Source organism: Aeromonas sp. TS_SC_11, assembly GCF_057318915.1.
Window position 1 is genome coordinate 1,772,501 of record NZ_CM170470.1, and the last position, 56,442, is coordinate 1,828,942.

Genomic DNA, 56,442 nt, shown 5'->3' on the forward strand with positions numbered 1-56,442 from the left:
GAAATCGAGTAGGGCGGGACACGTGACATCCTGTCTGAATATGGGGGGACCATCCTCCAAGGCTAAATACTCCTGACTGACCGATAGTGAACCAGTACCGTGAGGGAAAGGCGAAAAGAACCCCTGTGAGGGGAGTGAAATAGAACCTGAAACCGTGTACGTACAAGCAGTGGGAGCCCTTCGGGGTGACTGCGTACCTTTTGTATAATGGGTCAGCGACTTACATTTTGTAGCGAGGTTAACCGTATAGGGGAGCCGTAGGGAAACCGAGTCTTAACTGGGCGTCTAGTTGCAAGGTGTAGACCCGAAACCGGGTGATCTAGCCATGGGCAGGTTGAAGGTTGAGTAACATCAACTGGAGGACCGAACCCACTAACGTTGCAAAGTTAGGGGATGACCTGTGGCTGGGGGTGAAAGGCCAATCAAACTCGGAGATAGCTGGTTCTCCCCGAAAGCTATTTAGGTAGCGCCTCGGACGAATACTACTGGGGGTAGAGCACTGTTTGGACTAGGGGGTCATCCCGACTTACCAACTCCATGCAAACTCCGAATACCAGTAAGTAATATCCGGGAGACACACGGCGGGTGCTAACGTCCGTCGTGAAGAGGGAAACAACCCAGACCGCCGGCTAAGGTCCCAAAGTTCTGGTTAAGTGGGAAACGATGTGGGAAGGCTCAGACAGCTAGGATGTTGGCTTAGAAGCAGCCATCATTTAAAGAAAGCGTAATAGCTCACTAGTCGAGTCGGCCTGCGCGGAAGATGTAACGGGGCTCAAACCAGGCACCGAAGCCGCGGATTCATACTTATGTATGAGTGGTAGGGGAGCGTTCTGTAAGTCTGCGAAGGTGTATCGAGAGGTATGCTGGAGATATCAGAAGTGCGAATGCTGACGTAAGTAACGATAAAGGGGGTGAAAAGCCTCCTCGCCGGAAGACCAAGGGTTCCTGTCCAACGTTAATCGGGGCAGGGTGAGTCGACCCCTAAGGTGAGGCCGAAAGGCGTAATCGATGGGAAGCAGGTTAATATTCCTGCACGACTTGTAATTGCGATGGGGGGACGGAGAAGGCTAGGTGGGCCAGGCGACGGTTGTCCTGGTGAAAGTGCGTAGGTGGTGTTTCTAGGCAAATCCGGAGACACAACACTGAGACACGAGACGAAGCCACTACGGTGGTGAAGCCATTGATGCCCTGCTTCCAGGAAAAGCCTCTAAGCTTCAGATTACAAGTCATCGTACCCCAAACCGACACAGGTGGTCGGGTAGAGAATACCAAGGCGCTTGAGAGAACTCGGGTGAAGGAACTAGGCAAAATAGAACCGTAACTTCGGGAGAAGGTTCGCTCTTGACAGTGAAGTCCCTTGCGGATGGAGCAGTTGGGAGTCGCAGTGACCAGATGGCTGGGACTGTTTATCAAAAACACAGCACTCTGCAAACACGAAAGTGGACGTATAGGGTGTGACACCTGCCCGGTGCCGGAAGGTTAATTGATGGGGTTAGCGCAAGCGAAGCTCTTGATCGAAGCCCCGGTAAACGGCGGCCGTAACTATAACGGTCCTAAGGTAGCGAAATTCCTTGTCGGGTAAGTTCCGACCTGCACGAATGGTGTAACCATGGCCATGCTGTCTCCACCCGAGACTCAGTGAAATCGAATTCGCCGTGAAGATGCGGTGTACCCGCGGCTAGACGGAAAGACCCCGTGAACCTTTACTACAGCTTGGCACTGAACATTGAACCTACATGTGTAGGATAGGTGGGAGGCTTTGAAGGCGTGACGCCAGTTGCGCTGGAGCCGTCCTTGAAATACCACCCTTGTATGTTTGATGTTCTAACGCAGGGCCCTGAATCGGGCTCGCGGACAGTGCCTGGTGGGTAGTTTGACTGGGGCGGTCTCCTCCCAAAGAGTAACGGAGGAGCACGAAGGTTGGCTAATCCTGGTCGGACATCAGGAGGTTAGTGCAATGGCATAAGCCAGCTTAACTGCGAGACGGACAGGTCGAGCAGGTACGAAAGTAGGTCATAGTGATCCGGTGGTTCTGAATGGAAGGGCCATCGCTCAACGGATAAAAGGTACTCCGGGGATAACAGGCTGATACCGCCCAAGAGTTCATATCGACGGCGGTGTTTGGCACCTCGATGTCGGCTCATCACATCCTGGGGCTGAAGTCGGTCCCAAGGGTATGGCTGTTCGCCATTTAAAGTGGTACGCGAGCTGGGTTCAGAACGTCGTGAGACAGTTCGGTCCCTATCTGCCGTGGGCGTTGGATGATTGAAGGGAGTTGCTCCTAGTACGAGAGGACCGGAGTGAACGAACCTCTGGTGTTCGGGTTGTCACGCCAGTGGCACTGCCCGGTAGCTAAGTTCGGAATCGATAACCGCTGAAAGCATCTAAGCGGGAAGCGAGCCCTGAGATGAGTCATCCCTGACCCCTTGAGGGTCCTAAAGGGCCGTTGGAGACCACAACGTTGATAGGTGGGGTGTGTAAGCGCGGCGACGTGTTGAGCTAACCCATACTAATTACCCGTGAGGCTTAACCATACAACACCCAAGAAGTGTTCTAAGGCTTGTAGCAAATCGAAGAACTACTACCTAATTCAGTGATAGCGACCAGCCAATAGGCAAATCGTTATTCACGTCAGCTTTCTGGATTGAAGAATTTGCCTGGCGGCCATAGCGCCGTGGAACCACCTGATCCCATGCCGAACTCAGAAGTGAAACGCGGTAGCGCCGATGGTAGTGTGGCATTCGCCATGCGAGAGTAGGACACTGCCAGGCACCCAATTAAACAGTTGTGCAGACATTGCATGATTGGCCGAGAGGATGACACCTCTGATAAGCGGCAAAAGATTTAGCGAAAAGCTAGCCAAATAGCGGAGCGGTAGTTCAGTTGGTTAGAATACCGGCCTGTCACGCCGGGGGTCGCGGGTTCGAGTCCCGTCCGCTCCGCCACTAATTCGAAGGCCTTCCCAATCGGGAAGGCCTTTTTGCTTTTTGGCATTTGCGAACGGGATAAGGAAGCAAGGGGCAGCAGACAGGGCTGCGACTTGCCACTGGCAACTCGGTTCCTGCCTGCAGTCCCTTGTGCTTGAGCTGGACTGCGTCCATCTCCCCGTCCGCTCCGCCAGTAAATTGAGAAGCCCAGTCGAAAGACTGGGCTTTTTTTCGTCTGTTTTTTGCCAATTTGCATCACAGCCAAGCTCCAATACAACAAGGCTTTCCCGCTTGGGAGGGCCTTTTGTAGTTCGGCTCTGGGGCTCACTTGCTTGTAGTACCTGCTGAGCTGTGGGCTCTATGCAGGCTGATTTGAAGAGGCTTTGCGGCATACAATGCACTTTGGTTTCAAATGGGAGGTGGCCTCTATGTTTTGCCCGCGCTGTGGTATCGAATCGCTGCAAAAACGCAGCGAGAAAGAGTTTGCCTGTGGTTGTGGTTTCCACTATTTCCAGAATGTGGCGTCGGCCGTGATGGTGGCGCTTTGCTGGCAGGATGAAGTGCTGGTTGCGGTGCGAGGGCGGGAGCCTGGCAAAGGACTGCTGGATCTGCCCGGTGGTTTCGTCGATCCTGGTGAGTCGCTGGAGGCCGCATTGGTTAGGGAGCTGAAAGAGGAACTGGGGCTGGATCTGGGGAGAGAGGCGCCTCGCTATCTAGGCTCCTTTGCCAACGTCTACCCCTATGACGATGTTGTCTATCACACCTGCGATACCGTCTTCATGCTGGAGTTGGCTCACAAGCCCGCCGTTACCGCGGCCGATGATGTGGCCGCTTGTGAGTGGCGAAAGTTGAGTGAGATCTACCCCGCCGAGTTTGCCTTTTGCTCCACCGCTGCTGCCATCACCCAACTGCAACGCTTGCGGGGGGTTAGCGGCTGATCCACTGTCCCTGGAGCCGCGAACTAGGGCAGCGAGAATGCTGAGCATGAATGGCTAGCCCGGCAGGGAGAGGGTGACTATCAAACCGCCGTTATCGCCGTTTCTGGCCTCGACCCGGCCGCCCTGTGCCTGAATGGCTTTACGGGTGATGGCGAGCCCCAGCCCATAGCCCTTGCCTGCAGAAGGGGACCCGATCCGCACGAAGGGATCGAACATGCTGGAGAGCTTGGTCTCGTCCACCCCCATGCCCTGATCAGCCACCTCGATGGAGAACTCTCCCCCTTGCCTGTGCAGGGTCAGGGTGATGGATTGACCCGGGTGAGAGAAGCGCAGGGCATTGCGCACCACATTGTCGAGCGCGCGGCGGATAAGCTCAGCCTGACCACAGATAGTGTGGTCCACCGCCTCATCCACCAGTTGCCTAATCTCGACACCCATATGCTGCGCCTCGTAGCGGGCATCGCTCACCACAGCCTCAACCAGGGCTTGCAGATCGTAATACTCCTCACAGTCCCGTTCGCCGTGGCTGGCGCGGGTGAGGGTGAGCAGTTCGCCGATCATCTTGTCCATTCGATGGGTTTCAAGCTGGATCCGCGCCAGGGATCCCTCGATCCTTGCCGGATCCTGCTGGGCCAGACCTATGGCCAGTTGCAGCCGGGCGAGGGGAGATCGCAGCTCGTGGGAGACGTCGTGCAGCAGCTGTTCACGGCTCTCGACCAGCAGTTGCAACCGCTCGGCCATGGCATCGAAGTCACGGGCCGCCTCGCTGATCTCGTCGTGGCGTCGTCGCATCAGAGGATAGAGACGCACGCCCAGATCACCCTGGGCGAGACGCTCGAATCCCTGCCGAAACTGGTTCATGGGGCGGGTCAGATGCCAGGCGAGCAGGGCGCTGAAGAAGAGACCGCCGAGGCCGCCTATCCACCACATGGGCGGAGGCATGTTGAGCCAGTCGTTGCGTCGCGGCGGCGGTGTCAGTCGTTGCTGCAGGCCGGACGTGTCGTAACCGAGCCAGTAACGCTGGCCATCGGCTCCTTTGACAGTGCGGGTAAGCAGATGGGGGAAAGGGGATTGGGCGGCGTCACTCTGCTGGATATGCAGAAGCGGGCGTTCCTCGGTGGGCCAGCTGGTCGTCAGGGTGTTCAGGGTGGCGGGCCCCTTTTCTTGCAGCAGGGTCGCCGCCGAGTTCAGTTGCCGCCCGGCCAGCTGCCGCGTCATTCTCTCCTCTGGCGGCCCTTCATGGCTGTAGAGACTGAAAGCGACCCACAGCAGCTGGCTCATCATTATGATGGTGAACCAGAAGCCGAACAGTATCTTCCAGAACAGGTGGCCCTTGAGGATCATGTCAGCCGGTATCCTATGCTGCGCACCGTCTCTATGCCGATGGCCTCACCCGCCAGCGCCTGCAGCTTCTGGCGGATATTGCAGATGTGCACGTCGACGCTGCGATCATAGGGCTCGCGCGGGCGGCCCAGCCCGTGCAGGGAGAGTTCATCCTTGCTGACCACCCGCTCCGGCGCCCGCAGCAGCAGTTCCAGCAGATTGAATTCCGTGGCGGTCAGCTCCAGTGGCTCGCTTTGCCAGTGACACTGGCGAGTAGCGGGGGAGAGGGTCAGTTCCGCCAGACGCAAACCGTCCCCCCTGCCTGCTGGCGCCGGTGCAGGTTCGACTCGTCGCAGCACGGCCCTCAGCCTGGCGACCAGCTCTCTGGGGTAACAAGGCTTGGGCACATAGTCGTCGGCCCCCATCTCCAGTCCGATCACCCGGTCGATGTTGTCCCCCTTGGCGGTGAGCATGATGACGGGGATCTTGCTGTCGTGGCGGATCTGGCGCAGTACCTCGCTGCCGTTGATATCGGGCAGCATGATGTCGAGCACCACGGCCACATAGTTGCCGGAAAGAGCGTGTTGCACACCGCTCTTTCCTGTCAGCACATGGGTGGTGACAAAGCCTTCGCCGCCCAGGTATTCACTCAGCATGGTGCCAAGCTCCAGGTCATCGTCCACCAACAGGATCTTCATTGCTCTTCTCCCTCTCGAGTCGTCGCCATTTTCCCGTGTCTGCATGCGGCTGGCAGCTGCTTTTACGCAATCCTTACACTGCCCTGCAGGAGGCTTAACCGGGCATTGGGGTACATTGCGCTGGCTTGTTTCATCCAAGGATATCCCCGATGACCCGTACCCGTCTCTTCGTTGTCCGTCTGCTGCTGCCAGCCCTCTTGCTGATTGCGGTGGGCTGGTTTTTCAGCGCGACCGGTGCGACGCCGGTGGCCTCCTATATCACAGCCACCGCCGAGCGGCGCGATCTGGAGCAGAGCGTGCTGGCTGACGGTACCCTGCAGGCCCAGAAGCTGGTGAGTGTGGGGGCGCAGGTCTCCGGCCAGATCAAGGTCTTGCACGTTGCGCTCGGGGATCAGGTTAAGCAGGGCGATCTGCTGGTCGAGATCGACGATCTCACCCAGCAGAACGCCCTCAAGGATGCCGAGGCCGCCCTCGACAATGTGCAGGCCCAGCTGGCCTCGCATCGGGCGACCCTGCGCAACAATGGGCTGGTGTTCGATCGTCAGCGCAAGGTGCTGGCTCGGGGGCTAGGTAGCCAGGCCGACTATGACAGCGCAGAGGCGACCCTGATCGCCACTCGCGCCGATATCCGGGCGCTGACTGCGCAGGCGGTGCAGGCCCGCATCGCCGTGGATACCGCCAGAGTCAATCTGGGCTATACCCGCATCGTCGCCCCCATGGCGGGCACCATAGTGGCCATTCCGGTGGAGCAGGGACAGACGGTCAATGCGGTGCAGAGTACCCCGACCATCGTCAAGGTGGCGCGGCTCGACACCATGACGGTGGAGGCCCAGATCTCGGAGGCGGACGTGATCAGGGTGAGCACGGGCCTGCCCATCTACTTCACCATACTGGGGGCGCCCGAGCACCGTTACGAGGCCAGGTTGCGCGCCATCGAGCCCGCGCCGGACTCCATCAATGATGACACCAGCAGTTCGACCACCACAGCCGTCTATTACAACGGCCTGTTCGAAGTGAGCAATCCGGAAGGTGCCCTGCGCATCGGTATGACGGCTCAGGTACACCTGGTGCTGGCGACCGAGCGCAATGCGCTGGTGATCCCGGCCATCGCCCTGAGCGGTGACAGGGTGCAGGTGGTGGATGGTGCGGGCAAGCTGCAGTGGCGGCAGGTGAAAGTGGGCCTCAACAACAAGGTTGATGCCCAGATCCTGAGCGGCCTCGAGGCGGGGGAATCCGTGGTGGTGAGCCAGTTGACGGCCCAGAACCAGCAGAGCGGGCGCATGGGCCCGCCCATGGGGATGTGATCATGACCCAGCCACTGCTGCAACTGAGCGGGATCCAGCGTCACTTCGGCGAGGGGGATCAGCGGGTACAGGTGCTCAAGGGGATTGACCTGACCATAGAGAAGGGGGAGATGGTGGCCATCGTCGGTGCCTCCGGCTCCGGCAAATCGACCCTGCTCAACATTCTGGGTTGCCTCGACCAGCCGAGTGACGGTCATTACCGGGTTGCCGGTCAGGAGACCAGCAAGCTGGCCGCGGATCAACTGGCGGCGCTGCGCCGCGAGCATTTCGGTTTCATCTTCCAGCGCTACCACCTGCTGGGGGATCTCAGTGCCCGCGACAATGTGGCGTTGCCAGCCATTTATGCCGGTCTGGCTGCCGGTGAGCGACAGGTCAGGGCTGAGACGCTGCTGCGCAGGTTGGGGCTGGGTACGCGGCTCGACTACAAGCCGAGCCAGCTCTCCGGTGGCCAGCAGCAGCGAGTCAGCATAGCCCGTGCCCTCATCAACGGTGGTCAGGTGATATTGGCGGATGAACCGACTGGCGCGCTCGACAGCCACAGTGGCACAGAGGTGCTCGGCATACTGCATGCCTTGCATGAGCAGGGTCACACCCTGGTGATAGTGACCCATGACATGAGCATTGCCGAGCAGGCCGAGCGCATCATAGAGCTCAAGGACGGGGAAGTGGTTGCCGATCGCCGCCGCGTGCCGGCATCTGACTCCCAACCTTTCCAGGATAAACCCCGGCCTGGCCGCTCTGCATGGGGTGGCGGGCTGGACAGGTTTGCCTCTGCCTTCAGGATGGCGCTGCGGGCCATGCAGGCTCAGCGGATGCGCACCTTCCTCACCATGCTCGGCATCATCATAGGTATCGCCTCCGTGGTTTCCGTGGTGGCGCTGGGGCGCGGTTCCCAGCAACAGGTGCTGGCCAACATCAATGCCATGGGCACCAGCACACTGGAGATCTTTCCCGGCAGCGGCTTCGGGGATAGGCGTGCCGAGGCGATCCAGACCTTGCGGACCGAGGATGCCGATGCCCTGGCCGGGCTCGATTATGTTCACAGCGTGACCCCCAGTCTGGCGACCAGCACCACGCTGCGCCGGGGCAGTCAGGCGGTCTCCGGCACGGTAAACGGGGTGGGGGATCAGTTCTTTCAGGTGCGCGGCTATCGGGTGTTGCAGGGCATGTTGTTCGATGCCGGCAGCGTGGCCAGTCTGGCGCAGGAGGTGGTGATAGACGCGAACAGCCGGGATCGACTGTTCGATGCGGGGGAATCACCACTCGGGCAGGTGATCCTGCTGGGCAAGCTGCCGTGCCGGGTGATCGGTGTGGTGGCCCGCAATCAGAGCGGCTTTGGCAGCGACGAGAACCTCAATGTCTGGATCCCCCACACCACGGCCATGAAGCGGATGCTGGGTCAGAGCTATCTGCGCAGCATCAGCGTGCGGGTGCAGGGTGAGGTTTCCCTGGCCGCCGCCGAGGATGGTCTCAGCCGGCTGCTGCGCCAGCGCCATGGCAGCCAGGATTTCTTCGTGCTCAACACCGACAGCATCCGTCAGGCCATCACCAGCACCACTGCCACCATGACGCTGCTGGTTGCCATGATAGCGCTCATCTCCCTGGTGGTGGGCGGCATAGGGGTGATGAACATCATGCTGGTGTCGGTGACGGAGCGTACTCGCGAGATAGGTGTGCGGATGGCGGTAGGCGCCAGGGCCAGCGACATCATGCAGCAGTTTCTTATCGAGGCTGTGCTGGTCTGCCTGCTGGGGGGCGCCGCCGGAGTGCTGCTCTCCCTGCTGGTCGGCGTCTTGTTCGAGCACTTCAGCAGCCAGTTTGCCATGCGTTACTCCGCAAGCGCCGTGCTGTCTGCCTTCTTCTGCTCGAGCCTGATCGGCGTGCTGTTCGGTTTTTTCCCGGCTCGCCGGGCGGCGAGGATGGATCCCATCCATGCACTTGAGCGGGAGTAACCAGACTTTCGGCGCCTTTGTGCGCCAACTCATTCGCATCCGGGGGCGGGAGCTCATCCCTCTTCAACCTCCGGGTGCGGATTGGCCGGACGGCATGGACTGCCAGTCTGGCAAGCCTGAACTGTGTCATTGACGTGACACGCCCTGCTCTGCGCAGGTTTTTCAACCGGGCCCTGTGCCCGGTTTTTTTACGCCCTCCTTTGCCGTATTGAGGGGGATGCGATGGACGCGGCTCTTTGTTAACCTGCCTGTTTCACCCGAACCGCAGGGAGCTGCATCGATGCGATCCATTGTCAGCCTGCTGGCTTTGTCACTGCTGTGTGCTTGCAGCAGCCACTCAACCCGAGAGGATGTCATGTCAGGGAAAGAGCGCCTTCACTACCCCGTCACCCGCCAGAGCGATCAGGTGGATCACTACTTCGGTCACGCCGTGGCCGACCCCTATCGCTGGCTGGAAGACGACCGCAGCGCTGAGACCGAGGCCTGGGTCAAGGCCCAGAACAGTGTCACCCGGGATTATCTGGCACGTATTCCGTTTCGCGATGCCATCAAGGACAAACTGGCCGCCTCCTGGAACTACGCCAAGGAGGGGGCGCCGTTTCGCGAGGGGCGCTACCACTACTTCTTCAAGAACGACGGCCTGCAGAACCAGAACGTGCTGTGGCGCCAGCAGGAGGGCAAACCCGCCGAGGTGTTTCTCGATCCCAACCGCTTGAGCCCCGACGGCACCACGGCGCTGGATCAGCTGAGCTTCTCCCGGGACGGCCGCATCCTGGCCTATTCCTTGTCCCTGGCCGGCAGCGACTGGCGCGAGATCCACCTGATGGACGTGGAGAGCAAACAGCCCCTTGAGGCCCCCCTCAAGGACGTGAAGTTCAGCGGCATCAGCTGGCTGGGCAACGAGGGCTTCTTCTACTCCAGCTACGACAAACCCGATGGCAGCGAGCTGTCGGCCAGGACGGATCAGCACAAGCTCTACTTCCACCGGCTCGGCACGGCGCAGCAGGATGACCGCCTGGTGTTCGGTGCCATCCCGGCCCAGCAGCACCGCTACGTGGGGGCAACCGTGACCGAAGATGATCGCTACCTGCTCATCTCGGCGGCGAACTCCACCTCCGGCAACCGCCTCTATGTGAAGGACCTGAGCGAGGAGAAGGCGCCGCTGCTGACGGTGCAGGGGGAGCTGGATGCGGACGTGAGCCTGGTGGACAACAAGGGCAGCACGCTTTACTTGCTGACCAATCGGGATGCCCCCAACCGCCGGCTGGTGACGGTGGATGCGGGCAACCCCGGCCCCGCCCGCTGGCGTGACCTTATCCCCGAGCGCCAGCAGGTGCTGACGGTGCACAGCGGCAGCGGCTATCTGTTTGCCGAATACATGGTGGATGCCACCGCCCGGGTCGAGCAGTTCGACCATGACGGCACACGGATTCGCGAGGTGGCGCTGCCTGGTCTTGGCAGCGTCAGCGGCTTCAACGGCAAGCAGGATGATCCCGCCCTCTACTTCGGTTTCGAGAACTACGCCCAGCCGCCAACCCTCTACCAGTTCGAGCCAAAGAGCGGGGCCATCAGCCTCTATCGCGCCTCGGCGGCCCCCTTCAAGCCCGAGGAGTATGTCTCAGAGCAGCGCTTCTACCAGAGCAAGGATGGCACCCGGGTACCGCTCATCATCAGCTACCGCAAGGGGCTGAAACTCGATGGCAGCAATCCCACCATCCTCTATGGCTATGGCGGTTTTGACGTGAGCCTGACCCCGAGCTTCAGCGTGGCGGTCGCCAACTGGCTGGATCTGGGAGGCGTCTATGCGGTGGCCAACCTGCGGGGCGGCGGCGAGTATGGTCAGGCCTGGCACCTGGCGGGCACCCAGATGAACAAGCAGAACGTGTTCGACGACTTTATCGCCGCGGCCGAATACCTGAAGGCCGAAGGCTATACCTCCAGCGACAGGCTGGCTGTGCGGGGTGGTTCCAACGGCGGTCTGCTGGTGGGGGCCGTCATGACCCAGCGGCCGGATCTGATGCGTGTTGCCTTGCCTGCGGTGGGGGTGCTCGACATGCTGCGCTATCACACCTTTACCGCCGGGGCTGGCTGGGCCTACGACTACGGTACCAGCGCCGACAGCGAGGCCATGTTCGACTACCTGAAGGGCTACTCACCGCTGCACAGCGTGCGGGCCGGTGTCAGCTACCCCTCTACCATGGTGACCACGGCGGATCACGACGACCGTGTGGTGCCAGCCCACTCCTTCAAGTTTGCCGCCACCTTGCAGGCCGACAATGTTGGGCCCAACCCCCAGCTCATTCGCATCGAGACCAATGCCGGGCATGGAGCAGGCACGCCGGTGGCCAAGCTGATCGAGCAGAGCGCGGACATCTACGCCTTCACCTTGTATGAGATGGGCTACCGGCAGTTGCCGCGTTAACCCTGACCCATGCGAGATGGGCTACTGGCCGTTGCCGACCAGACCATGACATAAGGGCCCTGCGGGGCCCTTTTCTTGTGGCCGGTGATTGTGCTCCCATGTCGCGACCATCCCTGTCTCGCCATTCTCCCGTTTTGGGTGGAGGGGGCCATCTGCCCCGTCCCCGGTGGTATAGTCAGCCACAGGATCAGCATTCAAGGAGTCCATCGTGAAGAAGATCATTTACATCTTGCTGGGGCTGGCATTGGCCGCCCTGGTAGTCATCACAGCCCTGGTCAAGCTGATTGACCCCAATGAGTTCAAGCCACAACTGGTGGAGCAGGTACGCAAGAGTACAGGCCGCGAGCTGGTGATGGAGGGGGATATCGGCTGGCGTTTCTGGCCGAGTCTGGGTCTCTCCCTCGAGCGGGTGGCGCTTCGCAACCAGGCTGGTTTTGCCGAGCCGGATCTGGTGCGCTTCGAGCGGGGGGATGCCTCGGTCGCCGTGTTGCCCCTGCTCTCCCATCGACTGGACATTGGCGAGGTGACCCTGACCGGTGCCCATCTGTTTATCCAGACCAGGGCCGATGGCAGCTCAAACCTGAACGATCTCATCAAGACGCCTGAGGCGGCAAAGGACAGCGAGCCCGCGCCAGGTGGCCAGAGCCAGCCTCCAGCGAGCAATGGCCAGACCTGGCAGATCACTTTGCAGGGTGTGGTGCTGGAGCAGGCCAGCGCTCTGGTGCAGGACGATCGCAACGGCACTCTCTCCCGGCTCGATCAGCTCGATCTCGCTCTCGGCCAGCTGACGCCGGGTCAGTGGGTGCCGGTGACCCTGGCCGCCAAGGGGGCGCAAGGCAAGCTTGCCTTCGATATCAAGGGGGAAGGAGAGGTCAAGCTGGCACAGGATACGTTGGCCAGCGAGCTGAAAAACCTGAGTCTGAGCGGCAGCCTCAGCCAGCCGCAACAGCGGCTGGATAGCTTCTCGATCAAGGCCGATCGGCTGGCACTGGGAGAGTGGAGCAGCCTCACCCTGAACCTGCAAGGCGCCCAGCTGGAAGGTGACCAACCGATTCTGGCCGGCTCGCTGGAGGGAACCCTCAAGGCGCGAGTAGACAAGGGTTTGCAACTGGTCGAAGTCTCGGATGCGAAGCTGGCGGCCAATCTGCAAGGTAAAGCACTGCCACGCCCGCAGATGAACCTCAAACTGGCTGGGTTTGCCCGCGCCGAGCTGGATCAGCAGAAGATCACCCTGAGCAAGCTGGTGATGAGCGCCGACGATGCCCTGCTCCGTGGTGAAGGGGCGGTGCGACTCGGTGCCGTGCCCAAGATTGAATTTGATCTCAAGGGCGACAAGCTGGATCTCGACAGCTGGCTCGGCGAACCGGCAATGGTCAAGGCAGCCGCTCCGGCGCAGCCCGCTGCGGCGAAAGCGGATGATAAAGGCGCAGTGCCCGCCAAGGCTGCCAAGGGACTCTCGACGGTAGAACCGGACCTGAGCGCGCTCAAGGCATTCGATCTTGCCGGGCGCTTGCAGCTTGATAGCCTGCGGTTGAAGGGGCTGGACTTGAGCGCCGTCGATCTGCAACTTGCCCTGGCCGGTGGCCAGCTCACCCTCAAGCAATTCAGTGCCGGTGTGGCCGGTGGTCAGGTGACCGCCGAGGGTGCAATAGATGCGCGTCAGCAACCAGCCCGTTATCAGGTACACAAACGGGTGCAAGGGGTGAATGTGCGCCCGCTGCTGCAAACCCTGGCCCAGAGCGATCTGCTGGAAGGCAAGGGGGATCTCGAGGTACAGGTGCAGGGCACTGGACTGTCTGAGCAGGCGCTGCGCGACAAGATGCAGGGCAAGGTGAGCCTCAAGTTGAGCGATGGTGCCCTGCATGGCATCAACCTGGCGGAGATGATCCGCGAGGCGCGAGCCACTCTGACCGGCAAGGGGACAGATCAGGTCAAGGAGGCACGCAAGACCGACTTCAGCGCCCTCACCGCCAGCTTCCAGTTGGCGAACGGCGTGGCGCGCAGCGACGATATCCAGCTGTTCGCCCCGGCACTGCGAGTGCGGGGCCAGGGTCAGACGGCATTGGTGCCCCAAACCCTCGATTTTCTGTTCCTCACCTCCATAGTGGAGAGCAGCAAGGGCCAGGGGGGCAAGGGGGTGGATGAGCTGAAGGACATCACAATACCGGTACGCATCGGCGGCCACTGGCAGGCCCCTACCTATCGGCTGGATGTGAAAGAGCTGCTCACCAACAACAAGGTGCTGGAGGAGAAGGCCCGCAAGGAGGCCGAGCGCGGTCTCAAGAAGCTGTTGGGTGACAAGGCTGACAACGACGCTGTCAAAGGGGTGGCCGATCAGCTGCTCAAGGGGCTGTTCAAGTAGCAACTCCTTCCTGTTATTGCCATTCAGAGCCCGCCCCGTGCGGGCTCTTTGCTGCCGCTTGTCCATGCGTCGGAGGGCAGGCGGCAAGAGAGCCATGGCTGCTTCTGGTTAAAAATGGGGATGTACCCTTGTCCCAAAGGTGATATCACTGTTGTTTTGCCAAGGAGTAGATGAATTGAGTCGAAGTGAAGTAGTGAGAGAGATATCCCATCCAGACTGGCCTCTGGTCTGGCAGATCTATGGCAGCAGCTTTCCGCACTACGAGCAACGCCAGCCGCAACATCAGCAGGCCAAGATGGCGGATCCTCACTTTCACTGTCAGCTCTTTTATCAAGGCGACTTGCTGCTCGGCTTTATCTTCTGGTGGGCCTGCGGCGAGCAGATCTATATCGAGCATCTGGCCATCAATCCGGCCCTGCGCGGCCAGAACCATGGCTCCCGCCTGCTTGCTGACTTCTGCGAGACGGCTGGGCGCTCCGTTATCCTGGAGATTGATCCGCCAGAGGATGAGATTGCCATCCGGCGGCTGCGCTTCTACCAGTCGCTGGGCTTTTGTCTCAACGACCATGACCATGTGCATCCGCCCTATCATCCTGACTATCAGGGGCATGAGCTGCGGGTGTTGAGCTACCCAAGTCCCATCAACCTCTATGAGTACCAGCAGTTCAACCGGATGCTGGTGGCGCGGGTGATGGACCATGGCGTGACTGCCTGACCGGCATCCTGGTTTGCCCGCTATCGGCTAGTATCGGAGACCGGCAATCAGGGTGAAGAACAAGGAGGTTCAATGAACAGGAATGTGCTGATCACGGGCGGCAGCCGTGGGATAGGGGCGGCCACTGCCCGCTATCTGGCGGGGCAGGGTTATCATCTCTGCATCAACTATCGCCATGACTGGCAGGCTGCCGAGACGCTGGTGGCACAGATCCGGGCACAACATCCGGTATCCTGCATAGCGGTGCAGGCGGATGTCAGCGTCGAGGCCGAGGTGGTGCGCCTGTTCGAGGAGATGGACGAGCGGCTCGGGGTGATCACCCATCTGGTCAACAACGCCGGTATCTTGCAGCCACAGATGAAGGTGCTGGAGATGAGCGCCGAGCGCATCAACAAGACACTGACCACCAATGTGACCGGCTATTTTCTCTGCTGCCGTGAGGCGGTGCGCCGCATGACGGCGGGCTGCGCCATCGTCAATGTTTCCTCGGCTGCTGCTCGTCTGGGCTCGGCGGGTGAATACGTGGATTATGCCGCTTCCAAGGGGGCCATAGACGTGCTGACCAAAGGCTTGTCGCTGGAGGTGGCGGCGCAGGGGATCCGGGTCAACGGGGTACGCCCTGGCTTTATCTACACAGAGATGCATGCCGACGGCGGTGAACCCGACCGGGTGGAGAGGGTGAAAAACCAGATCCCGCTGCAGCGGGGCGGACAGCCAGCCGAGGTGGCCGCCGCCATTGCCTGGCTGCTGTCTGACGAAGCCTCCTACGCCACCGGCACCTTTATCGATCTTGCCGGGGGGCGATAGCACAGGCCGTGCGGATGGTGGTTGCAACAAGGGGCGCTGAAGCGCCCCTTTTCATTGATCCAGCCGAGCCTTGTTTCACTCCCCCAACAGCCGTTGCCAGACCGCTCCGTTCGGTCAGCAACTGGTTTTCACCCACCTTGCGGGAAGTCTCCGGGAGATTGCGGTGATGACCCGGGTGGCGGATCTCCAGATAGGCGTGTTTCAGCCCTTTCGTCTGCTCCTGGGGGATGCCCCCCATGACAAACTCGGTCATCGCCCTAAATGGGACGGGCTCGTACCAGCAGCCTGCCGGTACTGCTCACAGGCGCAGGTAGAACGGGCGGCTGTCGATGGCTCGTGCCCGTCTTTGTCGCTGTCGGGGTTGCCGCCGTGCAAGAACACCAGACCCGAGCCGTAGCCGAGCGCGATACCGCCGATCTTGCCATAAGCCACCACGGCGAAACCGCGTTGGTCTCTCACAGCCACTTTGGGCGAGAGTTTGCTCATCTTGGTCCAGCGGCCTGATTGACCACCAGGGCATCAGTCGTGGCGCTCTCATACAGGGTTTGCAGGCTTCACTGCTCAGCTTGAAGCCCAATAAGTGCGCCCGTTTTTCAGTGAATTGCCATTTAGTTGAACGATGGGAGCTAGCTTTGATTTTCAATATGAAAAACTCGATAGATGTAGAATTGCTGCTGTAACGATTCAGCTTGTTGTGTTTTACAATTTTTGAGATTTTCAGCCTTGGCTTGCTCGCCACAGGTGGCATCGTTAGCGAAATTCAAGGGTAAAAACGGAAAAAGTGCTACTTAAATCACACATTGAAAATCATTTTGTGAAAATCGTCTTTCATTGTGAAAGTATTGGGTTGCTGGGGTCGCACGCTATCAAGGAAGCAGCCAAACCCCCGTCACACAGCTGAAGTCATCCACATTCTGTGTGCCCTTATCAACCACTGGAGTTACTTGAGGACTACACCATGGATATCATTATTCATGCAGCGGAATGGTTCATTGGACTGTTCCATAAAGGAGGTGAGGTATTTGTCGGCATGATGACTGGCATTCTTCCCTTGCTCATATCCCTGATGATCGCAATGAATGCCTTGATTGCATTCATTGGTCAGGAGCGGGTGGAGCGTTTGGCCGCAAAAAGCGCTGGCAATCCCATTTCCAGATATTTGATACTGCCGGTCATTGGCACATTTGTTTTTATGAACCCGATGACCCTCAGTTTGGGGCGCTTTCTGCCTGAACGATATAAACCATCTTATTATGCAGCAGCCTCCTACAGTTGCCATTCAATGAATGGTCTATTTCCTCATGTTAATCCTGGTGAGCTGTTCGTTTATCTTGGTATCGCAAGTGGGCTGACTCAGCTTGGTTTGCCATTGGCACCTTTGGCCATGAGTTATTTATTGGTTGGCATGATAAGTAATTTCTTCCGCGGCTGGGTAACAGATTTGACGACGGCATTTGTTGAGCGTCAGCAAGGGATTTATCTTAGTGGCGAAGTCAATATTAAAGTCACTGCTTAGGTTCACTCAGGAGTTTCATCATGGATAATGTACTCTATATAACAAAAGGCGCTTCGGGTTGGGGTGGTCCACTGATTGTGCCGATCAAGCCTGGCAATAAAATTCTGTATATCACGGCAGGTACCCGCCCCGATATTGTTGACAGAATGGTAGAATTGTCCGGCATGGAGGCAGTGGATGGCTTCAAGTCTTCTGTGCCCGAGGAAGAGATCGCAGTCGTCATCATCGATTGTGGTGGTACGCTGCGGTGTGGTCTCTATCCTAAAAAGAAAATTCCTACTGTGAATATTCATTCCACCGGTAAAAGCGGGCCAATGGCACAGTTTATCGTTGAGGACATTTATGTTTCCGGAGTCACGCCTGATAGTATCAGGTTGCAAAATGCCAGCGGGGATGTGTCTACAGAGGCAGCCCCACAGACCTTGGTTCAGAATGCAGAAAAACCTCAATACGACAGTAGCAAAAAACTGAGTGAGCAAAGTGACAGCTTGCTTGCAAAAATAGGGATTGGCATGGGCGGGGTCATGGCAACCTTCTTTCAGGCTGGCCGGGAAACCATCAACACTGTCATCAACTCCATTATTCCCTTCATGGCATTTGTATCAATGTTGATTGGGGTAATACTGGCTTCTGGAATCGGTGATGTGATAGCGCATGCACTTATTCCGCTAGCTCAGAATCCGGTTGGTCTAATCATACTGGCACTTATTTGCTCTTTTCCGTTTCTATCTCCCTTTCTTGGGCCAGGGGCCGTTATTGCACAAGTCATTGGTGTCTTGGTAGGAACCCAGATCGGTTTGGGTAACATACCGCCTCATCTGGCATTGCCCGCTCTGTTTGCTATCAACGCCCAGGCTGCTTGTGACTTCATACCGGTTGGGTTGAGCCTGGCAGAGGCAAAACCAGACACGGTACAGGTTGGTGTCCCATCGGTACTTTATTCCCGTTTTCTAACGGGAGCACCTACGGTTGCTTTTGCCTGGTTTATTTCATTTTTCATTTATCAGTAATCACGTTTGTAGAGAAGGACACAGACAATGCTCTATCGGACGCAAGTAACTAAAATTGGGGAATTCGCAACAGAATCACTCAATGAAAATATGATGATTATCTTCAATGATAATGCACCAAAGGATGTCGCTGACTATTGTTTCATTCATCCAGATGCCGAGTTGAATGGTGAAATTCTGGTTGGTGGACAATTTTTATTAGGCGCAATCAGCTATCCCATTACGGCGGTTGGCTGTGTAGTAAGCCACAACCTTGATGCATTGGGTCATATTACCATTCGATTTGATGGCGCTTCAGAGGCTGAATATCCGGGGACTGTCCATGTCAATGGCACATGCCCAAAGGCTCTGGAGATTGGCACAGAAATCATATTTACATCGAATCACTGAAAACTCACACCCCCTCTACACATTATTGAGTTTGGTCGCTCTGATGTAGAGGAGGGTGAGATACAACCTTGGGAGAATAACATGTCTAAAGTAGCGCTGATAGTTGGTAGCGGTAAAAGCCTGGGAGCTTTTCTGGCCAAAGGGTTGGCTGATGATGGCTATCGTGTGGTCGTCGCCGATCTGGATGGCGAGGCTGCCCGGAAAACAGCGGATGAAGTGGCTCATGACCATGGTGCAGAAAGTGTCATGTCGATTCAGGCCAATGCCATTCAGGAAGAAGATGTCATCCGTATGGTAAACGCCATTGATGAGCGCTTCGGTCGTATCGATCTGCTGGTATACAATGCGGGAACGGCTACCGCCGCCAAGATCGACAGCTTTCCTCTCGCTGATTGGCATCGCTCACTGGATATCAACCTGACGGGTTATTTCCTTTGTGCGAAAGAAGTGGCGCGGATCATGATACGGGAGTCTCACGGTGGTCGTATCATCCAGATAAACTCCAAATCTGGCAAAGTGGGTTCCAAGCATAACTCGGCTTATTCAGCTGCAAAGTTTGGTGGCATAGGGCTGACGCAATCTCTGGCTCTGGATCTGGCAGAGCACAACATCACAGTGCATTCACTGATGTTGGGGAATTTGCTCAAGAGTCCCATGTTCCAATCGCTAAAACCCCAGTATGCGGTAAAACTCGGCATTCCAGAGGATCAGGTGGAACAGGCTTATATCGACAAAGTTCCCCTCAAACGTGGCTGTGACTTTCAAGATGTACTCAATGTGTTGAAATTCTATGCCAGCGACAATGCTTCTTACTGTACTGGCCAGTCCATCAATATTACTGGTGGTCAGGTCATGTTTTAAGTCCATCATGGCTTGTCACCAGATATTTCGGCAGTGCATGAGGCACTGCCGTTTCACTTTGTTTTCGTCAGTGAGGTAACTAATGGATACGGTAAATGCCTTGATTTTTGTTGCATTGACTGCATGGATTTTGCAAATGGTCTTGGGATTTTTCCAATTAAAATCTTTCAACCGTATATTGCAGGATCTGAGCCGAAAGGGAGTGGTCAGGATAGGCCGGACAGCTTCCCGTTGGCGGCCACGCACCCTGGTGGTACTCGTCCATGATGCAGAAGGCGTGATCCTTGATGCTCGCCTGATGAAAGGGATCAGCACCTTTACACGCCCCAAGCCACTAACCGCGTTGTTGCACGCCAGTTTGCCCCTGAGTGAGCAGGATGTGACTGGGTTATCTCCCTCCATCCGGGAGGCGATAGCGTGCGCTTTATCAACTAAGTGACGTTTTTCCTGTACATTTGTTTTCATTTTGAAAAAATGGAGGTAGATTCCTGAACTGGTCAGACTTTTAATCACTGTGAGAATCCTGAATGTCTATAGAAACTCGACGCGATATGCTGGTTCGTTATCTACGTGAAAATGGCAGAACGTCAGTGAAGGAGCTGGCTGACTATTTCAACATCACAGGAGCCACAGTTCGTAGCGATCTTCGCTTTCTGGAGCAGGCACAGCTGGTGATGAGGCGGTATGGCGGGGCGGAGGCATTCAATGGTGCCGCTCTGGAAGACCGTACCATGGACGAGAAAACCACGCTCAATTTGAACATCAAGCAGCGTATCGGGGCCAAGGCTGCCAGCCTTGTGCAAAATGGTGAGTCAATCGTGCTCGACAGTGGCAGTACCACCTTGCAGATGGTGCCCTGGCTGGCTGAACATGTCGGACTCAAGCTGATGACCAACAGCCTGCACATCATGAATGAAGCGGCAGCCCTTGAGAGCTCCCTGACATTGCTGATGCCAGGCGGTACCTATCGCAAACGCTCCGCTTCCTTTCATGGCAAGTCGGCCGAGCAGGCTTTTCGGGACTTCACCTTCGACAAACTCTTTATCGGCGCCGATGGTTTTGATGTTGAACAGGGGATCACCACCTTCAACGAGGCATATCAGGTGAGCCAGGCCATGTGCCAGTCAGCGAAAAAGATCATAGTGGTGACCGACTCCTGCAAATTTGGCCAGCGAACCCCCAACGTGGTCGTGCCGATCGACAAGATAGACATCATCATTACTGACCCCGGGATTAGCGATGCGGACCGTCAGGCACTGGAACGACAGGGTATCGAGATCTTGCTGGTTTGACGCCCGATCCAGGGTAGTGGCCTCCAGAATATGCCTGAGAGGCAGGTATAGTCTCTCAGGGACGGAATCATGACTCCGTCTATTGGCCTGTGTGCGCTTCTGAAGAGATACCGCTTATGCTGCCGACTTTTATCGAGCTGGCCGCAGGGCGATAGGGCCAGATGCCACCGACCATTCAGGGAAGTAAAAGGGGCGCTGAAGCGCCCCTTTTCATTGCTCCGGCCAAACCTTGCGTCACTCCCCCAACAGCAGTTGCCAGACCGCCAGCACATGGCCTCGTTCGGTCAGCAACTGGTCGTCACCCACCTTGCGGGAGATCTCCGAGAGATTGAGGCGATGGCCTAGGTTGCGGATCTCCAGATAGGCGTGTTTCAGCCCTTCCGCCTGCTCCAGGGTGAGCACTCCCGCCATCACGCACTCATCGAAGATACGCACGTTATCGGACCAGCGGGTCAGGGCCTCGGGTTCGCCGTTGGCGTGAGCCAGCACCAGATACTGGGCGATGAACTCGATATCCACCATGCCGCCGGGGGATTGCTTGAGATCGAACTCCCCCTCGCCGGCCTTGAGCAGGTGATCCCGCATCTTGTGGCGCATCTCGCGCACTTCTTTTGCGAGGATGGCGAGGTCTCGCTCCTTGGCCAGCACGGCGCGGCGGATCCTCCCAAACTCGGCGATGACGGTCTCATCGCCGTAGATGGGGCGGGCCCGCACCAGCGCCTGATGCTCCCAGGTCCAGGCCTCGCTGCGCTGATACTGCTCATAGGCGGTCAGCGACGAGACCAGCAGGCCAGAGTCGCCTGAGGGACGCAGTCGCATGTCGATGTCATAGAGGATGCCTGACGGAGTGCGGGTGCTGAACAGGTGCAAGATCCGCTGGGCCAGGCGCAGGTAGAACTGGCGGCTGTCGATGGGTTTGCGCCCGTCTGTGTAGCTGTTGGGATCGCCGCCGTGCAGGAACACCAGATCGAGATCCGAGCCGTAGCCCAGTTCTATGCCGCCCAGCTTGCCATAGGCCACCACGGCGAAACCGCGCTGGCCGGTCACAGTCACTTCGGGCGGCACTCCGTAGCGTTCGCTCATCTGGGTCCAGGCCTGATTGACCACCTCTTCGGTGATTGCCTCCGCCAGCCAGGTGAGGTGGTCGCTCACCTTCATCAGCGGCAGGGCGCCGGCGATGTCGGCCGCCACTATGCGCAAGAGCTGCACCTGCTTGAACTGGCGCAGCGCCTCCATCTGCTGCTCGACGTCCTCTTCGGGGATGCGCAGCAGGAACTGGCGCAGCTGGGGCTTGTACTGATCGAGCGGGGTCGGGTGGTAGAGGTGCTGGGGATCCAGCAGCTCATCCAGCAGTATGGGGTAGCGGGCCAGCTGCTCGCTCACCAGATGGCTGGCATCGCACAGCCGTACCAGCTGGCGCAGGGCGGCGGGGTTCTCCGCCAGCAGCTGCAGATAGGCGCTGCGGGTGAAGATGCGGGTCAGCAGCTCGCACACTCGCTCGAACAGGCGGGCAGGCTCACGGCTTGCTACCACCAGTCGCAGCAACTCAGGCATCAGCCAGTCCAGGGCGATGCGCCCCTGCGGGCCCACCTGGCGGCGCTTGTACTCCTCCTTGAAGCGCAGCAGGGCGGTGCAGAGCGGAACCGGATCCTGGACGCCCTGAGCGACGAGCAATGTCTCCAGCTCGGCAGCATCGAGCTCGGTGCGCCAGAGATCGAGCCAGAGTTGTTCCAGATGGGCGGGGGCCTCTTTCTCTTCGCCTACCACGGCGGCGAACTCCTGATGAACGGCGGCCATCTCCTCATCCAGATGGGCCATAAAGGCGCTCCAGTCGGCAAAACCCAGGGCGGTGAGCAGCCGCAACCGATCCCGCTCCTCGGTGGGCAGGGTTTGGGTCTGCTGATCGCCTATTTCCTGCAGAATGTTCTCGACCCGGCGCAGGAAGCGGTACGCCACCAGCAAGCGGTCGCAATGCTCTGCCTCAAGGGCGCCGCACTGGGCGATGGCGGCCAGCGCCTCGGGCAGGTGGCGCACCCGCAGCGCAGGCTCGCGACCGCCGCGAATAAGCTGCAGCGCCTGGGCGATAAACTCCACCTCGCGAATGCCGCCGGCCCCCAGCTTGATGTTGCCCTCCAGCCCTTTGCGGCGCACCTCGGCGGCGATCATCGCCTTCATCTGGCGCAGGCCGTCGATGACGCCAAAGTCGATGTAGCGGCGAAACACGAAGGGGCGCAGCATCTCGGCCAACTCCACCGCATGTTCACATTGGGGCCCCAGTACCCGCGCCTTGACCATGGCGTAGCGCTCCCAGTTGCGGCCGTGGTGCTGGTAATAGTCCTCCATGGCGGCAAAGGAGATGGCGAGCGGGCCCGCATCGCCGAAGGGGCGCAGCCGCATATCGACCCGAAATACCTGACCATCCTGGGTGGGCTGGTGGAGGGCATTGATCAGCCGCTGCCCCAGCTTGATGAAGAAGGGCTGGTTGGCGAGTTCCCGCCGTCCGCCGACTGTGTAGCCGTTCTCGGGGAAGGTGAAGATAAGATCGATATCCGAGGAAAAATTCAGCTCGCCGCCGCCGAGCTTGCCCATGCCGAGGATGAGCAGCGGCTGCGGGTTGCCATCCCCGTCCATGGGGGTGCCCAGCTCGTTGCACTGCCTCTCGTAGAGCCAGTCGCGGGCGGAGCAAATCAGGGCATCCGCCAGTTTGGTGAGATGGATAAAGCTCTCTTCCACCGCCGCGTGGCCCAGCAGCTCGCGCCAGGCGATCACCAGCATGCGGCTGCGTCTGAACTGGCGGAGGGTGCGCTTGAGCGCCTCTTCATCATCCACCTCGGCGAGCAGGGCGGTCAGATCGCGCTGATAGGCGGGCCAGCGTTCTGACCGCTCGAGATCCCCAGCGGCGAGGATCTGCGTCACCAGTTCGGGCTGCTTTATGAGCGAATCGGAGACAAAATCGGAGAGGCCAAGCAAGGTCATCAGGGTCTGGCGAATCGCATCGGGCAGGGCGCCATAATCGGGCGCCAGCTCGATCAGCCGTTGCCACTGGCGCTCGGCCTGATCCTGCAGCAAGGGCGGAAGAGAGGAGGGAGAAGAGAGAGAAGCAAAATGCTGGGCCACGGTTGCCGTCCTTGTGGTTAACGGGTCTGCAGAGTGAATGAAAATCCTGGCAGCCAATCTAGCACTGTCGCGCGGCTCGTCACAGTACGACAGAGGTCAATTAGACCAAGGGGTTCAGTGACCTGCCCCAAGGACAATCAAGTCGCGGACACCCTCATCAGGCACTGTCACGCCCCTGCGTCACAGCGCAGGGGCGTGCTGCATGAACCGGCGAGTGCCACGGGCTGCTGGCGTGCCCTTGCTCAAGTGCGCTGATAAATCTCGGGATCGTATTTTTCCATCAGGCTGGCCGGTTTGCGCGGCGGCTCGAAGCCAAAACCGGCATAGAGGCCGTGGGCATCCGAGGTCGCCAGACTGAGGCGCCGCAGTCCCTGCAATTGCGGGTGAGTCAGGATGGCCGCCACCAGCGCCTTGCTGTGGCCTCGGCCGCGATGAGCGGGCAGCACGAATACATCCGCCAGATAGCCGAAGGTGGCCCTGTCCGTGATGACCCGGGCGAAGGCCACCTGCTGGCCTGCCACGTAGCCACCGAAACAGAGGGAGTGGTTGATGGCTCTCTGTACCGTTGCCTGTGGAATGCCGAGGCACCAGTAGGCCTCCTCGGACAAAAATCGGTGGATCAGCGGCACGTCTAGCCGCCCCTTGTCGTCGCTTATTTCAAGTTGGGAGTGATTTTGTGGCTGCTGCATCCTGGCTCCTTGCCGTCACATGAATAAGAAAGGCCCCTGACGGGGCCTTCCAGTTTACTCAAATCGCGGCATCAGGCCAGCAGCATGGCGGCGCCCACCAGCAATCCCGCAAGGGCCAGAATGGGCAGCTTCAAGACGCGCAACAGATAGAAGCCGATGGCGGCGAGTGCGAGATCGCTAGGGGCCTGCACGGCGCCCAGCCATACCGGCTGGTAGAGGGCGGCCAGCAGCAGCCCCACCACGGCGGCGTTGATCCCTGTCACTGCACCTGCCAGCCGGGGGCGGGCCAGCCAGCTCTGCCAGCTTGGCCCCAGGGCCCACAGCAGCAGAAAGCCCGGCAGGAACAGCGCCAGGGTTGCCAGCAGTGCGCCAAGCAGTGGTGTTGTTGGCAGCAACTGGGCACCAAGGTAGCTTGCCAGTGTGAACATGGGGCCGGGCACCAGCTGGGCCAGACTGTAGCCGGTCAGGAACTGTTGTTGAGTGAGGGTATGGCCCACGCTCTCCTGCAACAGGGGCAGCACCACGTGGCCGCCACCGAATACCAGGCTGCCTGCCTGATAGAAATCAGCGACAAGTCGGCTGACGGAGCCATGAGCCAGCAGTGGCAGGCCGATAAACAGCAGCGCAAACAGGAGCAAGGCAGGCCAGTGGGGCGGGTGGGCGACAGGGGGTTGAAGCTGCGATGAAAGTGGCGTTGCCGGTTGCTGCGCACTGAACCGGGCACAGAGCAGGGCTGCGCCGAGCAAGAGGCCTAGCTGGGTCAAGAGCCCGGGTTGCCACCAGAGTACTGCGGCGGTGGCCACCATGACGCCCTGTTGCAACTGTGTCTTGCAGAACTGTCGGCTCATGGTGAGCACCGCATCCGCCACCACCACCAGTGCCAACAGCTTGAGGCCGTGCAGGGCGGCTTCCAGCCATACATTGGCGGTCAGCTGTCCCAGACCGATGGCGGCGGCCAGCAACAGCAGGAACGAGGGCAGGGTAAAGCCGACAAAGGCGGCCAAGGCCCCCGTCAGGCCGGCCCTGTGGCGCCCGATGGCAAAGCCGAGCTGGCTGGAAGCAGGGCCCGGCAGCAATTGGCACAGGGCCAGCAGCTGGGCAAACTCGGCCTGACTCAGCCAGCCCAGCCGCTCGACGAAGGTGCGCTGGAAATAGCCGACATGGGCGGCGGGCCCACCGAAGCTGACACAGCCCAGCCATAGAAATTGAATGAATACCTGCCCCATGTCGTCACTCCCTTGTTGTCCTTGTCGAGCCGGTTGGGATGATATGACAAAGCGGTGACTTTTTTATGACAAATCAGGGGGCTGATGGCAGGCAATGGTCACTCTGTCGGCTGGCCTGGTTGTGGCAGATAGCAACGACCGGCAAGCCAGCAGGCTATCGATTGGCGACTGGCATCGAAGTGAGGCTCTGGCAGAACGCTGGGATCGCACCATATCCAGCCCTCGCATTTTTCCGGCTCCAGCAGTTGCGGCTCGCCTTCCACCCGGGCCAACAGGGTGACGGAGATGTAGTGCAACCCGCTCTCGCGCCAGGTCTCCAGGTTGTTGGTGACGGCGATGACGCTGGGTGCCGTGATGACGAAGCCGGTCTCCTCCGCCACTTCCCGGATCGCCGCTGACTCGAAGCTCTCCCCCAGTTCCAGATGGCCGCCTGCGATGGACCAGTAGGGGGCATGGCTGCCCTTGCGCTTGCCAAGCAGCACCTGGCCCTGACTGTTGGTCAGGATAACGCCGACACCGACGCGGGGGTAGAGAGTGGACATAAGAAAAGCTCCTTGCTGTGGTTATGTGGGGCAAACGGGTTGGTCAGGATAACACTGCCATCGACCACCGACGCGGGGATAGAGAGCGGACATATGCGAGGCTCCTGGCTGAAACGGCGGATTGCACCATAAAAACGGGCCCACCTTAGGTCGGTTGGGCCCGTCATGCAAGTTTCTGGCTGTGTGATGGTCCAGTCCGGCGACTTAGTCCAGCTTGACCAGCATCTTGCCAGTATTGCGTCCTTCGAACAGACCGATAAAGGCCTGCGGCATGCTGGCCAGCCCCTGATAGATGGTCTCTTCGGCTTGCAGTGCACCGGCCTCGAATGCCGGGATCACCTCGGCCAGAAACTCGCCGTAGTGCTGCCAGTGTTCAAACACGATAAGCCCCTGCATGGTGAGGCGTTTGCGGATCACCTGAGAGAGGTTGCGCGGGCCGCTTGCCTCGCCCTTGCTGTTGTACTGCTCAATGAGGCCACACAGCACTATGCGACCGTGTTCCGCCATGTTGTTGAGAGCGGCATCCAGCATGGCGCCGCCCACGTTCTCGAAGTAGACATTGATGCCTTCCGGGGCGAGTCGCGTCAGCTCGGCATCGAGATCCGGGGTTTCACGGTAGTTGATCACCTCGTCAGCCCCCAGCGTCTTGAGGTAGGCGACCTTGTCGGCCGAGCCGGTGGAACCGATCACTCTGGCCCCCGCCCGCTTGGCGAGTTGTACCACCATGGATCCGACCGCGCCTGAGGCCGCCGACACCAGCACTGTTTCGCCGGCTTGCAGCTTGGCGATGCGTTTGAGCCCGACCCAGGCTGTCATGCCCGGCATGCCGAGGGCTCCCAAGAATAACTGGGCTGGCAGTGTTGTGTCGGGCAGGCGGGTCAGCTGATCGGCCTTGGCGACCAGGCTATCGCGCCAGCCCAGCATGCTGCTCACCCGATCACCAACAGCAAAGTCGGGATGGCGCGAGTCCTGCACAGTGCCGATGGCACCGCCATCGAGCGCACTGTTCAGGGCAAAGGGCGGCACATAGCTCTTGGCGTCGCTCATGCGGCCGCGCATGTAGGGGTCCACTGACAGCCATTGGTTGGCGACCAGCACTTCCCCTTCCTGTAACTCGGGCAGCGCGACCTCGGCCTGGATGAAATCGTCCTGACTGGGCATACCGACCGGGCGGCGCAGCAGCTGGATTTGATGACTGAGCAGACTCATTGTTTTTCCTCCAGTTCGATATCGTTTAGCCGCAGGCGGGTGACGACATTGCCCCGCATGGCATTTGAGAAGGGGCAGGTCTGGTGGGCCAGCCGCACTAGCTGCTCGGCCTGTGCCGTCGGTTCAGGCTGCGCTGCGGCGAGCGCCACGTCCAGCGTGATGGCGAAGTTGAAGCGGCCATCGGCCAGTGCCAGCAACTCGACGCTGGCCGTGACCGGTGCGCTGGTGATGGGCGCGCCGAGTTTCTGGGCCACGTGGATCAGGGCGTTGGAGAAACAGGCGGCGTAGCCAGCGGCCAGCAGTTGCTCCGGATTGTTGCCCTTGCCGTTGCCGCCGAGGGCGGTTGGCAGGGCCAGTGCCAGTTGCAGGCTGTTGTCCAGGGTGTGAACTTCGCCGTTGCGGCCCGCCTGGGCGATGGCCTGGGTGCGATAGAGTGTCTTCATGTCGGGTGCTCTGATTTGTTTTGTGTGCAAAGTAAAATCAGACTAGTCCTGAAAGCGAAGGTTGGCAACTGTTTTGTGTGCAAATCATTTTTCCCTCCACCTTGCTGGGGTATACTGGCCCCACTTGCCAATGAGGTGCCCCCATGAGTGAATTGAAAAAGCAGGTCTGTTTTGCCCTCTACAGCGCCTCCAACGCCGTGATGCGCGCCTATCGGCCGCTGCTGGACAAATTGGACCTGACCTATACCCAGTATCTGGTGATGTTGTCGCTGTGGGCGCGGGATGAGGTCAGCCTCAAGGAGATTGGTCAGGAGACTGGGCTGGATGCGGGCACTCTGACCCCCATCGTCAAGCGGCTGGAGAGCAAGGGTTGGCTGACCCGCACCGTCTCCAGCGAGGACGAGCGACAAAAATGCATCTGCCTGACCGAAGCGGGGCGCCAGCTGCAACGGGAGGTCAAAGCGTGTTGCCTGGCAGACAACTTGCGCAATCAGGTGGATCTGGCCGATGCTGAACTGGCCCAGCTCAAGCAGCTCTGCGATCGCATTTCGGCGCAGCTGGGGCGCTGAGTTCGGCCGACCCATACAGCTGAGGATCCACCCCATGAAAATCCTGTTGCCCCTGTTTGCCCTGTTGCTGACTGCCTGCAGCACAGGTTCTCGCTCTTCTTCGATGGCGATCGATGATGCCGATGCCTGGCAGGCCATCTGCAAGGATGGCACCCGGGTACGTGCCGTGATCGAAGAGGGGATCTGCGCAGATCATAGAGGCGTTGCCATGTGGACGAATAAGCCAAGAGCGGCCCGGATGGCAGAGGAAGCCGCCAAATAGTGTGATCTCGGCGCCATAAAATGACACAACCGGCCCATTGGCCGGTTTTTTTCGCGATCTCGCCTGCACTTTGCCACCTTGTTCATGGTGTGCTCACGCTTCTCTTCCCATACTGGCTCCACAGTTCCAAAAGAGGAGAGACAAGATGCAAACATCTTTGGTCGGGCTCTCCATTCTGTGGGGGCTAGCCAGTTTTGGTGTTCAGGGGGATTTCATCGAGAGCCGTGATTCCGTTGCGCCTTCCTGGCAAGCCGAGTCCAGAGTGGAGATGGAAGGTTATCTGATAGAGTCGCTGGGGGAAGATCGCTGGCTGTTCGACAATGGCAGCGAGAGTCTGCTGGTCTCCCTGCCCGAGGGGCAGTGGATACCGACCGGTGAGCGATTGCGGGTGAGCGGTGAGCCCCAGCAGGAGCAGGCTGGTTGGCTGCTGCAGGTGCAGGATGTCAGCCAGGTTGCGGTCTGATCAGACTCCGTATCAGGGCATTGAGTCGCGACATGAGCGAGCGCCAATAGATAGCAATCAATAAAGAGAGGAGGCCCCGGGGCCTCCTCTCTTCGTCAGGGGTCTCTCATGCTCCAATCCGCCTCACCTCGCGTGTCGAGGTGGACACATGGCAGCATGCTGATCCCTTACCCCAGATGGTTCAGCGGCAGTGCCGTCTTGTGTTTGATGCGGCGCAGCACGAAGCTGGAACGGACGCCGGTCACGCCTGGTATGTGGGTCAGCTTGTCCAGCAGGAAGTGCTGGTAGTGTTCCATGTCCCGCACCACTACCTTGAGCTGATAGTCGGCATCGTTGCCCGTGATGAGATCGCACTCCAGCACTTCGGGCAGCTCCTTGATGGCCTTGTCGAAGTTCTCGAACCGTTCCGGAGTGTGTCTGTCCATGGAGATATGGATATAAGCGGTGAGGGTTAGCCCCAGCTGGCGGGCGTTGAGCAGGGTGACGTGGGTATCGATGAGACCGGCATCCTCCAGCGCCTTGACCCGGCGGGAGCAGGGGGAGGGGGAGAGCCCGACCAGCTCGGCCAGCTCCAGGTTGCTGATGCGGCCATTCTCCTGCATCAACTCCAGAATATGCCTGTCTATGCGATCAAGTTTCAGCATTCTCCGTTCCTCGTTGCAATTATTAATTCACTTTTCCTAGATTAAGGGTGAACTATTGCAAAAACAACTGAAAATGCATGCTACTTCGCAACCACTCACCGCACCGGGAGGGATACTATGGTTGCATCTTCCGGTGGCAAGACAGATACCCAACCCGGTCTCTGTGGTGAAGGACCTTACCGGGTCACACACCCCATCAGCCGTCCGACCTTATCGGGAAACGACGGGCTGGAACGAGAGCACCTCCTCCCCGAAGGCAACAAAGCAGGCATCCCGGCGCCTGCTTTGTTGTTTCTGGCATTCGGCGATCACGGAGTCGGCGGCGTGATGCGGTAGAGGCAGCGGTGATCCCCGTCCAGCAGGTACTGTTCCCGCTCCACCTTGGCCGGTGCCAGCAACTGGCGAAACATCTCCAGCTCGCTGCGACAAAACCCCCGACAGGCCCGCGCTGCGGCGCAGATGGGGCAGTGGCTCTCCCATAGCAACCAGCTGCCGTCCTCCTCCTGGCGCATATCTGCCATATAGCCCTCTCGCGTGCGCTGCTCTTTCAACGTGGCCAGCCTGTCTGCCAGCGCAGGCTGGGTCAGCTGTGCCTGATAACGGCCCAGCTGTTGCTGCTCACGCTGCTGGATCAGTCGCTCCATGCCCACTTCGCCAAACAGCTGCTGGATATTGTCGATAAGCTGCAAGGTCAGTTCGCTGTGGGTATCGGGGAAGCGCTGCCAGGCCTGTTCGGTCAGATGCCACAGGCGTACGGGGCGGCCACGGCCGCGCGTTTCATCGCTAAAACCCACCCAGCCGTCGGATTCCAGCGCGATCAGATGCTGGCGGGCGCCCATGGAGGTCATCTGCAACTGCTCCCCCAGCGCGGCGGCGCTCTGGGGGCCGTGACTCTTGAGCAGAAACAGTATCTTGTCGGTGCTGGCGTTCATTGAGGGCTTCCCGTTATCGACAGGTACGCCAAGGATCCAGGGTATCGGAAGAGGATCTTGTCAGTACGGATGTTCATGGGGTCATTATGGATAGCGGCCGTTTTTAAATCAACAATTCACTTTACTTAATAATGCGCCTTGCTCAGTATAAATAAACCAATAACTTTATTTAATGAGGCTGACATGGAAGGGATCAAGGGGCAGGCGACCCTCTGGGTATTGGTGATGACGGTGACGCTGGCGGTGGCGGGTTTCAGCCTGCCCTCGCCCGTGCTGGCACCACTGATGCTGGATCCGGCGCAGGGCATGTTGACGCCACAGGCGTCTGACTGGAGTCGCAAGGTGTGGCTGGGGGTCATTATGGGACTCTACCCGCTGTTTCAACTGGTGGGATCCCCCTGGCTGGGGCGGCTTTCCGATCGCCACGGCCGCAAGCCGATCCTGACAGTCTGTCTGGTTGGCGTGCTGGTCGGTTATGCCCTGATGGCGTTGGGGATCGCATGGCGATCCTTGCCACTGTTGTTGTTGAGCCGGGTGGTGGAGGGCTTTTTCAACGGGGATATCGCCATAGTGCAGGCGATGGCGGCTGACATGAGCACCACCAAGACCAAGGCCCGCAGCTTCGCTTGGATCAACATCGGCATGAACCTGGGCTGGGTGCTTGGCCCCATGATAGGAGGCTATGCCGCCGTGGTATCGGGAGATTACAGCCTGGCCGCTTGGCTGGCGGTGGCCATGACCCTGGTCAACCTGTTGCTGGTGCTCTGGTTGTTGCCCAATAAGGCCCCGGTTGCCCCCAGCCAGCAGGCGCCGTCGCTTTCTTCCCGTCAGCTCTTGCTGCAACCGGCTCTGTTGCCCTATTTCGTGCTGACCCTGCTCAGCTACGGCGCGGTGCAGCTTTACTTCACCTACTTCAACGTCTGGCTGGTGGAGCGGCTGGCCTGGGATCCGGTACAGCTGGCACAGGCGGCCGTGCTGGTGAGCGTGCCCATGATGCTGGGATCCTGGCTGGGATCCCGCCTTGCTCGCCACTGGCGTGGCAGCAGCCTGGGGGTCGTCGGCCATCTGGTGATGGCGGCGGGCATGCTGATGTTTGTGCTGCCGGACCACTGGTGGGGGTTGGCACTAACCTTCATTCCAGTAGGGATCGGCATGAGCCTGGGGGAACTGGCGACCTCGGTAGCCGTCTCCAACCGCAGTCATGCCGAGCAGCAGGGGCAGGCGATGGGGATCTACCGTGGTCTGGCGGTAGGCAGCGAGATCCTGGCTGTGCTGGTGGGCAGTCTGGTGCTGCTGGCAGGGACAGAGTGGCCCTTCTATCTGGCAGCCCTCTCAGGTGTGATCTGTGCCATCGGTTTCTACGGTCTGCGCAAACGGGCCGATCGACGCCAGCGTTTGGCGAGCTGTGCCGAGCCGGGTTGAGGAGCCGTGGGCGGGAGGGACTTGCCGTGTGCCCCGGTCAGATCACAGATTGGGGGCCCGGTCCCTGACAGGGCTTGCATCGGGGCGCCGGCTCTGGGACGGTAAGGCTCTTTGCTGATTTGTTTGAGGCTGGAGGAGCTATGAGTGAGTACAAGGCCATCGCGCTGGATATGGATGGCACCCTGCTGACCCGGGATCACAAGATCTCGTCTGCGACCCGAGCGGCGCTGGCCCAGGCGCGGGCCCACGGCATCAAGGTGTTGCTGGTGACGGGCCGCCACTTCATGACGGCGCGCCCCTTCCATCACGAGCTGGCCCTCGATACCCCCATCATCTGCAGCAACGGTGCCTACCTCTATGATCCGGCGCAGGAGAGGATCCTGGCGGGGGATCCGCTGGCGGTGGCCCCGCTCACCGATCTGTTGGCTCAGGTCGAGGCGCAGCAGATGGGGGCCCTGTTCCACCTTAGCGAAGGGATCGGCTATATCGGCTGCGAGGATCACATCACCCGGATGCGCCACTGGTCGGCCAATCAGCCGGATCATCTCAAGATCTCCCTGCTGCCTGCGGACGATCTGGCGAGCTGGCTGAAAAATCCGATCTGGAAGCTGGAGCTGTTCAACCAGGATCCTGCCCTGCTGCATCAGTTCATGGGGGAGGTGGTCGAGGCCATGCCCTTTACCCGTGACTGGGCGGCGCCTTATGCGGTGGAGCTGGTGCAACCGGGGTGCAGCAAGGGCAACCGGCTGGCCCTGTGGGCCGAGAGCGAGGGGATAGCGATGGAAAACGTGGTGGCGTTCGGTGACAACAACAACGACATCAGCATGTTCGAGCAGGTGGGGCTGGCGGTTGCCATGGGCAATGCCGCCGCCCATGTGCAGGCCCATGCCGACCTTGTGACCGCAGATCACAACGAAGACGGGATCGCGCTGGCGCTGCAGCGCTGGGTGCTGCCCTCGTAAGGATCCGCGGCCAGAGGAAAGGGGCCATCCAAGCTGGGAAATAGCCCGGATGGCCTTTTCTTTTCGCATTCATGCCCGAAAGAGAAGGGGATCACCCAGGCCGGGAGGAGGTTGCGGCTGTACTCGGTGCAGCCCGAGTCTTAATTGCCGAAAGAGAACTGGATCACCCGATCAGGGAAGCGGATCCGGTTGTAGTCTCGGCGCAGTCCCTCGTAATGACGGATGGCCCTCTCGCGCTGGGCGCGGTAGTAGTCGCGCTGCTTGCTGTCGTTCTCGTTGCGGATCTGGCGCTCCAGCTGTTCGATATCCCGTTCTGTCTGCTGCAAGTCGCTCTTGATCTCGCTGAGCTGCTTCTCCAGCAGGTACTCCTTGCGACCGCGATCGTACTGGGTGAGGAAGCTGGCATCGTTGGGACAGACACCCAGATACTCATGACCTGACTTGGCCTTGCTGTAGGCCAGTTCAGGAATGCAGTAGAGCTCCAGCCCCTTGGCATAGCCCCGTTTCCACTCGGCTTCATCCACCTTGAGGCCGTATTCGCCACAGGTCGATACATAGTCACGGGTCGCCTGACGGGTCTTGCCCTGCTCCCCATCCTGATAGCCCAGGTTGTACCAGCTCATGGCACGGCACTCCTCTTCCGACAGCGAGCTGCAACCGGCGAGCAGAAAAGGCAGGGTCAGCAACAGGATCTTGGGGGACATAAACGGGCTCCAGCGTGGATGATGGAGGCATTCTAGTGAGGATGCGGGGTCAGGACAAGGGAGGATCTCGGGTCTTGGCTGGCGCCGTTTTTTGACGTTTTTGTCACTATTTGCGACAGGCTGGGGCGGGAGGGGCGGCTCACTTTCCTTGTGGTCATGGGCGAGGTAAACTGCGCCATCTTTTAACTGGCGCGTAACAAAAATAATGAAAGTCCTGACCGTCGATTACCGCTCGCCCGATGCGGCGCAGCGCTTCACCGAATCCCTGCGTACTACGGGCTTCGGGGTATTGACCCACCACCCCATCCCGAAAGAGCTGGTGCAGTCCATCTATGACAATTGGTATCGCTTCTTCATGAGCGAACAGAAGCAGGATTTCCTGTTCAACCGCGAGACCCAGGATGGCTACTTCCCGCCGTCGGTGTCCGAGGTGGCCAAGGGTCACAGCCAGAAGGACATCAAGGAGTACTTCCACCTCTATCCCTGGGGCCAGATGCCGGAAGCGCTCAGGGAGCAGGCGATGGAGTACTATCGCCTCGCCAATGACCTGGCCGCCGAGCTGCTGGGTTGGGTGGAGCAATACACCCCGCGCGACATCGCAGCTCACTACAGCTGCCCGCTCTCTTCCATGATTGAAGATAGCCAGAAGACACTGCTGCGGGTGCTGCACTATCCGCCGTTCGACGGCACCGAAGCGCCGGGTGCCATTCGCGCCGCCGCCCACGAGGACATCAACCTGCTGACCATTCTGCCTGCCGCCAACGAGCCAGGCCTGCAGGTGAAGGGAGCCGATGGGGAGTGGATGGATGTGCCCTGCGATTTTGGCACCCTCATCATCAACATCGGCGACATGCTGCAGGAGGCCTCTCGCGGCTACTACCCCTCCACCACCCACCGCGTCATCAATCCGACCGGCGGCAGCGCCAGCAAGTCCCGCATCTCCCTGCCGCTGTTCCTTCACCCGCGGCCGGATGTGGTGCTCTCAGAGCGTCATACCGCCCACAGCTACCTGATGGAGCGACTGCGGGAACTGGGGGTTATCTAGGCGCTCAATGCGAGTCCATGACAGTCAAAACCGGAGCAAAAATGCTCCGGTTTTTATTTTTCGGCACGATAACGCGTAAAACTGAATATTATTAGGTAATGATGCCAAAAAATCGTTTTTTAGCCCAATAAGCGTCGTTGTGATTGCGTGGCCTTGACCGTACTCTGAGCGCCGTTTTGGGCCCAGCTCGTGGGCACCTGTATTGGAGTTCTTATGAAGCAGTCCCAATGGTCATCCCGGCTTGGTTATATTCTGGCCGCCGCAGGCTCCGCCGTCGGTCTCGGCGCTATCTGGAAGTTTCCCTACGTGACCGCCGCCAATGGTGGCGGTGCCTTCCTGCTGGTGTTTTTGCTGTTCAGTTTCACCCTGGGGGTGGCGGTGCTGATGGGAGAGACACTGCTCGGCAGCATGAGCCGCCGTGGTGTGGTGGGGGCGTTTAGCGCCCTGATGGGCAAGCGCTGGCGCTGGGTCGGGGCCATGGGCCTGCTCTGCAGCCTGCTTATCTTCAGCTTCTACAGCGTGGTAGGCGGCTGGACCCTGGGCTACACCGGCATGGCGCTGGCCGGTAGCCTGCAGCATGGGGATGGAGCCGCCCTGACCGCCCGCTTCAACGACTACGTCGGCGATCCGCTCTGGCCCGTGTTGACCCACCTGCTGTTTGCCGCTCTCACCTGGTGGTTCGTGCAGGGGGGCGTGCAGCAGGGGGTGGAGCGTACCTTGCGCTGGATGATGCCGGCCCTGTTCATCATGATACTGCTGCTGGTGGCCTTCGGTCTTACCCTGCCCAATGCCATGGCCGGGGTACGCCACTTCCTGATGCCGGACTTCAGCAAGCTCGGCATGTCCGGCGTGCTCGATGCCATGGGGCTGGCCTTCTTCTCCCTCTCCATCGGGCTCGGCATTCACACCACTTATGGTGCCTACTTGCCTTCCAGCGAAGGCGTAGGCCGTTCCAGCCTCTGGGTGGTGCTGCTGGCGAGCCTCATCGCCGTGCTGGCGGGCTTGATGATTTTCCCCGTGCTGGCGGCGACCGGCATAGATCCCGCCTCCGGCCCGGGCCTCACCTTCATGACGATGCCGGCGGTGTTCCAGCAGTTGCCGTTTGGTCAGGGACTGGCGGTGATCTTCTTCTCCCTGCTGGTGGTTGCGGCGCTCTCTTCGGCCATCTCGCTGCTGGAGCATCTGCAGTGCTTCATCTGCGAGAGTCTGGGCTGGTCACGCCGCGCGGCCTGCAGCCTCATTACTCTGCTGGTGATGGTGAACGGCATTCCCGTCAGCCTGTCGTTCGGCCCCTGGGCGGATGTGACCCTGTTTGGCAAGAACATCTTCGAGCTGCTGGATTTTGTCACCTCCAACCTGATGATGCCCATGTTCGGGCTGGCGCTCACCCTGTTGCTGGGCTGGAAGCTGGGTCAGCGAGCGCTGCCCCAGGGCTTGGCTCAGCACTGGCGGACCCTGGTGATGGGCTGCTGGCGCTGGCTGGCACCCTTATTGATCGGCGGGATCCTGCTGCGCGGCTTGATGTGAGGTTCGATCTTGATGGGGGGGCAGCATGCCCCTCCCACTTTTCAACCTGACCTTGTCGAGCGCAGACTGCCAACGGGCTATGACGGCATCATCCTGATCCCTGGAAAAGGCGAGGTAGAGCCATGACTCATGAAGGACTACCCCCGAGTTTGTCACGCTGCGATGTGATAACCCTCGCTGTTCCAAGGTGGCATCCAGCACCATTTCACCTACCGGAAATGCATCAATTTTGCCCAGTACCAAGCGTTGCAAGGCTTCCTCAACCGATTGGTAGCGCACCAGATTGGTATATCCCTCGCGGGTGAGCCGTTCGTCATCGGCATTACCGAGCACAACCCCGACCCTTGGCAAATGACGCAAGTCGTCGAGGCTCTTCAGTTTGTGTCTGGGTGACGGGGGCTGATAGATGATCACCTTGCTCCGAAACAGTGGTCCTACCCATTTAAAGAAGGGTTCTCTCTCGGGTGCCCACTGGGTAACAAACAGCGCATATCCTGGCTCCAGTCTGGTCAGTGCCAGGGCCCGTTTGAAGGGGTAAATCCGGATGGGATACGTTTCTCCCAGTTCATCTTGAATTTGCTGGAGCAGGCGAACAGCGAGCCCGTCGAGCTTGCCATCATGGTGGTGAGTGAAGGGGACGAGTTCATGGCTGAGCAGGGTCAGCGAGGGTTGTGCCGACAGTGTCAGGCTGAGGCTGAAGAGTGCTCCGATGAGCAGAGTTCGTTTCATGCACTGTCCTGTTGCATATGCTGAATCAAGTGGCCGAACCAGGCGGGCCGTCTGATCGGTGACGGGACGTCACTTACCCATAAAGACTAAACCAACGGGCTGGTCGCAGGGGGGACATTATCATGGTCAACCGGGCGTCCCTGATTGATAAATATAGGGTTTTCAATGGGAGTTGAAAATTTTTATTTCTCATTGTGTCAATTTTTCTTGCCATGGTTTAGGCTGTGGCTCCTTTTTGGCGTTCAGGTCATCCTATTCATGTCACCCGTTTTCGCGCTGTCAGGCCGATTTTGCAGCTCCCAGGAGAGGTGACCTTGCACGCGCAGTTTGTCTGAATGTTCATTGCAAAGGTCGCCGCCAGGCGGCCTTTTTTGTTGTTGCCCGTTTGATGTTTACCCATGGAGTATCGATTCGATGTTGTGTTCCCCGGAGGTTGTATGAGCCAGGTTCAGTGGTCTTCCCGTCTCGGTCATGTGCTGGCGGCGGCCGGTACGGCGATCGGCCTTGGCGCCATCTGGAAGTTTCCCTATGTGACGGCCACCAATGGTGGCGGTGCCTTCCTGCTGGTGTTCCTGCTGTTCAGCTTCACCCTGGGGGTAGCCGTACTGGTGGGGGAGACATTGCTCGGCAGCCGCAGTCAGCGCGGCGTGCTCGGTGCCTTCCACAAGCTGGTCGGCCCGAACTGGCGCTGGATGGGCTACATGGGGATATTGTGCGGCTTCTTCATCTACAGCTTCTACAGTGTGGTGGGCGGCTGGACCGTGGGGTATGCGGCGCTGGCGGTGGCGGGCAAGCTCAACCTGAGCGAGGGCAGCGCCCTCACCGCCCTGTTCAACGGTTATGTCAGTGACCCTTGGTGGCCCGTGCTGACCCATTTGGTGTTCGCCGGACTGACCTGGTGGTTCGTGCAGGGCGGCATTCAGAAAGGGGTGGAGCGGGCACTGCGCTGGATGATGCCGGCGCTGTTCATCATGATGTTGCTGCTGGTGGGGGTGGGTCTCTCCATGCCGGGTTCCATGGCCGGGGTACGTCAGTTGCTGGTGCCGGACTTCTCCATGCTGACCGGTCAGAGCGTGCTGGATGCGCTGGGGCTGGCTTTCTTCTCCCTCTCCATTGGCCTCGGGGTGCATACCACCTATGGTGCCTACCTGCCGAGCAGCGAAGGTGTGCTGCGCTCCGGTGTCTGGGTGGTGACGCTGGCGAGCCTTATCTCAGTGCTGGCGGGTCTGATGATCTTCCCAGCGCTGGCCTCGACCGGTATCGATCCCACTGCCGGTCCCGGCCTCACCTTCATGACAATGCCCGCCGTGTTCAGTCATCTGCCGTTCGGTCAGGGGCTGGGAGTGGTCTTCTTCCTGCTGCTGCTGGTTGCGGCACTCTCCTCTTCCATCTCCATGCTGGAGCATCTGGTGCGCTTCACCACGGAGGAGTGGGGTTGGTCACGGCGCGGTGCCTGTCGGGTGCTGACCCTGCTCATCATGGTGTCAGGTATTCCGGTCAGCCTCTCATTCGGCCTCTGGAGCGAGCTGACCCTGTTTGGCAAGACGATTTTCGATCTGCTCGACTACCTCACCTCCAACCTGATGATGCCGCTATTCGGCCTAGTGCTGACTCTGCTGCTGGGCTGGCGACTGGGGGACACCATACTGCCTGCCGGTCTGTCACCCGTGCTGCGGCTCGGCCTGCTCTGGTGCTGGCGACTGGTCGCACCGCTGCTGATCACCGGTATTCTGGTGCGGGGTCTGTTTTAAGAGGGCTTCTTGCGAGGTCCGCCAGCCCGGCCATCAGCGGGCTCAGTTGGGCGGGGAAGAGGATGACTTGGGGTGCAGGTGTGATCTGATCTGCAGCAAGGTCTTCTGGTACGCATCGGCATGGTGTTCCATGAAGGTGGCGCTGTGGGTCAGGCGCCGCTCCAGCCGATCAACCAGCAGTGCCACCTTGGGGGCCGGCATGCCGGCAGGCCAGCACAGCTGCAGCAACTCCAGCAGTTGCCAGGCATCTCCCGGCAGAGCCGGGAACTCTTCCTGCAGTGTCATGGCGTATTGCACTGCGAGCTGATGCTGACCCGATGCGCTGGCCCGCTGCCGTTCCTGGCGCAGGTAGGTCAGGCGTTGCTCACGGCGGTCCAGCTGGAGTTTGAGTTCAGTGACGACTTGATTGAACATCCGCTGGAGCAGCGGCGACGGTGCCACTCTGGCCTGGTACTGGCCGAGCTTTGCCAGATAGCGCTGGGCGTGGTGGGGCAGGCCGCAAAACTGGCTGACGGCAAAACCGAGCAACTGGTTGAGATGATTGTCCCGCGCCGCCTCCGGCGGGTGTTTGGCCAGCAGCACTATGGCGTCATCGAAGCGATAATCCAGACCCAGCATAAGGGCCTGCAGCAATGCAGCCTCGTGGGCCCGCAGGGTGGCGGCCTTGCTGAGATAGTCAAACTCCTGTTGCAGGGCACTGATCCTGGCTGCCGTGGGGTAGTGCCAGAGCACGGCCAGACTGGCATTCAGGACGAAATTCTCGATAGACAGGCGGAACCTGTGCTCACTGAAAAATCGCAGGCTGAGCGCGTTGGCCTGTTCGAGCGCCTTCCCTTCATCTTTCAGCAGCAGGGCCAGCAAGATGGCCGCCTGACGCCATTCCGGCTGCCAGGACTGTTTTTGCAGCAGCTTGCCGAGTACCTCCCAGGCTGATTCCCACTGCGCCTCGTGCAGCAGGCAGGCCAACATCAGTTCCAGCTGTATTGTCAGCGGCAGCCGTTCCTGATTGCGGGTCAGGTCCTTGCGGGCGCTGTCCAGCTTGTTCAGTCCCAGCAGAGCGTGGATCAGCCCCTTGCGTGGCCACCAGGCGTCGTGTTCAGTGGTACACATGGCATAGTGCTGGGTGGCCTGGAAGTGATCCTGCTCCTGCAGCAACATGTAACCCTTGACCCTGTCCAGCAGTGGGCCCAGCGCCTTGTTCTTCTTCTGCTGCTGGTAGAGAAGGTCTTCGCACAGGGAGCAGGCGAGGCGCCATTCCCTGAGTTTCATTGACGGGGGCAGGGGCCGGGTCAGCCCGGTCAGCAATACCAGTTCGTGCAAACTGCGTGTCAGCTGATCCGTGGTAAAGGGCATGGACAGGTGCAGTGGAAAATAGAGCTCGGAAGGGGGGTACTGGAGCAATTCATCGTCCCCATCCAGCAGCAAGAGCACACAGCCAGGTTCGAGCAGGCCCAGATAGTGGGCCTCCTGCAGCAGGCGGATCCCCTCATGGGCCTGATGGCGATACTGGCGGCAGATGATGGCGTCGAACGGCTGCTGACGCAGCAGGGCGGATAGTGTGGAGAGTTCCTTGCAATAGGTCAGTTGGGATGGCGTGACGCCATGATCACTCAGACCTTGGGAGAGGGCCGAGCTGAGCATGGCATCGTCTTCGATCAGAAGGATCTGCATCCTTGGCGCTCCCTTGCTGGTTCACGATATGAAAAAGTATGGCATGGGATGGAGTCAAAAAGAGCTTCCACTATTGTCTGTAAATTGTACTCGGGTCAATACCCCGCCGGGGTCAAGGGGGTGGCGGATTGATCAGAAACACCACAGCGCCCCCATAGGCGGGGACCTGTGCCAATCTCGCTTCCCAGGCGGGATCCCACTCTCCCCCCTGCGCCAGCCCCAGCTTGAATGGCAGTGTCAGCCGGTGCAGCGTCTGCAGATAGCGGGCATAGCCGGGTTCGGTATGACGGCCCCGATAGGTCTGCACCACCAGCTCGTCGACCACACCTGCCAGGGCGTTCAGCTCCCTGATGTCACCGGTGCGGGTCCAGTCCAGCAAGCCTGTGATGCTGATGGCGTAGCGAGCGGGCAACTGTTGTCGCAGCTGACGCAGGAAGTGCCCATAGTCGGCCAGCTGGTGGGTGCGGGCATCGAAATCTATCTGGACGCCGCGCACTTCATTGCCCTTTCGCTGCCAGGCCGCCAGCTGGTTTTCCAGGTTCTGCAGCAGGGTGTCATCCCAGTCGAGCCGCTCCACCCGATAGGCGAGCCAGAGTTCGCCCACCGGCAGCTTGCTCGGCGCTATGCCCTGCCCCTGAAAGCGCAGGGGCAGGGCCGGGTCCAGGGGGCCTATCTCCCCTTGATGCAGATAGAGGCGATCTGCCTGCTGCAACACGGGTTGGGGTCTGACCCCTGCCCACAACCAGAACTGACGGTACTGGCCCGCCTCGACGGTTGCCCTGGCCTCGGTGCCGAGCAGCGTCAGCATCACCAGTAATATTTGAGCTGTTTTGCCCACTGGCTTGCCCCGTGTTGCTGCTTGAGGGTGTTGAACCAGGTCTTGCGCTGGCTGACGGGCAGATCCTGACTGCCGCAACCGTTGCTGCCGCTCGGGGCGTAGCAGTTGATGGCGCGATAGAGGGCGTAGGCCTTGTCGTCCTTGGCGGCTTTGGGATTGGCGATGACCTGCTGATACCAGTCGAGGCGGCTGCGCTGCTTGCCGGCAAACAGGTCCTGGCTCCCCGCCAGGGTATCGGCTCCCGGTCGATGGAGCAGGGGATCCCAATCCAGCCCCTGTGCCAGGAAGAACTCGCCCAGGCAGTTGAGGGCTCTGGGCGTACCAGGCGCCTTGGCGAGGGTGGCGACCACCTCGTTCAGGGCCGGGCACTGATAACCCTGGCTGCCTTGCCAGTTGAACGGTGCCGCAGGGGGAGCGCCCGCCATATCTTGCAGGAAGCCCTGGTAGTCGCCATGGGTCAGCTGCTTGTAACTCAGGGTGTAACTGGCACGTTGACGCAGGGGCTCGGAGGCGGTTTCATCCCGGGCCATGCGGCGCAGCAGGGGCGCCGGTGCCACATATTCCAGCAGCGGGATGCGGTAGTGATCGCTCTTGATGGGGCTTTCCTTGGCAAACACCTGCTCCAGCTGGCCGGCCCGTTCCAGGGTCATGGCCAGGGCAAGCTGCAACAGCTGATCCTGCAAGGGGGTTGGCTGGTTGGCGAGCAGGGCGCGCCACTGCTGTTCGGCTTTGACCCACTGCTGCTGGGCAGCCAGTGCCATCCCTTTCAATACCTGCTGGCTGAAGGCCAGATTATTCAGGGGGCCGTTGGCCAGCGCAGGGGCGGCAGCGACCACGGCGGCATAATCCTTGGCGAGATAGTAGCGGCTGGACTGCTCCAGATAGGCCAGCCAGGGGGCGTGCCGGGCAAACTGGGGGGCCTGCTTGCCGATCTCGGCCGCGAGCAGCGGCTGCCACTCATCCCAGCTGTCATGGATCCGCAGCCGGCGCAGATCCTGCACCAGGGTCAGCATGGGCATGGTTGCCGAGCTGGTGAAGCCGGGTTGCATCAGCAATTTGAGATCGATCTCGTTGACCAGATCCGGTGGGCTCTGCTGTTGACTCGCCTGCAGATAGTGACTGGCCAGCAGCTCGTTATCCCCCTTGAACCAGGCAAGTCGACGCAACAAGCCGGTGGCGGAATCCAGATAGCGCCCCTGTGGGTAGCGGGTACGGTAGTCGGTGATGAGCTGCTCGCAGCGCTGCAGCTGAGCCTGATCGATCTGGCTGCGGTCCAGGCTGCCCCAATCGTCGAAGGCGCTCTGCTGTGACTGGTTGAGGGCGACCCGGATCTTCATGTAGTCGGTCGTCTCCTTGAGCCAGGGCTGGTCCTGTTCGGCGAGGGCGGCAAACAGGGCGTCGGCTTGCGCAAACTCCCCCTGATAGAAGTGCTGGCTGGCGGTCAGGTAGTCGGCAAACCCCTTGGCGGCGGCGGACAGCGGCGCCGTCTGGCTTTCGCCCTGGGGCATGCTTTCTGCCGCGTCCTGCGCCTGGCCGCACTGACCCAGCATGGCGAGCCGCTGGCTTGCCAGCTGGCTGCGATCACTGGCGGTAAGGGCGGGCGTTTGCACCAGTGCCTGCAAGAAGGCCTCGGCAGAGACTGGATTGTTGCTGATACAGCGCCCCTCGCTCCAGCTGCCGGCCCGGGTGATGGCCGCTTCAGTGGTGGCGGCCTCTATGCCCAGCGACGCGGCCAGCGCCAGCAGGGGATCCGGCCCAGCTGGCCCAGTGTCGCCAACGGCCGGGCTTATCAGCTCATCGACCTGAAATGGCAGAGGCAGAGCCCCACCGGGCAGGGAGAAAGCCTGCTCATCGGCCAGCAGCAGGGCCAGATTGGTACGGGTGTCGTTATCGGGGGAGAGAAATGGCAGTCCGTTCAGATGGCACTGGGCTGCGGTCAGTTGCAGGGTGAGCGGTGTTTCGCAGCCATCCGGGCCACAGGCCAGCACAGGCAGGCTGCACAGCGCCAGCCACAGGGGAGTCAGTTTCATGGGGCGTTTTCCGGCCAAGGGAGTCAAGAGAAGGGGATGGAGGCAAGCTACAAGATGTGGGGGCGCCTTTCAACTGACCATAGGGGGCGCCTGGATTGAGCAAAGGTGGCTTATTGCAGGCCGGGCCCACTGGCCGAGAAGGGGCAATCGCGCTGGTGGATCAGGCGGGAGCCCTGAGCGTCGCGTCCCTGCCAGCTGAGCGCAAGCTGGCCCAGACGACCCAGATGGCGCAACTCGAACTCATAACGCAGGCAGGGATTGTCGAGGGGCAGGGCCGTCATGCCATCCGGCAGCCGGTAGTGGTAATTGAGCCGTGGCCCATCCTGCAGCTGGCGCTGCACCGGCTGCAGGCCCTCTTGCGTCTGGGCTGGGGTGGCCAGCATGCGGCGCAGGCTGAGCGGCGCGTCTATCGCCTTCTGGTAATGGAGGCCGTTCATGGCCGCCAGCTCCTCCTCCAGCCGCTGCAGCTCCCCTTCCAGCCCGGTCAGTGCCGCGCCCAGCTGTTGATGGCTGGGTGAGGCGCAGCCCCCCAGCAGCAGGGTGACGAACAGCAGTGAGACGCGGGTTGGGTGCATGGGCTCTCCTTCGAGCGCGCAGAACTGGGCGTATTGGGCCAAACAGTGGCTGACTATAGCAAGGGATTGGGGGGCGGTGAGCCCCGCAGCAGCTGCGCCAGCCGCTCCAGCCCCTCGGCGACGCGGGCATCCGTGGCCGGTTGGCTCAGGCTCAGCCGTACCCCTTGCGGCGCGGCGAACTGGCCGGCGGCGAAGTGTTCCCCGCTCGCCACCCCGACGTCAAGGGCGTTGGCCGCCTCGGCGAATGCCTGGCTGCGCCAGGGCTCCGGCAGTGGCAGCCAGGCGTGCATGGAGCCTGCCTGCCAGCGGGCTCCCGGCAGCAGATGGCGCAGTAGCTCGCCGCGACGTGCCAGGATCTGCCGCTGCTGCTCGACCAATGGCATTATCTGGCGCTGGCTGACCAGCTTGCAGGCCAGCTCGATCAAGAGGGGGCTCACCATCCAGCTCGACAACCGCATCGCCTGGGCGAAGGCGTTGCGCAGGGCGGGCGGCGCCAGCACGAAGCCGACCCTCAGGCCGCCACAGGCGATCTTGGCCAGGCTGCCCAGATAGATGACCCGCTCCGGCGCCAGGTTGACCAGGGGGGCTACCGGGATACTGGGCAGCAGGCCGTTGACGTCATCTTCGATGATCAGCAGGTCATGGTGGCGTGCGATGGCGACGACGGCCTCGCGCCGTGCCTGGCTCATGATGGCGGTGGTGGGGTTTTGCAGGGTAGGGGTGAGGTAGAGCAGCTTGGCCCGCCGCGTGCGGCAGGCAGCCTCCAGCGCGGCGGGGATCAACCCCTCCTCGTCCATCGCCAGCCCCACCACCTGGTTCTTCAGCTGGCGGGCATTGCCCAGCATGCCGGGGTAGCTGAGCCCTTCGCACAAAATGGTCTCCCCCACGCAGCCGGTGGCCAGCAGAGAGAGCATGATGCCGTGCTGGGCGCCGTGGCTGAACAGCAGGCGATCCTCGCTGCCGTGCACCCCCTGCTCGGCCAGCCAGTCGATGAACAGCTGGCGCTGGCCGGGCTGGCCCGCCTCCTTGTCATAGCCGAGCAGGGCATTGAGATCTCCGTCGGCCACTTCCCCCAGCATGGGGCGAATGATGGCGGCCCTGTCCAGTTGTACCGGCAGGTTTTGCCACAGCTCGATGCGATGTCCCTCTTCCTTGCGGATCACCCACTCATTGGCCGGATCCGTTCCTGTGCCTTTGACCCAGGTGCCGTGTCCTACTTTGGCTGCCAACAGGCCGCGCCGCTCCGCCTCGCCATAGGCACGGGTGATGGTGCCGACGGTCACCCCCAGCCGATCCGCCAGGGCTCTGTGGGTCGGCAAGCGGGTTCGGGGTGGCAGGTCGCCACTGAGAATGGCCTGCTCTATGGCTTTCACCAGCTTGAGATAGAGGGGGCCATCGAAGGGGGCAAGGTCCGGGGTCCAGATTGTCATGGTGACAATAAATCCATTGATCCAAAATTGTCCTCAATATAGCGTGAAAGCCAACCTGTTAACAATCAAATACACCGCATTGTATCGATACAATGTGGCAATGAAGGAGTCACAAGATGACGATGGAATGGTATGTCACCCTGTTCGGCTTTGCCGTGCTCACCTGCGGTACGCCGGGCCCCAACAATCTGATGCTGACGGCATCTGGCGCCAACTTCGGGGTGCGCCGTACCCTGCCACACCTGACCGGCGTGGCCGTGGGTCAGCCCGTGTTGCAACTGGTCATGGCATTGGGGCTCTATCCCCTGTTCGAGAGCTGGCCTCTGCTGCGATTGGGGCTGCAGATCTTCGGCAGCCTCTATTTGCTGTGGCTGGCGTGGCGTATCGCCGTGGCTGGTGCCCCCGGTGATCCGGCCCGGCGTGCCCGTCCGTTGACCCTGCTGGAAGGGTTGGGCTTTCAGTTTCTCAATCCCAAGGCCTGGATGATGGCCATCTCCGCCATCAGTCTGTTCAGTCTGCCAGGTGCCAGTTACTGGCCTAGCCTGTGGGGGATCATGCTGGTGTTTCCGCTGGTGGGCTTCCCGGTCTGTTTTGTCTGGGTCTTGTTCGGTCACCAGTTGAGCAACTGGATCAGCACGGATAGGGGCTGGCGGCGCCTCAACGGCTCCCTTGGTGTGCTGACGGCGCTTTGCGTGGTGATGCTCTGGTATTGAGCGCGCGCCGCTGGCAGGCAAGAAAGAGCCATTTCTGACTTGTCGCCACTGGGCTGGCTCTGCATATTAGAAGGCTTGCCGTATATCGGACGCTTTGTATCACCAAGAGGTTGAGATGGATCTGAACTGGTTGCTTCCCCTGGCGGGCTTTGCCCTCATTACCTGTGGCACGCCGGGCCCCAATAACATGCTGCTCACCAGTGCCGGTGCCGCCCAGGGATTTCGCCGCACTCTTCCCCTGCTGGTGGGGGTGGTGGGGGGGATCAACCTGATGATCCTCGCCACGGCGCTGGGGCTCGGGGTGATGTTTGAAAAGGTGCCGCTGCTGCATGACGGCCTCAAGCTGATTGGCTCGGCCTATCTGCTCTGGCTGGCCTGGAAGGTGGCGACCGCCAGTGGCCCGGCCGAGGGTAACCGACCGCTCATTCCGGCCCATCAGGGCGCCATGCTGCAACTGCTCAACCCCAAGGCCTGGATGATGGCGCTCTCCGCCATCAGTGGCTTTACCCTGGCGGGGGAGGCTTACTGGCCCTCGGCCAGCTGGGTGCTCGGCATCTTTTTTGTGACCGGCCTGTATACCGGTGCCTTTTGGGTGCTGTTCGGTGCCCAGGTGCGCCGCCTCATCCGCACCGCCACAGGCTGGCGTCGTTTCAACCTTGGCATGGGGCTCGCCACGGCGGCCTGCGTGCTGATGATCTGGATTTAGGCGTCCAGGATCCCTTGACGTGTCGGCCCGGCCGCGACAGACGTCAACAGACCCTGGACCTTTGGCCTTACCTTCTGTCTTGTTGGCCCTTCGGGGCCTTTTTTATCTCGCTGGCTGCGCCATGCTGCACTGGCACTGCATTAAAGGAGTCCCCATGAAATGTATCGGTCTGCTGGGTGGCATGAGCTGGGAATCCACCGTCAGTTACTATCAGGCGTTCAACCGGGAGGTGCGGGCACGGTTCGGCGGTCTGCACTCGGCGCGAGTGCTGCTGAGCAGCGTCGACTTTGCCGAGATAGAGCGTCTGCAGCATGTCGGTGACTGGCCCGCGACCGCGCGCCTGCTGGCTGCCGAGGCGCGCAAGCTGCAGGCTGGCGGCGCCGATTTTCTGCTGATCGGCACCAACACAATGCACAAGGTGGCGCCCGAGATTGAGGCTGCCATCGACATCCCTTTGCTTCATATCGCCGATGCCACCGCCCGCCAGTTGCTGGCGGACGGGGTGCAAAGAGTAGGGCTGCTGGGTACCCGTTTCACCATGGAGCAGGATTTTTACAAGGGCCGCCTGCAAACCCTGTTCGGGCTTGAGGTGCTGGTGCCGCCAGCGGCGCAGCGCGAACGGGTGCACAGCATCATTTATGACGAGCTCTGTCTTGGCGAGATCCTGGCGTCATCGCGGGCCGAGTATCTCGCCATCATCGCCGGGCTGGCAGAGGCGGGGGCACAAGCCGTGATCCTGGGATGTACCGAGATTGCCTTGCTGGTGGGTGACTCAAAAGCAGCTGTTCCGCTCTATGACACCACTGCGATTCATGCCGAAGCGGCGGTGACACTGGCATTGCAGCCTGATTAACTGGTCAGATCTCACTATTCGTACTCGCTCCATACCCCTTGCCATAAAAGCGTGTAAAATTGCGCCCTGAATTTCCCGGCCAACTCGGTTGGCCGCGACTCCTTACACGCAAGGCTGACATTGTGACTGAAGTAGATAGATTCGCGGACATTCGCCCCTACCGCGATGAAGAAGTGCCGGCAGCCATAGAACGGCTGATCCAGGATGATGAATTTATCGGCGCCATCGCCAAGTATCGTTTCGGTTCCCTGATGAGCTGGCTGGGCTGGGCCATTCGCCCGCTGATCCGCCAATTCCTGCGCTACAAGTGGTCCAAGGTGACCACCATCCATCAGGTGCAGATGGGGGTGACCCGTTATATGTCCCGCATGATTGCCACCTCTACCAAGGGCGTGACCTTCTCCGGCCTCGAACACCTCAAGAAAGAGCAGGGTTACCTGTTTGTCTCCAACCACAGGGACATCGCCATGGATCCGGCGTTCGTCAACTGGGGGCTGCATACCCATGGTTTTGATACGGTGCGCATCGCCATCGGTGACAACCTGCTGCGCAAACCCTGCGCCACCGAGCTGATGAAGCTCAACAAGAGCTTCATCGTCAAGCGCTCCGCCAAGGGGCCGCGGGAGATGATGAAAATGCTCGGCGAGCTGTCCGCCTATATCGGCCAGTCGGTGCACGAAGGCCACTCCATCTGGATCGCCCAGAAGGAAGGGCGCGCCAAGAATGGCGATGACAAGACGGATCCCGCCATCCTCAAGATGTTCTATGTAGACGGCAAGAAGCAGAAAATCGACTTCGTCGACTACATGCGCAGCCTCAACATAGTGCCGGTCAGCATCAGCTATGAGCTGGATCCCACCGACAAGGCCAAGGCGCGCGAGCTGTACGAGAAATCGGTCAACGGCAGCTACGAAAAAGGCGAGTTCGAGGATATCGAGAGCATAGTCGCCGGCATCGTCGGCCAGAAGGGGCGGGTACATGTCTCCTTCGGCGCCCCCATCACCGAGGGTTTCAGCGATCCGGACGAGCTGGCGGCGCTGATCGACAAGGCAATCTGGGGCAATTATCGCCTCTTCCCGGGCAACTACCTGGCCGCAGATGTGTCCGGCAAGGCCAATACCATAGAGCAGGCGGCCTTCCTGACTCGTCAGTCAGAGGTGCCACAAGAGCACAAGGCCATCTGGCGCGCCATGTATGCCAAGCCGGTGGAAAACGCTCGCAAGGCTTGAATGACACCGGTTGTGTGAAAAAAACGGGAGCAGATGCTCCCGTTTTTGCGTCTGGTCAAAGTCGACGACGATGGAGTAGTGAATAATATTGTTTCAGCTGGTACGATCACCGGACGAATGCGTTTTCGTCTCTTGGCAAGCAGCGGATGAGTGTGTAACAGTGACCTCAGACGCTCGGCACGAGCAAATAGGCGCTTCCTGTCTGCATGGATTGCAGATGGTGCGACACAAGGACCTGAACAGGGTCCTTTTTCATTTTGCGGCAAAGATGCCGCCTGAATACACCTAAGGATCCGCTCGCCATGATCACCGGCAGTCTGAATACCCTGCAGCGAACGCCGCTGCCCGCCCCGCTGGCCCGCATCATGGTCGAGGTGGTGAAAAGCGTCGACCACTGGCTGAGTGCGCCGCTCGGCAAGACAGAGATCGACGGCCTCACGCTGTTGTGTCTGGTGAGCGAAGAGCTGACCGAGTCGGCAGCGGATCGCCGTGGCGAGTTCCATCAGCAGTATCTGGATATACAACTGCTGCTGCGCGGGGAAGAGTGGATAGGTGTTGGGCCTCACAGTTACGTCAATGACGGAGCCGATCATCCCCACCCCGATCTCTGGTTCGTCGACGACGAACAGACCAGTTATCTGGCGTTGCAGCCCGGTGATTTTGCCATCTTCTGGCCGGGAGAACTGCATCGCCCTCTCTGTACCCCCAACCAGCCGGCTCACGTGAAGAAGCTGGTGGTCAAGGTGCACAAGGATTTGCTGGCCGGCCTGTAGCCGTCAGCACGGCAGCTCAACGGGTGCGCGGCACCCTCCGGGTCCGCACCGACCCATGATGAATCGAGTGCACAGCGTCTTCGGGACCCGCACTTAACGTATTGAAAAATTGGGCGCACTTTCCTGCGACCATAAGCCCCCGGCAGGGGAATCCCATCCATTGTTGGATGACACGACACTGTCGGCATAAAGCCGAAGCACAGGAAGATGTAGAACATGAGCAAGTTGGTATTGATCCTTAACTGCGGTAGCTCTTCCCTGAAATTTGCCGTAATGGACGCCGAAACAGGTGAGGACATGCTGTCCGGCCTGGCCGAATGCTTCAATCTGGATGATGCACGTATCAAATGGAAACTCCACGGGGTCAAGGGCGAAGCCATGCTGGGAGCGGGCGCCGCTCACCAGGCCGCCCTCGACCATATCGTGGGTCATATCCTGCCCCAGGATCCGACCCTGGCCGAGCAGCTGGTGGCCATCGGCCATCGCATCGTGCACGGTGGCGAGCAGTTCTCCCGCTCCGTTCGCATCGATGATGGCGTGATCGCCGGCATCGAGGCCGCCATTCCGTTCGCCCCCCTGCACAACCCGGCGCACCTCATCGGCATTCGTGCCGCGCTCAAGGTCTTCCCGCAACTTGCCGAGAAGAACGTGGCCGTGTTTGACACCGCCTTCCACCAGACGCTGCCGCAGGAAGCCTATCTCTACGCGCTGCCCTACAAGCTCTATAAAGAGAACGGTATCCGTCGTTATGGCGCTCACGGCACCTCTCACCGCTTCATCGCGGAAGAGACCGCCAAGGCACTGGGCAAGCCGCTGGCCGAGCTCAACATCATCAACTGCCACCTGGGCAACGGTGCTTCCGTCTGCGCCATCAAAAACGGCGAGTCCGTCGATACGTCCATGGGCCTGACCCCGCTGGAAGGGCTGGCGATGGGCACCCGTTCCGGTGACATCGACCCCGCCGTCGTCTTCTTCATGCACGATCAGCTCGGTTACAGCGTGGACGAGATCAACCACACCCTTACCCGCGAATCCGGTCTGCTGGGTCTGACCGAGGTGAGCAGTGACTGCCGCTATGTCACCTCCAACTATGCGACCGACGCCGGCGCCAAGCGTGCGCTGGATGTTTTCACCTACAGAGTTGCCAAGTATGTTGGCGCTTACGCTGCTGCCATGGAGGGTCGCCTCGACGCTCTGGTGTTCACCGGCGGTATCGGTGAAAACGCCGCCATGGTGCGCGAGATGGTGCTGGATCGTCTGGCCCTGTTCGGCTTCAAGGTAGATAAAGAAGCCAACAATGCCGCCGTGCTCGGTGGAGAAGGCCCCATCACGGCTGAAGGCAGCCGTCTGGCGCTGGTGATGCCCACCAATGAAGAGCTGGTCATCGCCCGTGATGCCCTGAGTCTGGTCGGCTAACGCCCCTTGCTCCGATACAACGCCCGGCCTGCGCCGGGCGTTGTCGTTTCAGGCTTCCGGCTGAGCAAGTTGTCATTTGACATGGGGTGGCAGATACGTACCCTGACGGCTGTTTCATGTACAGGAGGTAGGGATGAAGGTGATATTTTTTAACTGGCTGGCGAGCATGGGTGTTGAAGTCAGCAACATGATGGCGCTGGTGATCGCCCTGGGCTTTATCGTCCTTACCTCGCTGATATTGCACGTGTTGTTGCACCGGGTTCTGCTGGTGCGGCTGGTGACAGTGCTCGCCAAGTCCAAACAGGTGTGGCTGCCCCCCCAGTTGCAACAGCGGTTGTTCTACCGGCTTGCCTTCGTGTTGCAGGGCGCCGTTATGCTCGGTCAGGCGGAGATCTGGCTGCCGAGCGGCTCCGACAGTTTGCAGCTGATCGAGATGGTGACCCAGTTCTGGATCCTGCTGTTTCTGTTGCTGGCCCTGTTTGCACTGCTCGATTGCATGTCGTCGGTGAGCCGTTACACCCGGCTGGGACGTGATCTGCCCCTGCGCGGCATCTTCCAGGGGGTGAAGCTGGTGGCCAGCATACTGGTCGGCATCCTGATGATCGCCCTGCTGCTCGGCAAGTCACCGCTCTTCCTGTTCAGTGGCCTGGGTGCCATGACAGCCGTGTTGATGTTGGTGTTCAAGGACCCCATCCTCGGCCTGGTGGCGGGGATCCAGCTCTCCGCCAATCGCATGCTCAGCGTCGGCGACTGGTTGCAGATGGACAAGTACGGTGCGGACGGCGAGGTGACCGATATCGGTCTCACCACCGTCAAGGTGTCGAACTGGGACAAGACCATCACCACCATCCCCACCTATGCGCTCATTTCCGACTCCTTCAAGAACTGGCAGGGGATGACGGAATCCGGCGGCCGCCGCATCAAGCGCAGTGTCAATATCGACATGACCAGCGTGCGTTTCCTGACCGCGGATGAACAGATGCAGCTCAAGCAGGCCCAGCTGCTGGCGCCCTACCTGGGCCGCAAGGAGCAGGAGTTGAGCGCCTATAACCAGCAGCTCAGCGATGCCCTCAGTTGCCCCATCAACGGGCGTCACCTTACCAATCTCGGGACCCTGCGCGCCTATCTGGATGCCTACCTGCGCGCCCATACCGGTATTCGCAAGGACATGACGCTGATGGTGCGCCAGCTGGCGCCGACCACTGACGGTCTGCCGCTGGAGATTTACTGCTTCACCGCGACCACGGCCTGGGCGGATTACGAAGGGATCCAGGCCGATATTTTCGACCATATCTTCGCCATCATTGAGCAATTTCATCTGCGGTTGCATCAATCTCCTACAGGTTACGATATGCGTGCCTGGCAGAGGGGACAAACGGAGTGAGGACTCGGGTCGAGGTGGCAGGGGAAGCGCCATATTAATCATCGACCCGTATCCAGTTGTCAGTTGAAATTTGGTGTGCAGAGGAGAAAAATGGCGGCCTTCTCTTCGCGCCCCTGATCTCTCTTGAATCAGCTGTCAGCCCTGAGACGTCAATCAAGTCATCATCATGGGAAAGTTATGAAGCTCCTTCGCAATAGTGCGGCTGCTCTGTGCTGCAGCCTTGTTCTGGCCGCCGCGCCTGTGCTTGCCGTTCAATACGATCTGCCCGGGGCCAACAGCCGTCTGGTGGGCGAGAATATGGAATACGTGGTGCCGGCCGCCGAAAACGGTCAGCCGCTGGAGGCCGTGGCCGCCAAATTCCAGCTGGGGCTGACCAATATGCTCGAAGCTAACCCCAAGGCGGATCCCCTGCTGCTGCAGACCGGCGAGAAGCTGGTGATCCCCCATCAGCTGATACTGCCGGATGCCCCCCGCGAAGGCATAGTGCTGAACGTGGCCGAGATGCGCCTCTACTACTACCCGAAAGGCAAGAAGGTGGTGGAAGTGCTGCCCATCGGCATAGGTCAGCTCGGCACCGACACCCCGGAAAACTGGGTGACCAGCGTGCAGCGCAAGAAGGCGGGCCCGACCTGGACCCCTACCGCCAAGATGCATGCCGAGTATGCCGCCCGTGGCGAGAGCCTGCCGGCAGTCTGGCCAGCCGGTCCGGACAACCCCATGGGGCTGTTTGCGCTCTACATCGGCAAGATGTACGCCATCCACGGCACCAATGCCCAGTTCGGCATAGGCCTGCGGGTGAGCCACGGTTGCGTGCGGCTGCGTAACGAAGACATAGAGTACCTGTTCAAGCAGATCCCGGTCGGCACGCGGGTGCAGTTCGTCAACCAGCCCATCAAGGCCACCGTCGAGCCCGATGGCCGCCGTTATCTGGAAGTGCATCAACCCCTGTCCCGCAGCGAAGCCGAGTTCAACTCCAGTCTGCCTGCTCCGCTGCCCATGACCCAGGCCGCGACCCGCTTTATCGCCCATGCCGACAGCGACTCCCAGCTGGTCAAGCAGGCGCTGGAGCAGCGCAGCGGCATGCCGATCGTCATCAATCGCTGATCCTGTCGTTCATCGTCTCAAGCCCCGGCCTCTGGTCGGGGCTTTTTTTTACGCTCATGCCGCCTGGCGCCTGGCGCCAGGCGGAGGGGGAGCAGACAAGCCCTTGCTGTCTCAGGATAAAATCCGGCGCATCTCTCCTTGAGTGGTTCGTTAGTTAGAGATGAAACGTTTATATTGTGTTTTTTATTTGTTAAAAGTGGTTGAGGTCATGGGATCTGCTGATTAAGCTAGGGCGGTTTTTTAAGGAAGAGCCCGTCGTCAGAACGGGTACACACGTCACCTAATGGAGTTTTGAATGACAGCCAGCACCCCCATGCTTATCACCTTTCTGGTGTATATCCTCGGGATGGTTTTGATCGGTTTTATCGCCTATCGCGCCACCCGCAACTTTGACGACTACATTCTTGGCGGCCGCCGTATGGGGAGCTGGGTCACCGCCCTCTCCGCCGGGGCCTCCGACATGAGTGGCTGGCTCCTGATGGGCTTGCCGGGCGCCGTTTTCATCGGCGGTATTTCAGAGAGCTGGATCGCCATCGGCCTCACCATAGGGGCCTATCTCAACTGGCGCTGGGTCGCCGGTCGCTTGCGGGTTCACACCGAGAAGAACCGCAACGCCCTGACCCTGCCGGACTATTTCACCTACCGCTTCGAGGACAAGAGCCGGGTGTTGCGCATCCTCTCCGCCCTGGTGATACTGCTGTTCTTCACCATCTACTGCGCCTCCGGCGTGGTGGCCGGTGCCCGCCTGTTCGAGAGCACCTTCGGCATGAGCTATGACACCGCCCTCTGGGTCGGTGCCGCGGCCACCATCACCTACACCTTCTTCGGCGGCTTCCTCGCGGTGAGCTGGACCGATACGGTGCAGGCGACCCTGATGATCTTCGCCCTGATCCTGACGCCGGTATTCGTCATCATCGCCGTTGGCGGCATCGACACCGCCATGATGCAGGTGGCGGCGCAGAACGCCAGCAACCTCGATATGTTCAAGAACCTGGACTTTATCGCCATCGTCTCGCTGATGGCCTGGGGCCTGGGCTACTTCGGCCAGCCCCACATACTGGCGCGCTTCATGGCGGCGGACTCTCACCACTCCATGGTCAATGCCCGCCGCATCAGCATGACCTGGATGGTGTTCTGCCTCGGCGGCGCCGTGGCCATCGGCTTCTTCGGCCTCTCCTACTTCTCCACCTTCACCGAGCAGGCCGCCGGTGTTACCGGCAACCCGGAGCGGGTCTTTATCGAGCTGTCCAAGCTGCTCTTTAACCCCTGGATTGCCGGCGTGCTGCTCTCCGCCATTCTGGCGGCCGTTATGAGCACGCTAAGCTGTCAGCTGCTGGTCTGTTCCAGCGCCATTACCGAAGATCTCTACAAGCCCTTCTTGCGCAAGAACGCCTCCCAGCAGGAGCTGGTGTGGGTGGGTCGCATGATGGTGCTGTTGATCGCCGTGGTCGCCATCGGTGTTGCCATGAATCCGGAGAACCGGGTACTGGGGCTGGTGAGCTACGCCTGGGCCGGTTTTGGTGCCGCCTTTGGTCCCGTTGTGCTGCTCTCCGTGCTCTGGTCGCGCATGACCCGCAACGGCGCCCTCGCAGGCATGCTGGTCGGTGCCATCACCGTCATCGTCTGGAAGCAGTTCGGCTGGCTGGGGCTGTATGAAATCATCCCGGGCTTCCTCTTCTCCGCCCTGGCGATTGTGGTGTTCAGCCTGCTGGACAAGGTGCCCTCCAAGGCCATGGTGGATCGCTTCAACGATGCCGAGCGCGAGTTTCAAACCCCGCCGCCCGCCAGCATGAGCGAGCCGGTCGCCGTCAACTGAGTCGGCCACCGCCAATAACAAAAAGCCCCGCGATGCGGGGCTTTTTCATGTGCCGCGACTTAGCCGGCGCACATCGGCGCGGGCCGCAGCACAGGTCTCTGTCAGCCAGCGGGCCCTGTCCGGCTCGTGGGCTGTATGCATGGGGCCCAGGTATTGGCGGTGGGTGAGCCGGATGCCGCACAGTCCCAGTACCTGCTTGTCGAGGATGCGCGAGGCGGGATCCCCCAGCCACCAGCGGTAGTACCAGACAGGGCTGTCCATGGTGAGCAGCAGGCGCGCCGTCTTGCCCGCCAGCAGACGCAGGGGCTGGGCCTTGCCCTTGACATATTGAAAGGCGAAGCCGGATAGCAGGGTGCGATCCAGCAGGCCCTTGAGACGGGCCGGCATGCCACCCCACCAGAGGGGGGAGACGATCACCAGATGATGAGCGGCAGTCAGGCTCTGCTGCAACGCCAGCAGATCCGGCTCCAGCGGCGGCATAAGGTCATAGCCATGGCGCAAGTCCGGTTCGAAGGCGAGCTCCCCCACGTGCAGCAGTGTGACCTCTGCGCCTGCCTCCTCGGCGCTGCGAGCATACTCGCGGGCCAGGGCATGGCAGAAGCTGTCGGGTTTGGGATTGCCGTTGATGACAAGCAGACGGGGTGGCATGGGCAGGGCTCCTGATGGGGTGAGCCCGCATTAGACCCTCTGTCCCATGGGACAGAGTCAAGGGGCGCAGTGGCCCTCTTTGATGAGGTCGATTATCAGTGCGACGGGCTTGCCATCGAAGGGCGTTTGCCAGGGCTTAGCCTGGCTGGAGGAGTGGCGTGCGGCAGGGATGCTGTTGCAGCAGCTCGGCGAACTGTTCCAGCTGCTGATACTGGTGTTGCAGGCGAGCCGTCTCGGCGGCGAGCTGGGCCAGTTTGCAGGCGATCAGGCGTTCGGCCTCCTGCCAGGGAAATTGCGCCATGTCGGTCAGGCCCGCCAGCAGGGATCTGAGCTCGCTGAGCTTGCAGCCAAACTGCTGGGCCTGACGAATGATCTGGACCCATTCCAGATCTTCCGCCCGGTAGACGCGATACTTGCCGCGCCGCCTGGGTTCGGGCAGCAGCCCCATCTGTTCGTAGAGGCGGATCGCCTTGGGTGTGGTGCCCGCCAGCCGGGCAAATTCG

The 56,442-nt window shown here is 60.2% G+C and carries 49 protein-coding genes, 1 tRNA gene, 2 rRNA genes and 1 pseudogene (2 of these 53 only partly in view); 33 read left to right on the plus strand and 20 right to left on the minus strand.

Going from position 1 to position 56,442, the window contains the following annotated elements; genetic code table 11:
• The 4 genes from AC1P02_RS08410 to AC1P02_RS08425 all read left to right on the plus strand — a co-directional run.
• Positions 1-2,534, plus strand: a 23S ribosomal RNA gene (locus AC1P02_RS08410) (it extends 356 nt beyond the left edge of the window).
• 122 nt (positions 2,535-2,656) lie between these two features.
• Positions 2,657-2,771, plus strand: a 5S ribosomal RNA gene (gene rrf, locus AC1P02_RS08415).
• A gap of 97 nt (positions 2,772-2,868) precedes the next feature.
• Positions 2,869-2,945, plus strand: a tRNA-Asp gene (locus tag AC1P02_RS08420).
• A gap of 410 nt (positions 2,946-3,355) precedes the next feature.
• On the plus strand, positions 3,356-3,865 hold the full coding sequence (locus AC1P02_RS08425; protein WP_485184941.1) for an NUDIX hydrolase: 510 nt from the start codon (positions 3,356-3,358) through the stop codon (positions 3,863-3,865).
• 54 nt (positions 3,866-3,919) lie between these two features.
• Here AC1P02_RS08425 and AC1P02_RS08430 read toward each other — a convergent pair whose 3' ends face one another.
• Positions 3,920-5,209 (minus strand): HAMP domain-containing sensor histidine kinase, encoded by a 1,290-nt coding sequence (locus AC1P02_RS08430; protein WP_485184943.1) that lies wholly within the window; start codon positions 5,207-5,209, stop codon positions 3,920-3,922.
• Positions 5,206-5,886, minus strand: a complete 681-nt coding sequence (locus AC1P02_RS08435; RefSeq protein WP_485184945.1) for a response regulator transcription factor — start codon at positions 5,884-5,886, stop codon at positions 5,206-5,208. The genes AC1P02_RS08430 and AC1P02_RS08435 overlap by 4 nt, the downstream gene beginning before the upstream one ends.
• Positions 5,887-6,035: 149 nt before the next feature.
• Here AC1P02_RS08435 and AC1P02_RS08440 point away from each other — a divergent pair, with 149 nt between their 5' ends.
• From AC1P02_RS08440 to AC1P02_RS08465, 6 genes are all read left to right on the plus strand, one after another.
• On the plus strand, positions 6,036-7,190 hold the full coding sequence (locus AC1P02_RS08440; protein WP_485184947.1) for an efflux RND transporter periplasmic adaptor subunit: 1,155 nt from the start codon (positions 6,036-6,038) through the stop codon (positions 7,188-7,190).
• Between the two features lie 2 nt (positions 7,191-7,192).
• Positions 7,193-9,142 carry a MacB family efflux pump subunit gene (locus AC1P02_RS08445; RefSeq protein ID WP_485184949.1) on the plus strand — a complete coding sequence of 650 codons (1,950 nt, stop codon included), beginning with the start codon at positions 7,193-7,195 and terminating at the stop codon, positions 9,140-9,142.
• Positions 9,143-9,422: 280 nt separating this feature from the next.
• Positions 9,423-11,564, plus strand: coding sequence for a prolyl oligopeptidase family serine peptidase (locus AC1P02_RS08450; protein WP_485184951.1), 2,142 nt, complete (start codon positions 9,423-9,425; stop codon positions 11,562-11,564).
• Positions 11,565-11,772: 208 nt separating this feature from the next.
• A complete protein-coding gene (locus tag AC1P02_RS08455) occupies positions 11,773-13,926 on the plus strand; it encodes an AsmA family protein (protein ID WP_485184953.1) in 2,154 nt (717 codons plus the stop codon).
• Between the two features lie 175 nt (positions 13,927-14,101).
• On the plus strand, positions 14,102-14,641 hold the full coding sequence (locus AC1P02_RS08460) for a GNAT family N-acetyltransferase (RefSeq protein ID WP_290044837.1): 540 nt from the start codon (positions 14,102-14,104) through the stop codon (positions 14,639-14,641).
• 72 nt (positions 14,642-14,713) lie between these two features.
• A complete protein-coding gene (locus AC1P02_RS08465) occupies positions 14,714-15,448 on the plus strand; it encodes an SDR family oxidoreductase (protein WP_485184955.1) in 735 nt (244 codons plus the stop codon).
• 301 nt (positions 15,449-15,749) lie between these two features.
• On the opposite strand, the pseudogene AC1P02_RS08470 reads toward AC1P02_RS08465, so the two are convergent.
• Positions 15,750-15,999: pseudogene (locus tag AC1P02_RS08470) on the minus strand (hypothetical protein); the annotation flags it as partial.
• A gap of 407 nt (positions 16,000-16,406) precedes the next feature.
• Between AC1P02_RS08470 and srlA the strand changes: the two are divergent.
• From srlA to srlR, 6 genes are all read left to right on the plus strand, one after another.
• Positions 16,407-16,964: a PTS glucitol/sorbitol transporter subunit IIC gene (srlA, locus tag AC1P02_RS08475; protein ID WP_005318636.1), complete on the plus strand. Its 558-nt coding sequence runs from the start codon at positions 16,407-16,409 to the stop codon at positions 16,962-16,964.
• Positions 16,965-16,984: 20 nt separating this feature from the next.
• Complete coding sequence (gene srlE, locus AC1P02_RS08480) at positions 16,985-17,974, plus strand: PTS glucitol/sorbitol transporter subunit IIB (protein ID WP_485184957.1); 990 nt, start codon at positions 16,985-16,987, stop codon at positions 17,972-17,974.
• A gap of 27 nt (positions 17,975-18,001) precedes the next feature.
• Complete coding sequence (locus tag AC1P02_RS08485) at positions 18,002-18,364, plus strand: PTS glucitol/sorbitol transporter subunit IIA (protein ID WP_159165369.1); 363 nt, start codon at positions 18,002-18,004, stop codon at positions 18,362-18,364.
• Positions 18,365-18,445: 81 nt separating this feature from the next.
• Positions 18,446-19,225 (plus strand): sorbitol-6-phosphate dehydrogenase, encoded by a 780-nt coding sequence (srlD, locus tag AC1P02_RS08490; RefSeq protein WP_485184960.1) that lies wholly within the window; start codon positions 18,446-18,448, stop codon positions 19,223-19,225.
• An 82-nt stretch (positions 19,226-19,307) separates the two neighbouring features.
• The gene (locus AC1P02_RS08495; protein ID WP_485184962.1) at positions 19,308-19,664 is read left to right on the plus strand and encodes a transcriptional regulator GutM; all 357 of its coding nucleotides are present in this window, start codon (positions 19,308-19,310) and stop codon (positions 19,662-19,664) included.
• An 88-nt stretch (positions 19,665-19,752) separates the two neighbouring features.
• Positions 19,753-20,517 carry a glucitol operon DNA-binding transcriptional repressor SrlR gene (gene srlR / locus AC1P02_RS08500; RefSeq protein ID WP_034523807.1) on the plus strand — a complete coding sequence of 255 codons (765 nt, stop codon included), beginning with the start codon at positions 19,753-19,755 and terminating at the stop codon, positions 20,515-20,517.
• Positions 20,518-20,751: 234 nt separating this feature from the next.
• Here srlR and glnE read toward each other — a convergent pair whose 3' ends face one another.
• From glnE to AC1P02_RS08530, 6 genes are all read right to left on the minus strand, one after another.
• Entirely contained in the window at positions 20,752-23,634 is a 2,883-nt protein-coding gene (glnE, locus tag AC1P02_RS08505) for a bifunctional [glutamate--ammonia ligase]-adenylyl-L-tyrosine phosphorylase/[glutamate--ammonia-ligase] adenylyltransferase (RefSeq protein WP_485184964.1), read from the minus strand.
• Positions 23,635-23,876: 242 nt separating this feature from the next.
• Positions 23,877-24,323 (minus strand): GNAT family N-acetyltransferase, encoded by a 447-nt coding sequence (locus tag AC1P02_RS08510; protein ID WP_413163886.1) that lies wholly within the window; start codon positions 24,321-24,323, stop codon positions 23,877-23,879.
• Between the two features lie 71 nt (positions 24,324-24,394).
• Positions 24,395-25,549 carry a chromate efflux transporter gene (gene chrA, locus AC1P02_RS08515; protein ID WP_413163888.1) on the minus strand — a complete coding sequence of 385 codons (1,155 nt, stop codon included), beginning with the start codon at positions 25,547-25,549 and terminating at the stop codon, positions 24,395-24,397.
• Positions 25,550-25,647: 98 nt separating this feature from the next.
• Positions 25,648-26,091 carry a nucleotide triphosphate diphosphatase NUDT15 gene (locus tag AC1P02_RS08520; RefSeq protein ID WP_427209878.1) on the minus strand — a complete coding sequence of 148 codons (444 nt, stop codon included), beginning with the start codon at positions 26,089-26,091 and terminating at the stop codon, positions 25,648-25,650.
• Between the two features lie 204 nt (positions 26,092-26,295).
• Entirely contained in the window at positions 26,296-27,300 is a 1,005-nt protein-coding gene (locus AC1P02_RS08525) for an NADP-dependent oxidoreductase (protein ID WP_485184968.1), read from the minus strand.
• Positions 27,297-27,743 (minus strand): organic hydroperoxide resistance protein, encoded by a 447-nt coding sequence (locus AC1P02_RS08530; protein ID WP_485184970.1) that lies wholly within the window; start codon positions 27,741-27,743, stop codon positions 27,297-27,299. The genes AC1P02_RS08525 and AC1P02_RS08530 overlap by 4 nt, the downstream gene beginning before the upstream one ends.
• 143 nt (positions 27,744-27,886) lie before the next feature.
• Between AC1P02_RS08530 and AC1P02_RS08535 the strand changes: the two genes are divergently transcribed.
• From AC1P02_RS08535 to AC1P02_RS08545, 3 genes are all read left to right on the plus strand, one after another.
• A complete protein-coding gene (locus AC1P02_RS08535) occupies positions 27,887-28,312 on the plus strand; it encodes a MarR family winged helix-turn-helix transcriptional regulator (protein WP_005318661.1) in 426 nt (141 codons plus the stop codon).
• Positions 28,313-28,346: 34 nt separating this feature from the next.
• Positions 28,347-28,574, plus strand: coding sequence for a hypothetical protein (locus AC1P02_RS08540; protein WP_485184973.1), 228 nt, complete (start codon positions 28,347-28,349; stop codon positions 28,572-28,574).
• Positions 28,575-28,719: 145 nt separating this feature from the next.
• On the plus strand, positions 28,720-29,037 hold the full coding sequence (locus tag AC1P02_RS08545; protein WP_005318663.1) for a hypothetical protein: 318 nt from the start codon (positions 28,720-28,722) through the stop codon (positions 29,035-29,037).
• A gap of 167 nt (positions 29,038-29,204) precedes the next feature.
• Here AC1P02_RS08545 and AC1P02_RS08550 read toward each other — a convergent pair whose 3' ends face one another.
• Together AC1P02_RS08550 and AC1P02_RS08555 are read right to left on the minus strand one after the other, a co-directional pair.
• On the minus strand, positions 29,205-29,681 hold the full coding sequence (locus tag AC1P02_RS08550) for an Lrp/AsnC family transcriptional regulator (RefSeq protein ID WP_005318665.1): 477 nt from the start codon (positions 29,679-29,681) through the stop codon (positions 29,205-29,207).
• A gap of 308 nt (positions 29,682-29,989) precedes the next feature.
• Positions 29,990-30,613, minus strand: a complete 624-nt coding sequence (locus AC1P02_RS08555) for a helix-turn-helix transcriptional regulator (RefSeq protein ID WP_485184976.1) — start codon at positions 30,611-30,613, stop codon at positions 29,990-29,992.
• A 183-nt stretch (positions 30,614-30,796) separates the two neighbouring features.
• Between AC1P02_RS08555 and AC1P02_RS08560 the strand changes: the two genes are divergently transcribed.
• Together AC1P02_RS08560 and AC1P02_RS08565 are read left to right on the plus strand one after the other, a co-directional pair.
• Positions 30,797-32,035, plus strand: coding sequence for an MFS transporter (locus AC1P02_RS08560; RefSeq protein ID WP_429234333.1), 1,239 nt, complete (start codon positions 30,797-30,799; stop codon positions 32,033-32,035).
• A gap of 140 nt (positions 32,036-32,175) precedes the next feature.
• The gene (locus AC1P02_RS08565; protein WP_290122632.1) at positions 32,176-32,997 is read left to right on the plus strand and encodes a Cof-type HAD-IIB family hydrolase; all 822 of its coding nucleotides are present in this window, start codon (positions 32,176-32,178) and stop codon (positions 32,995-32,997) included.
• A gap of 140 nt (positions 32,998-33,137) precedes the next feature.
• Here AC1P02_RS08565 and AC1P02_RS08570 read toward each other — a convergent pair whose 3' ends face one another.
• Entirely contained in the window at positions 33,138-33,701 is a 564-nt protein-coding gene (locus AC1P02_RS08570) for a DUF2799 domain-containing protein (protein WP_005318675.1), read from the minus strand.
• A 205-nt stretch (positions 33,702-33,906) separates the two neighbouring features.
• Here AC1P02_RS08570 and AC1P02_RS08575 point away from each other — a divergent pair, with 205 nt between their 5' ends.
• Together AC1P02_RS08575 and AC1P02_RS08580 are read left to right on the plus strand one after the other, a co-directional pair.
• Positions 33,907-34,746, plus strand: coding sequence for an isopenicillin N synthase family dioxygenase (locus AC1P02_RS08575; protein ID WP_485184978.1), 840 nt, complete (start codon positions 33,907-33,909; stop codon positions 34,744-34,746).
• Positions 34,747-34,959: 213 nt separating this feature from the next.
• Positions 34,960-36,273 (plus strand): sodium-dependent transporter, encoded by a 1,314-nt coding sequence (locus AC1P02_RS08580; protein ID WP_059112883.1) that lies wholly within the window; start codon positions 34,960-34,962, stop codon positions 36,271-36,273.
• On the opposite strand, the gene AC1P02_RS08585 is transcribed toward AC1P02_RS08580, so the two are convergent.
• The gene (locus AC1P02_RS08585; RefSeq protein ID WP_087757185.1) at positions 36,235-37,002 is read right to left on the minus strand and encodes a substrate-binding periplasmic protein; all 768 of its coding nucleotides are present in this window, start codon (positions 37,000-37,002) and stop codon (positions 36,235-36,237) included. The two genes, AC1P02_RS08580 and AC1P02_RS08585, sit on opposite strands and share 39 nt — an antisense overlap.
• 437 nt (positions 37,003-37,439) lie before the next feature.
• Here AC1P02_RS08585 and AC1P02_RS08590 point away from each other — a divergent pair, with 437 nt between their 5' ends.
• On the plus strand, positions 37,440-38,753 hold the full coding sequence (locus AC1P02_RS08590) for a sodium-dependent transporter (RefSeq protein WP_404296592.1): 1,314 nt from the start codon (positions 37,440-37,442) through the stop codon (positions 38,751-38,753).
• Between the two features lie 42 nt (positions 38,754-38,795).
• On the opposite strand, the gene AC1P02_RS08595 is transcribed toward AC1P02_RS08590, so the two are convergent.
• The 5 genes from AC1P02_RS08595 to AC1P02_RS08615 form a co-directional block, all read right to left on the minus strand.
• Positions 38,796-40,424 carry a response regulator gene (locus AC1P02_RS08595; RefSeq protein ID WP_096119034.1) on the minus strand — a complete coding sequence of 543 codons (1,629 nt, stop codon included), beginning with the start codon at positions 40,422-40,424 and terminating at the stop codon, positions 38,796-38,798.
• Positions 40,425-40,536: 112 nt separating this feature from the next.
• Positions 40,537-41,262, minus strand: coding sequence for a DUF3142 domain-containing protein (locus tag AC1P02_RS08600; protein ID WP_485184982.1), 726 nt, complete (start codon positions 41,260-41,262; stop codon positions 40,537-40,539).
• A complete protein-coding gene (locus tag AC1P02_RS08605; RefSeq protein ID WP_485184984.1) occupies positions 41,232-43,292 on the minus strand; it encodes a PA5441 family protein in 2,061 nt (686 codons plus the stop codon). Before AC1P02_RS08605 ends, AC1P02_RS08600 begins: the two co-directional genes overlap by 31 nt.
• Positions 43,293-43,402: 110 nt before the next feature.
• Positions 43,403-43,867, minus strand: coding sequence for a hypothetical protein (locus tag AC1P02_RS08610; RefSeq protein WP_485184986.1), 465 nt, complete (start codon positions 43,865-43,867; stop codon positions 43,403-43,405).
• Between the two features lie 53 nt (positions 43,868-43,920).
• The gene (locus AC1P02_RS08615; protein ID WP_485184988.1) at positions 43,921-45,297 is read right to left on the minus strand and encodes an aminotransferase-like domain-containing protein; all 1,377 of its coding nucleotides are present in this window, start codon (positions 45,295-45,297) and stop codon (positions 43,921-43,923) included.
• A 116-nt stretch (positions 45,298-45,413) separates the two neighbouring features.
• On the opposite strand from AC1P02_RS08615, the gene AC1P02_RS08620 reads away from it, so the two are divergent.
• From AC1P02_RS08620 to putP, 9 genes are all read left to right on the plus strand, one after another.
• Positions 45,414-46,010: a LysE family translocator gene (locus AC1P02_RS08620; RefSeq protein ID WP_005318697.1), complete on the plus strand. Its 597-nt coding sequence runs from the start codon at positions 45,414-45,416 to the stop codon at positions 46,008-46,010.
• A 115-nt stretch (positions 46,011-46,125) separates the two neighbouring features.
• Positions 46,126-46,716, plus strand: a complete 591-nt coding sequence (locus tag AC1P02_RS08625) for a LysE family translocator (RefSeq protein WP_021139498.1) — start codon at positions 46,126-46,128, stop codon at positions 46,714-46,716.
• A gap of 154 nt (positions 46,717-46,870) precedes the next feature.
• A complete protein-coding gene (locus tag AC1P02_RS08630; RefSeq protein WP_485184991.1) occupies positions 46,871-47,569 on the plus strand; it encodes an aspartate/glutamate racemase family protein in 699 nt (232 codons plus the stop codon).
• 122 nt (positions 47,570-47,691) lie between these two features.
• Positions 47,692-48,798 (plus strand): 1-acyl-sn-glycerol-3-phosphate acyltransferase, encoded by a 1,107-nt coding sequence (locus AC1P02_RS08635; protein ID WP_005318702.1) that lies wholly within the window; start codon positions 47,692-47,694, stop codon positions 48,796-48,798.
• A gap of 302 nt (positions 48,799-49,100) precedes the next feature.
• Positions 49,101-49,571, plus strand: a complete 471-nt coding sequence (locus tag AC1P02_RS08640) for a NanQ anomerase/TabA/YiaL family protein (RefSeq protein ID WP_429180678.1) — start codon at positions 49,101-49,103, stop codon at positions 49,569-49,571.
• A 216-nt stretch (positions 49,572-49,787) separates the two neighbouring features.
• Positions 49,788-50,987 carry an acetate kinase gene (locus AC1P02_RS08645; RefSeq protein ID WP_005318706.1) on the plus strand — a complete coding sequence of 400 codons (1,200 nt, stop codon included), beginning with the start codon at positions 49,788-49,790 and terminating at the stop codon, positions 50,985-50,987.
• A gap of 133 nt (positions 50,988-51,120) precedes the next feature.
• The gene (locus AC1P02_RS08650; protein WP_059168317.1) at positions 51,121-52,371 is read left to right on the plus strand and encodes a mechanosensitive ion channel family protein; all 1,251 of its coding nucleotides are present in this window, start codon (positions 51,121-51,123) and stop codon (positions 52,369-52,371) included.
• 177 nt (positions 52,372-52,548) lie between these two features.
• Positions 52,549-53,475, plus strand: coding sequence for a L,D-transpeptidase family protein (locus AC1P02_RS08655; RefSeq protein ID WP_485184994.1), 927 nt, complete (start codon positions 52,549-52,551; stop codon positions 53,473-53,475).
• 295 nt (positions 53,476-53,770) lie between these two features.
• A complete protein-coding gene (putP, locus tag AC1P02_RS08660; RefSeq protein ID WP_485184996.1) occupies positions 53,771-55,291 on the plus strand; it encodes a sodium/proline symporter PutP in 1,521 nt (506 codons plus the stop codon).
• Positions 55,292-55,336: 45 nt separating this feature from the next.
• Here the strand turns inward: putP and AC1P02_RS08665 are convergent, their stop codons facing one another.
• On the minus strand, positions 55,337-55,939 hold the full coding sequence (locus AC1P02_RS08665) for an NAD(P)H-dependent oxidoreductase (protein WP_485184998.1): 603 nt from the start codon (positions 55,937-55,939) through the stop codon (positions 55,337-55,339).
• Positions 55,940-56,075: 136 nt separating this feature from the next.
• Positions 56,076-56,442, minus strand: partial view of a MerR family transcriptional regulator gene (locus tag AC1P02_RS08670; RefSeq protein WP_485185000.1) — the 3' portion only. The gene runs 11 nt beyond the window's last position; only the last 367 of its 378 coding nucleotides appear in the window; its start codon lies beyond the right edge, outside the window; the stop codon is at positions 56,076-56,078.

What these genes read in the sequence shown, in the direction of transcription:
- AC1P02_RS08645 (WP_005318706.1), top strand. Translation starts at nt 49,788, where the DNA reads ATGAGCAAGTTGGTATTGATCCTTAACTGCGGTAGCTCTTCCCTGAAA.
- AC1P02_RS08620 (WP_005318697.1), top strand. Translation starts at nt 45,414, where the DNA reads ATGACGATGGAATGGTATGTCACCCTGTTCGGCTTTGCCGTGCTCACC.
- AC1P02_RS08590 (WP_404296592.1), top strand. Translation starts at nt 37,440, where the DNA reads ATGAGCCAGGTTCAGTGGTCTTCCCGTCTCGGTCATGTGCTGGCGGCG.
- AC1P02_RS08440 (WP_485184947.1), top strand. Translation starts at nt 6,036, where the DNA reads ATGACCCGTACCCGTCTCTTCGTTGTCCGTCTGCTGCTGCCAGCCCTC.
- AC1P02_RS08535 (WP_005318661.1), top strand. Translation starts at nt 27,887, where the DNA reads ATGAGTGAATTGAAAAAGCAGGTCTGTTTTGCCCTCTACAGCGCCTCC.
- AC1P02_RS08595 (WP_096119034.1), bottom strand. Translation starts at nt 40,424, where the DNA reads ATGCAGATCCTTCTGATCGAAGACGATGCCATGCTCAGCTCGGCCCTC.
- AC1P02_RS08430 (WP_485184943.1), bottom strand. Translation starts at nt 5,209, where the DNA reads ATGATCCTCAAGGGCCACCTGTTCTGGAAGATACTGTTCGGCTTCTGG.
- AC1P02_RS08560 (WP_429234333.1), top strand. Translation starts at nt 30,797, where the DNA reads ATGGAAGGGATCAAGGGGCAGGCGACCCTCTGGGTATTGGTGATGACG.
- AC1P02_RS08520 (WP_427209878.1), bottom strand. Translation starts at nt 26,091, where the DNA reads ATGTCCACTCTCTACCCCCGCGTCGGTGTCGGCGTTATCCTGACCAAC.
- AC1P02_RS08495 (WP_485184962.1), top strand. Translation starts at nt 19,308, where the DNA reads ATGGATACGGTAAATGCCTTGATTTTTGTTGCATTGACTGCATGGATT.
- AC1P02_RS08545 (WP_005318663.1), top strand. Translation starts at nt 28,720, where the DNA reads ATGCAAACATCTTTGGTCGGGCTCTCCATTCTGTGGGGGCTAGCCAGT.
- AC1P02_RS08650 (WP_059168317.1), top strand. Translation starts at nt 51,121, where the DNA reads ATGAAGGTGATATTTTTTAACTGGCTGGCGAGCATGGGTGTTGAAGTC.
- AC1P02_RS08655 (WP_485184994.1), top strand. Translation starts at nt 52,549, where the DNA reads ATGAAGCTCCTTCGCAATAGTGCGGCTGCTCTGTGCTGCAGCCTTGTT.
- chrA (WP_413163888.1), bottom strand. Translation starts at nt 25,549, where the DNA reads ATGGGGCAGGTATTCATTCAATTTCTATGGCTGGGCTGTGTCAGCTTC.
- AC1P02_RS08530 (WP_485184970.1), bottom strand. Translation starts at nt 27,743, where the DNA reads ATGAAGACACTCTATCGCACCCAGGCCATCGCCCAGGCGGGCCGCAAC.
- AC1P02_RS08435 (WP_485184945.1), bottom strand. Translation starts at nt 5,886, where the DNA reads ATGAAGATCCTGTTGGTGGACGATGACCTGGAGCTTGGCACCATGCTG.
- AC1P02_RS08570 (WP_005318675.1), bottom strand. Translation starts at nt 33,701, where the DNA reads ATGTCCCCCAAGATCCTGTTGCTGACCCTGCCTTTTCTGCTCGCCGGT.
- AC1P02_RS08510 (WP_413163886.1), bottom strand. Translation starts at nt 24,323, where the DNA reads ATGCAGCAGCCACAAAATCACTCCCAACTTGAAATAAGCGACGACAAG.
- srlD (WP_485184960.1), top strand. Translation starts at nt 18,446, where the DNA reads ATGTCTAAAGTAGCGCTGATAGTTGGTAGCGGTAAAAGCCTGGGAGCT.
- AC1P02_RS08585 (WP_087757185.1), bottom strand. Translation starts at nt 37,002, where the DNA reads ATGAAACGAACTCTGCTCATCGGAGCACTCTTCAGCCTCAGCCTGACA.
- srlE (WP_485184957.1), top strand. Translation starts at nt 16,985, where the DNA reads ATGGATAATGTACTCTATATAACAAAAGGCGCTTCGGGTTGGGGTGGT.
- AC1P02_RS08640 (WP_429180678.1), top strand. Translation starts at nt 49,101, where the DNA reads ATGATCACCGGCAGTCTGAATACCCTGCAGCGAACGCCGCTGCCCGCC.
- AC1P02_RS08630 (WP_485184991.1), top strand. Translation starts at nt 46,871, where the DNA reads ATGAAATGTATCGGTCTGCTGGGTGGCATGAGCTGGGAATCCACCGTC.
- AC1P02_RS08610 (WP_485184986.1), bottom strand. Translation starts at nt 43,867, where the DNA reads ATGCACCCAACCCGCGTCTCACTGCTGTTCGTCACCCTGCTGCTGGGG.
- AC1P02_RS08550 (WP_005318665.1), bottom strand. Translation starts at nt 29,681, where the DNA reads ATGCTGAAACTTGATCGCATAGACAGGCATATTCTGGAGTTGATGCAG.
- AC1P02_RS08665 (WP_485184998.1), bottom strand. Translation starts at nt 55,939, where the DNA reads ATGCCACCCCGTCTGCTTGTCATCAACGGCAATCCCAAACCCGACAGC.
- AC1P02_RS08450 (WP_485184951.1), top strand. Translation starts at nt 9,423, where the DNA reads ATGCGATCCATTGTCAGCCTGCTGGCTTTGTCACTGCTGTGTGCTTGC.
- AC1P02_RS08625 (WP_021139498.1), top strand. Translation starts at nt 46,126, where the DNA reads ATGGATCTGAACTGGTTGCTTCCCCTGGCGGGCTTTGCCCTCATTACC.
- AC1P02_RS08565 (WP_290122632.1), top strand. Translation starts at nt 32,176, where the DNA reads ATGAGTGAGTACAAGGCCATCGCGCTGGATATGGATGGCACCCTGCTG.
- putP (WP_485184996.1), top strand. Translation starts at nt 53,771, where the DNA reads ATGACAGCCAGCACCCCCATGCTTATCACCTTTCTGGTGTATATCCTC.
- AC1P02_RS08615 (WP_485184988.1), bottom strand. Translation starts at nt 45,297, where the DNA reads ATGACAATCTGGACCCCGGACCTTGCCCCCTTCGATGGCCCCCTCTAT.
- AC1P02_RS08465 (WP_485184955.1), top strand. Translation starts at nt 14,714, where the DNA reads ATGAACAGGAATGTGCTGATCACGGGCGGCAGCCGTGGGATAGGGGCG.
- AC1P02_RS08425 (WP_485184941.1), top strand. Translation starts at nt 3,356, where the DNA reads ATGTTTTGCCCGCGCTGTGGTATCGAATCGCTGCAAAAACGCAGCGAG.
- AC1P02_RS08555 (WP_485184976.1), bottom strand. Translation starts at nt 30,613, where the DNA reads ATGAACGCCAGCACCGACAAGATACTGTTTCTGCTCAAGAGTCACGGC.
- srlA (WP_005318636.1), top strand. Translation starts at nt 16,407, where the DNA reads ATGGATATCATTATTCATGCAGCGGAATGGTTCATTGGACTGTTCCAT.
- AC1P02_RS08575 (WP_485184978.1), top strand. Translation starts at nt 33,907, where the DNA reads ATGAAAGTCCTGACCGTCGATTACCGCTCGCCCGATGCGGCGCAGCGC.
- AC1P02_RS08580 (WP_059112883.1), top strand. Translation starts at nt 34,960, where the DNA reads ATGAAGCAGTCCCAATGGTCATCCCGGCTTGGTTATATTCTGGCCGCC.
- AC1P02_RS08605 (WP_485184984.1), bottom strand. Translation starts at nt 43,292, where the DNA reads ATGAAACTGACTCCCCTGTGGCTGGCGCTGTGCAGCCTGCCTGTGCTG.
- AC1P02_RS08540 (WP_485184973.1), top strand. Translation starts at nt 28,347, where the DNA reads ATGAAAATCCTGTTGCCCCTGTTTGCCCTGTTGCTGACTGCCTGCAGC.
- srlR (WP_034523807.1), top strand. Translation starts at nt 19,753, where the DNA reads ATGTCTATAGAAACTCGACGCGATATGCTGGTTCGTTATCTACGTGAA.
- AC1P02_RS08445 (WP_485184949.1), top strand. Translation starts at nt 7,193, where the DNA reads ATGACCCAGCCACTGCTGCAACTGAGCGGGATCCAGCGTCACTTCGGC.
- AC1P02_RS08485 (WP_159165369.1), top strand. Translation starts at nt 18,002, where the DNA reads ATGCTCTATCGGACGCAAGTAACTAAAATTGGGGAATTCGCAACAGAA.
- AC1P02_RS08525 (WP_485184968.1), bottom strand. Translation starts at nt 27,300, where the DNA reads ATGAGTCTGCTCAGTCATCAAATCCAGCTGCTGCGCCGCCCGGTCGGT.